General features: G+C 38.4%; 52 protein-coding genes and 1 riboswitch (2 of these 53 running past the window's edge). Of the genes, 21 read left to right on the forward strand and 31 right to left on the reverse strand.

Going from position 1 to position 57,671, the window contains the following annotated elements:
• The 6 genes from I6F47_RS02385 to I6F47_RS02410 all read right to left on the reverse strand — a co-directional run.
• Nucleotides 1–629, reverse strand: the 5' portion of a protein-coding gene (locus I6F47_RS02385) for a thiazole synthase (protein ID WP_197183243.1). Its footprint begins 163 nt before the window's first position; the window shows 629 of its 792 coding nt (coding positions 1–629); its start codon is at nt 627–629; the stop codon falls past the left edge of the window.
• 5 nt (nt 630–634) lie between these two features.
• Nucleotides 635–829, reverse strand: coding sequence for a sulfur carrier protein ThiS (gene thiS, locus I6F47_RS02390; protein ID WP_197183244.1), 195 nt, complete (start codon nt 827–829; stop codon nt 635–637).
• A gap of 7 nt (nt 830–836) precedes the next feature.
• A complete protein-coding gene (locus I6F47_RS02395; RefSeq protein ID WP_024589779.1) occupies nt 837–1,847 on the reverse strand; it encodes an FAD-dependent oxidoreductase in 1,011 nt (336 codons plus the stop codon).
• A gap of 117 nt (nt 1,848–1,964) precedes the next feature.
• Nucleotides 1,965–3,917: a phosphomethylpyrimidine synthase ThiC gene (gene thiC / locus I6F47_RS02400; protein WP_231609138.1), complete on the reverse strand. Its 1,953-nt coding sequence runs from the start codon at nt 3,915–3,917 to the stop codon at nt 1,965–1,967.
• Between the two features lie 143 nt (nt 3,918–4,060).
• Nucleotides 4,061–4,175, reverse strand: a riboswitch (TPP riboswitch).
• A gap of 107 nt (nt 4,176–4,282) precedes the next feature.
• Nucleotides 4,283–4,681, reverse strand: a complete 399-nt coding sequence (locus I6F47_RS02405) for an META domain-containing protein (RefSeq protein ID WP_306344991.1) — start codon at nt 4,679–4,681, stop codon at nt 4,283–4,285.
• Nucleotides 4,682–4,807: 126 nt separating this feature from the next.
• Nucleotides 4,808–5,206 (reverse strand): acyl-CoA thioesterase, encoded by a 399-nt coding sequence (locus I6F47_RS02410; protein WP_197183245.1) that lies wholly within the window; start codon nt 5,204–5,206, stop codon nt 4,808–4,810.
• A gap of 84 nt (nt 5,207–5,290) precedes the next feature.
• Here I6F47_RS02410 and I6F47_RS02415 point away from each other — a divergent pair, with 84 nt between their 5' ends.
• Nucleotides 5,291–7,408 (forward strand): TonB-dependent receptor, encoded by a 2,118-nt coding sequence (locus tag I6F47_RS02415; RefSeq protein ID WP_197173143.1) that lies wholly within the window; start codon nt 5,291–5,293, stop codon nt 7,406–7,408.
• 613 nt (nt 7,409–8,021) lie between these two features.
• Here I6F47_RS02415 and epmA read toward each other — a convergent pair.
• Both epmA and efp read right to left on the reverse strand, forming a co-directional pair.
• Nucleotides 8,022–8,996, reverse strand: a complete 975-nt coding sequence (gene epmA, locus I6F47_RS02420; protein WP_197183246.1) for an elongation factor P--(R)-beta-lysine ligase — start codon at nt 8,994–8,996, stop codon at nt 8,022–8,024.
• 56 nt (nt 8,997–9,052) lie between these two features.
• Complete coding sequence (gene efp, locus I6F47_RS02425) at nt 9,053–9,619, reverse strand: elongation factor P (RefSeq protein WP_010555265.1); 567 nt, start codon at nt 9,617–9,619, stop codon at nt 9,053–9,055.
• A gap of 41 nt (nt 9,620–9,660) precedes the next feature.
• On the opposite strand from efp, the gene epmB reads away from it, so the two are divergent.
• The gene (gene epmB / locus I6F47_RS02430) at nt 9,661–10,674 is read left to right on the forward strand and encodes an EF-P beta-lysylation protein EpmB (protein ID WP_197183327.1); all 1,014 of its coding nucleotides are present in this window, start codon (nt 9,661–9,663) and stop codon (nt 10,672–10,674) included.
• On the opposite strand, the gene I6F47_RS02435 is transcribed toward epmB, so the two are convergent.
• Entirely contained in the window at nt 10,671–10,880 is a 210-nt protein-coding gene (locus tag I6F47_RS02435; protein WP_002960797.1) for a hypothetical protein, read from the reverse strand. The two genes, epmB and I6F47_RS02435, sit on opposite strands and share 4 nt — an antisense overlap.
• 71 nt (nt 10,881–10,951) lie before the next feature.
• Here I6F47_RS02435 and I6F47_RS02440 point away from each other — a divergent pair, with 71 nt between their 5' ends.
• Entirely contained in the window at nt 10,952–11,242 is a 291-nt protein-coding gene (locus I6F47_RS02440) for a hypothetical protein (RefSeq protein ID WP_007585044.1), read from the forward strand.
• 47 nt (nt 11,243–11,289) lie between these two features.
• Here the strand turns inward: I6F47_RS02440 and I6F47_RS02445 are convergent, their stop codons facing one another.
• Nucleotides 11,290–11,781 (reverse strand): DUF3016 domain-containing protein, encoded by a 492-nt coding sequence (locus I6F47_RS02445; RefSeq protein ID WP_010555263.1) that lies wholly within the window; start codon nt 11,779–11,781, stop codon nt 11,290–11,292.
• Between the two features lie 279 nt (nt 11,782–12,060).
• Here I6F47_RS02445 and galE point away from each other — a divergent pair, with 279 nt between their 5' ends.
• Nucleotides 12,061–13,077, forward strand: coding sequence for a UDP-glucose 4-epimerase GalE (gene galE, locus I6F47_RS02450; RefSeq protein ID WP_007585049.1), 1,017 nt, complete (start codon nt 12,061–12,063; stop codon nt 13,075–13,077).
• An 832-nt stretch (nt 13,078–13,909) separates the two neighbouring features.
• On the opposite strand, the gene I6F47_RS02455 is transcribed toward galE, so the two are convergent.
• Nucleotides 13,910–14,590 carry a Fe2+-dependent dioxygenase gene (locus tag I6F47_RS02455; protein ID WP_007585050.1) on the reverse strand — a complete coding sequence of 227 codons (681 nt, stop codon included), beginning with the start codon at nt 14,588–14,590 and terminating at the stop codon, nt 13,910–13,912.
• A gap of 77 nt (nt 14,591–14,667) precedes the next feature.
• Nucleotides 14,668–16,848 carry a TonB-dependent receptor gene (locus tag I6F47_RS02460; protein ID WP_197183247.1) on the reverse strand — a complete coding sequence of 727 codons (2,181 nt, stop codon included), beginning with the start codon at nt 16,846–16,848 and terminating at the stop codon, nt 14,668–14,670.
• Nucleotides 16,849–17,065: 217 nt separating this feature from the next.
• On the opposite strand from I6F47_RS02460, the gene I6F47_RS02465 reads away from it, so the two are divergent.
• The 6 genes from I6F47_RS02465 to I6F47_RS02490 are packed head-to-tail and all read left to right on the forward strand — an operon-like array spanning nt 17,066 to nt 22,075.
• Nucleotides 17,066–17,839: a DUF3450 family protein gene (locus tag I6F47_RS02465; protein WP_197183248.1), complete on the forward strand. Its 774-nt coding sequence runs from the start codon at nt 17,066–17,068 to the stop codon at nt 17,837–17,839.
• Nucleotides 17,839–19,188, forward strand: coding sequence for a MotA/TolQ/ExbB proton channel family protein (locus I6F47_RS02470; protein ID WP_197183249.1), 1,350 nt, complete (start codon nt 17,839–17,841; stop codon nt 19,186–19,188). Before I6F47_RS02465 ends, I6F47_RS02470 begins: the two co-directional genes overlap by 1 nt.
• The gene (locus tag I6F47_RS02475; RefSeq protein ID WP_002960812.1) at nt 19,181–19,561 is read left to right on the forward strand and encodes a MotA/TolQ/ExbB proton channel family protein; all 381 of its coding nucleotides are present in this window, start codon (nt 19,181–19,183) and stop codon (nt 19,559–19,561) included. Before I6F47_RS02470 ends, I6F47_RS02475 begins: the two co-directional genes overlap by 8 nt.
• A 4-nt stretch (nt 19,562–19,565) precedes the next feature.
• Nucleotides 19,566–19,970, forward strand: a complete 405-nt coding sequence (locus tag I6F47_RS02480; RefSeq protein WP_036981164.1) for an ExbD/TolR family protein — start codon at nt 19,566–19,568, stop codon at nt 19,968–19,970.
• A gap of 1 nt (nt 19,971) precedes the next feature.
• Nucleotides 19,972–20,628: an energy transducer TonB gene (locus tag I6F47_RS02485; RefSeq protein ID WP_197183250.1), complete on the forward strand. Its 657-nt coding sequence runs from the start codon at nt 19,972–19,974 to the stop codon at nt 20,626–20,628.
• Between the two features lie 19 nt (nt 20,629–20,647).
• Entirely contained in the window at nt 20,648–22,075 is a 1,428-nt protein-coding gene (locus I6F47_RS02490; RefSeq protein ID WP_197183251.1) for a tetratricopeptide repeat protein, read from the forward strand.
• 582 nt (nt 22,076–22,657) lie between these two features.
• On the opposite strand, the gene zapE is transcribed toward I6F47_RS02490, so the two are convergent.
• Nucleotides 22,658–23,767 carry a cell division protein ZapE gene (zapE, locus tag I6F47_RS02495; protein WP_197183252.1) on the reverse strand — a complete coding sequence of 370 codons (1,110 nt, stop codon included), beginning with the start codon at nt 23,765–23,767 and terminating at the stop codon, nt 22,658–22,660.
• A gap of 59 nt (nt 23,768–23,826) precedes the next feature.
• Here zapE and rsuA point away from each other — a divergent pair, with 59 nt between their 5' ends.
• The 3 genes from rsuA (at nt 23,827) to I6F47_RS02510 (ending at nt 26,608) form a co-directional block, all read left to right on the forward strand.
• Nucleotides 23,827–24,525: a 16S rRNA pseudouridine(516) synthase RsuA gene (gene rsuA, locus I6F47_RS02500; protein WP_024589792.1), complete on the forward strand. Its 699-nt coding sequence runs from the start codon at nt 23,827–23,829 to the stop codon at nt 24,523–24,525.
• A 386-nt stretch (nt 24,526–24,911) separates the two neighbouring features.
• A complete protein-coding gene (rluA, locus tag I6F47_RS02505; RefSeq protein ID WP_024589793.1) occupies nt 24,912–25,565 on the forward strand; it encodes a bifunctional tRNA pseudouridine(32) synthase/23S rRNA pseudouridine(746) synthase RluA in 654 nt (217 codons plus the stop codon).
• 92 nt (nt 25,566–25,657) lie between these two features.
• The gene (locus I6F47_RS02510; protein ID WP_197183253.1) at nt 25,658–26,608 is read left to right on the forward strand and encodes a DUF3530 family protein; all 951 of its coding nucleotides are present in this window, start codon (nt 25,658–25,660) and stop codon (nt 26,606–26,608) included.
• Here the strand turns inward: I6F47_RS02510 and djlA are convergent.
• Genes djlA through I6F47_RS02525 form a run of 3 tightly spaced genes read right to left on the reverse strand, consistent with a single transcriptional unit; the run spans nt 26,591 to nt 29,143 of the window.
• On the reverse strand, nt 26,591–27,457 hold the full coding sequence (djlA, locus tag I6F47_RS02515) for a co-chaperone DjlA (protein WP_007585079.1): 867 nt from the start codon (nt 27,455–27,457) through the stop codon (nt 26,591–26,593). The two genes, I6F47_RS02510 and djlA, sit on opposite strands and share 18 nt — an antisense overlap.
• A 31-nt stretch (nt 27,458–27,488) precedes the next feature.
• Nucleotides 27,489–28,145 (reverse strand): N-acetylmuramate alpha-1-phosphate uridylyltransferase MurU, encoded by a 657-nt coding sequence (gene murU / locus I6F47_RS02520; protein WP_197183254.1) that lies wholly within the window; start codon nt 28,143–28,145, stop codon nt 27,489–27,491.
• Nucleotides 28,142–29,143 carry an aminoglycoside phosphotransferase family protein gene (locus tag I6F47_RS02525; RefSeq protein ID WP_197183255.1) on the reverse strand — a complete coding sequence of 334 codons (1,002 nt, stop codon included), beginning with the start codon at nt 29,141–29,143 and terminating at the stop codon, nt 28,142–28,144. The genes murU and I6F47_RS02525 overlap by 4 nt, the downstream gene beginning before the upstream one ends.
• Nucleotides 29,144–29,254: 111 nt before the next feature.
• Between I6F47_RS02525 and lptD the strand changes: the two genes are divergently transcribed.
• From lptD to I6F47_RS02565, 8 genes are all read left to right on the forward strand, one after another.
• The gene (gene lptD, locus I6F47_RS02530; RefSeq protein WP_024589798.1) at nt 29,255–31,507 is read left to right on the forward strand and encodes an LPS assembly protein LptD; all 2,253 of its coding nucleotides are present in this window, start codon (nt 29,255–29,257) and stop codon (nt 31,505–31,507) included.
• Between the two features lie 30 nt (nt 31,508–31,537).
• Complete coding sequence (gene surA, locus I6F47_RS02535) at nt 31,538–32,833, forward strand: peptidylprolyl isomerase SurA (RefSeq protein ID WP_197103619.1); 1,296 nt, start codon at nt 31,538–31,540, stop codon at nt 32,831–32,833.
• A 2-nt stretch (nt 32,834–32,835) separates the two neighbouring features.
• Nucleotides 32,836–33,828 (forward strand): 4-hydroxythreonine-4-phosphate dehydrogenase PdxA, encoded by a 993-nt coding sequence (gene pdxA / locus I6F47_RS02540; RefSeq protein ID WP_197183256.1) that lies wholly within the window; start codon nt 32,836–32,838, stop codon nt 33,826–33,828.
• A complete protein-coding gene (gene rsmA, locus I6F47_RS02545; protein ID WP_007585090.1) occupies nt 33,825–34,631 on the forward strand; it encodes a 16S rRNA (adenine(1518)-N(6)/adenine(1519)-N(6))-dimethyltransferase RsmA in 807 nt (268 codons plus the stop codon). Before pdxA ends, rsmA begins: the two co-directional genes overlap by 4 nt.
• Complete coding sequence (gene apaG, locus I6F47_RS02550; protein WP_007585091.1) at nt 34,615–35,004, forward strand: Co2+/Mg2+ efflux protein ApaG; 390 nt, start codon at nt 34,615–34,617, stop codon at nt 35,002–35,004. The genes rsmA and apaG overlap by 17 nt, the downstream gene beginning before the upstream one ends.
• A gap of 8 nt (nt 35,005–35,012) precedes the next feature.
• On the forward strand, nt 35,013–35,831 hold the full coding sequence (locus I6F47_RS02555) for a symmetrical bis(5'-nucleosyl)-tetraphosphatase (protein WP_197183257.1): 819 nt from the start codon (nt 35,013–35,015) through the stop codon (nt 35,829–35,831).
• 136 nt (nt 35,832–35,967) lie between these two features.
• Nucleotides 35,968–37,983 (forward strand): methyl-accepting chemotaxis protein, encoded by a 2,016-nt coding sequence (locus I6F47_RS02560; protein WP_197183258.1) that lies wholly within the window; start codon nt 35,968–35,970, stop codon nt 37,981–37,983.
• Nucleotides 37,984–38,807: 824 nt separating this feature from the next.
• Entirely contained in the window at nt 38,808–40,250 is a 1,443-nt protein-coding gene (locus I6F47_RS02565) for a capsule assembly Wzi family protein (RefSeq protein WP_197183259.1), read from the forward strand.
• Nucleotides 40,251–40,766: 516 nt separating this feature from the next.
• Here I6F47_RS02565 and galU read toward each other — a convergent pair.
• The 15 genes from galU to I6F47_RS02640 form a co-directional block, all read right to left on the reverse strand.
• Nucleotides 40,767–41,657: a UTP--glucose-1-phosphate uridylyltransferase GalU gene (gene galU / locus I6F47_RS02570; protein ID WP_197183260.1), complete on the reverse strand. Its 891-nt coding sequence runs from the start codon at nt 41,655–41,657 to the stop codon at nt 40,767–40,769.
• A gap of 198 nt (nt 41,658–41,855) precedes the next feature.
• The gene (locus I6F47_RS02575; RefSeq protein ID WP_197183261.1) at nt 41,856–42,860 is read right to left on the reverse strand and encodes an NAD-dependent epimerase; all 1,005 of its coding nucleotides are present in this window, start codon (nt 42,858–42,860) and stop codon (nt 41,856–41,858) included.
• Between the two features lie 154 nt (nt 42,861–43,014).
• On the reverse strand, nt 43,015–43,362 hold the full coding sequence (locus tag I6F47_RS02580) for a four helix bundle protein (protein ID WP_024600307.1): 348 nt from the start codon (nt 43,360–43,362) through the stop codon (nt 43,015–43,017).
• Nucleotides 43,363–43,461: 99 nt separating this feature from the next.
• A complete protein-coding gene (locus tag I6F47_RS02585) occupies nt 43,462–44,628 on the reverse strand; it encodes a nucleotide sugar dehydrogenase (RefSeq protein ID WP_197183262.1) in 1,167 nt (388 codons plus the stop codon).
• A gap of 444 nt (nt 44,629–45,072) precedes the next feature.
• The gene (gene wecA / locus I6F47_RS02590) at nt 45,073–46,155 is read right to left on the reverse strand and encodes a UDP-N-acetylglucosamine--undecaprenyl-phosphate N-acetylglucosaminephosphotransferase (RefSeq protein WP_197183263.1); all 1,083 of its coding nucleotides are present in this window, start codon (nt 46,153–46,155) and stop codon (nt 45,073–45,075) included.
• A gap of 66 nt (nt 46,156–46,221) precedes the next feature.
• On the reverse strand, nt 46,222–47,043 hold the full coding sequence (locus tag I6F47_RS02595) for a glycosyltransferase (protein WP_197183264.1): 822 nt from the start codon (nt 47,041–47,043) through the stop codon (nt 46,222–46,224).
• Nucleotides 47,040–48,218: a glycosyltransferase family 4 protein gene (locus I6F47_RS02600; RefSeq protein WP_197183265.1), complete on the reverse strand. Its 1,179-nt coding sequence runs from the start codon at nt 48,216–48,218 to the stop codon at nt 47,040–47,042. The genes I6F47_RS02595 and I6F47_RS02600 overlap by 4 nt, the downstream gene beginning before the upstream one ends.
• Complete coding sequence (locus tag I6F47_RS02605) at nt 48,219–49,118, reverse strand: glycosyltransferase family 2 protein (RefSeq protein ID WP_197183266.1); 900 nt, start codon at nt 49,116–49,118, stop codon at nt 48,219–48,221.
• Between the two features lies 1 nt (nt 49,119).
• Complete coding sequence (locus I6F47_RS02610; protein WP_197183267.1) at nt 49,120–49,635, reverse strand: acyltransferase; 516 nt, start codon at nt 49,633–49,635, stop codon at nt 49,120–49,122.
• Between the two features lie 30 nt (nt 49,636–49,665).
• Nucleotides 49,666–50,628, reverse strand: coding sequence for an EpsG family protein (locus tag I6F47_RS02615; protein WP_197183268.1), 963 nt, complete (start codon nt 50,626–50,628; stop codon nt 49,666–49,668).
• A 117-nt stretch (nt 50,629–50,745) separates the two neighbouring features.
• Nucleotides 50,746–51,975: a glycosyltransferase gene (locus tag I6F47_RS02620; RefSeq protein WP_197183269.1), complete on the reverse strand. Its 1,230-nt coding sequence runs from the start codon at nt 51,973–51,975 to the stop codon at nt 50,746–50,748.
• A gap of 8 nt (nt 51,976–51,983) precedes the next feature.
• Nucleotides 51,984–53,438: an oligosaccharide flippase family protein gene (locus I6F47_RS02625; RefSeq protein ID WP_197183270.1), complete on the reverse strand. Its 1,455-nt coding sequence runs from the start codon at nt 53,436–53,438 to the stop codon at nt 51,984–51,986.
• 50 nt (nt 53,439–53,488) lie between these two features.
• Nucleotides 53,489–54,433 (reverse strand): nitroreductase family protein, encoded by a 945-nt coding sequence (locus I6F47_RS02630; protein ID WP_197183271.1) that lies wholly within the window; start codon nt 54,431–54,433, stop codon nt 53,489–53,491.
• Nucleotides 54,434–54,480: 47 nt separating this feature from the next.
• The gene (locus I6F47_RS02635; protein ID WP_197183272.1) at nt 54,481–55,530 is read right to left on the reverse strand and encodes a polysaccharide pyruvyl transferase family protein; all 1,050 of its coding nucleotides are present in this window, start codon (nt 55,528–55,530) and stop codon (nt 54,481–54,483) included.
• Nucleotides 55,531–55,673: 143 nt separating this feature from the next.
• On the reverse strand, nt 55,674–57,671 hold the 3' portion of the coding sequence (locus tag I6F47_RS02640; protein WP_197183273.1) for a polysaccharide biosynthesis tyrosine autokinase. It continues 264 nt past the right edge of the window; 1,998 of the gene's 2,262 nt are visible here — the last part of the coding sequence; the start codon falls outside the window, past its right edge; its stop codon occupies nt 55,674–55,676.

Consider the following 57,671-nt stretch of genomic DNA (forward strand, 5'->3'; position numbering starts at 1 on the left):
TTTAATAATACCGCATCATACCCCATTTCGAGTGCTTGGCAGGCATGCGATGGCAAACCTAAACCTGCATCTACTATTAGTGTGGTATCAGGTAAGCGCTCCCGAATAGTTTTTAAATTATAGCTATTTAACAAGCCTTTACCGGTGCCTATTGGCGCACCCCACGGCATAAGCACCTCACATCCTAGCTCATTTAAACGCTGGCAAAGTACTAAGTCATCGGTGCAATAAGGCAGTACCTTAAAGCCATCATCAATCAATATTTTTGTGGCTTCAAGTAACGCAAAAGGGTCTGGTTGTAAATTGTAATCATCGCCAATCAGCTCTAGCTTAATCCAATCGGTGGCAAATACCTCTCGGCACATTTTTGCAAGCGTTATCGCTTCTTTAACACTGTGGCACCCTGCGGTATTAGGCAGTATTTTTAAGCCTGTATTTTTTATTAACTGCCAAAAGTCATCACCTGCCGCTGCACTTTGTTGGCGCCTAAGCGACACGGTTACAATTTCAGCCCCAGAGGCGACTATCGATTGAGTCATAATATCAGGCGACGGGTAAAGCGCAGAGCCTATTAACAAACGACTCTTTATTTGCTCTCCATAAATAGTTAAACAGTCTTTCGTTTGCATGAGCTTTATCCGCCTTGAATGGGTGACAGCAACTCAACACTGTCGCCTTCATTAAGTACATAGTTACTGTGCTGACTTTGTGGAATAAATTCGCTATTAATAGCCACAGCAAAAGGCGCGACTGCACCAAAACTTTGAAGTACCTCAACGAGTGCTTTGCTATTAACATTAAGTAGCTCGCCATTAATTGTAATATTCATTCTACTCTCACTCTATTCGTGAAACTGCTTGCGCCACTAATGCCGGCGCCAACATATAACCATGTCGATACAAACCGTTAATGCTAATTACATTACCAACTTGTGATACTTCTGGGCGGTTATCGCTAAATGCGGGGCGTAATCCGGTTTGAATACTAAGTAGTCGTGCTTCGGCAAACCCGCTGTGTACGGTATAAGCCGCTGAAAGTAACTCAAGAGTTGAGCGCACTGTTGCGGCGCCATTGTCTTGTGACTCTATTTCAGTCGCACCAATTACATATTCACTGTTAGGTTTAGGCGCTATATAAATTGGATAACGCGGGTGCATTAAACGCACGGGCCTGATTAAACTTACCTCTGGTGCGTATAACCTTGCTACTTCGCCGCGCACACCCCTGAGCGGTTTATCATCTTGGGTATTTTTAGCACCAAGCCCACGGCAATCAATAATGTAATCGAATGGTCGATTGTTTATTTTATTGTCGCTAATGGTTACGCGCTGATTAAATACAAACTTTACTTTGCGTTTGTTGAGCTGTGCAAAGCTGGCTTTATAAAATGCTTGGTTATCAATTTGCCCCTCGCAGGGTAAAAATAAGCCTTGGTTAAAACGCCCAGCAAGTTCAGGTTCAAGCATTGTAATTTGTTGAGCATTTATATGCTCGGCAGTGTGATCAGCTAGCGGTTTTATACGCTGTGCAAAGCTTTGTAAATCGCCTTTGTCCTGCTGGTGCGCAATGACCAAAGTGCCTTGCTGCTGAAAAAAAACCTCACTTTCAAGTTCTGCAATAATGCTGGGCCAGCGCTTCATTGAATCAAGACCCATTAAAGCTAAATCAGCCTCGCACAATACCGACTCTGCAAGTGGAGCAAGCATTGCTGCTGCCACTTTACCTGCGCTATTTTGTGTATGCTCGTCGTCTGCTTCAAACACCGTTACATGATGCAACTTACTTAGCTCAAGGGCAGCTAAGCGCCCTGCCAAACCAAAACCCACCACAGCAATGTTATAAAACATAAAACCTCCAAAAGCAGTTATTAGTAGGTGCAAACTCACTCGCACTTCTTCAATATTTAAAGAAGCGAGGTATAACACCTCACCTACGTCTGCATCTAACTTTTAGCGATAATTACTTTATACCGCTTTGTGGTAAATCTCTGAGCCTGTTTGCTTAAACTGGGCAGATTTAGCTTTCATTTCGGCTTCTACATCAACCATTTTTATTTCAATAGCGTCGCCAGCGTTATTAGGATCAATACCGCGTGTTTCTAAATCTTTAGCGTAATCGCGTACTTCTTGGCTAATTTTCATAGAGCAAAATTTAGGACCACACATAGAGCAAAAGTGAGCCACTTTGCCTGATTCTTGTGGAAGGGTTTCGTCGTGATACTCGCGAGCTCGGTCTGGATCTAAACCAATATTAAATTGGTCGTACCATCTAAACTCAAAGCGCGCTTTTGATAAGGCGTTATCGCGCTCTTGCGCGCCTGGGTGCCCTTTTGCTAAATCGGCGGCATGCGCTGCAATTTTGTAGGTAATTAAACCTTCTTTAACATCTTCTTTATTTGGCAGACCTAAATGCTCTTTAGGTGTTACATAACAAAGCATTGCACAGCCGTACCATGCTATTTGAGCCGCCCCAATACCAGAAGTAATATGGTCATACCCTGGTGCAATATCGGTCGTTAATGGGCCTAAAGTATAAAATGGCGCTTCGTCGCAATGTTTTAATTGCTCATCCATATTGGCTTTAATCATGTGCATTGGCACATGTCCAGGACCTTCAATAAATACCTGTACATCGTGTTTCCACGCAATTTTAGTCAGTTCACCTAATGTGCGCAGCTCACTAAACTGCGCTTCATCGTTGGCATCAGCAATCGAACCAGGGCGAAGTCCATCACCGAGTGAAAAACACACATCGTATTGTTTTAAAATTTCGCAAATATCTTCAAAGTGCGTGTATAAAAAGTTTTCTTTATGATGCGCTAAACACCACTTAGCCATAATTGAGCCACCGCGCGACACAATACCGGTTACACGTTTAGCGGTCATTGGTACGTAACGAAGCAGTACACCGGCATGAATAGTAAAGTAATCAACACCCTGCTCGGCTTGTTCAATAAGCGTATCGCGGAAAATCTCCCACGTTAAATCCTCAGCCACACCATTTACTTTTTCAAGCGCTTGATAAATCGGTACTGTGCCAATAGGTACAGGCGAGTTACGTACAACCCATTCACGCGTTTCGTGAATGTAACGTCCCGTTGATAAGTCCATCACGGTGTCTGCGCCCCAGCGGGTAGACCACACCATTTTTTCTACTTCTTCTTCAATCGATGAGCTTACTGATGAGTTACCAATGTTGGCGTTAACTTTTACTAAAAAGTTACGGCCTACAATCATAGGTTCTGTTTCTGGATGGTTTATATTATTTGGTAAAATAGCGCGACCACGGGCTATTTCATCGCGTACAAATTCTGGGGTAATAAATTCAGGAATACTCGCGCCAAACGACTCGCCTTTATGCTGCGCGGCAAGTAATTCTTTACGAATTTCTGCACGTCCCATATTTTCGCGAACGGCTACGTATTCCATTTCAGGAGTAATAATCCCTTGGCGTGCGTAGTGCATTTGCGTTACGTTTTTGCCCGCGATACCACGGCGAATTTTTGGAAGGTGATCAAAGCGAATATGATCCAGCCCTTCATCCGCCATACGTTGCTGCGAAAATTGCGACGTTACTGATTCTAAAACTTCGGTGTCGCCACGGCTTTCAATCCATTGTTCACGAAATTTTGGTAAGCCTTTGCGCACGTCTAGTTCAAAATTAGGATCGGTATACAGGCCCGACGTATCGTAAACACGTAGCGGATCGTTTGACTCATAAACAGGGTTTTCATCTGTGCCACCAATAAACGTATCACTTAACGTAATTTCACGCATACCAACACGCACACCAGGTTGAGTACCTTCAACGTATACTTTATGAGAATTTGGAAACGGTTGACCCGTTAAGTTATAAATATATTCAGACGCGGCAGCACGAGTTTCTCGGCGTGACGCTTTATTTGTAGTATTTGACATGACTTGCCTCATTGCTTAAGGGTTGTCTTGTCAGATATTCCGAGGAATAGAGAAAGATCGTAAAGTAGCGTACATGCTACTTTGCAGCCTAAAATAAACAAAATCACTTTATTGTGCGCATAAAAAAAGACGCACAAGCGTCCCATTTTAGGCAGCTTGTTCCCTACGCAGGTATTAACCTGATCAGGTTCACGGATCCCGCTTTCGCGATCTCAGCCAAAAACTAATTACTTAGCTTTGGCACTCCGACAAGTATTGATATATAAATTCTGTTCGTTAATTTGAAGGTGTTATCCATCAAATCTGCGCTGAGTGTACGTCAGTTAAAAACTGCCCGCAAGGGGCTGTTTTTCAAAAACTTAAAATTATTTAGGGATAAACACAAATGTTTGCTCGCCTTGCATGACTAATTGCTGGCCTTGCATTTTAAGCTCGGCACCTTGCTTTAAGGCTTGTAATAACTGCTGCTCAAACTCATCAAGGTCTTCGCCGCACGACTTGCGCGTCATTCCTAATTTACTTACGGTAAGGTTACTTTCTTCAAGCGAGCCTTCACCAAAAAATTTGTTACAGCCAGCAAAACCGTTTACTTGCAGTGCTTCAATAAAGCTCATTGATGCATTAAACGAAGGTGGAATTGCTAAACCATCAACACGTGATAATTGCCATTGGGTGTATTTAAGCTGCTCACTGGTAACCGTCCCTGTTGATGCGCAACCAACACATAAACCGACTATAAGCATCGGTATTGCTGCTAATTTCATGCTACTACTAACTAATTGTCTAATTAATGTAATTGTAACAATATTTATGCCCTTTATCCGTTAAAAATGCATGTTTTAAATGTAAATTTTTGTTCTATGATAGTTCAAAAGTTATGCGATTAAGTACTAAGTTGTAGTTTTAAATACGTTATCTATTTGCTTTGGTAAAAACGGTCTACCTTTTTCATTAACAGACGTTCCTATAACCAGTGCATTGAGCATTACTTTTTCATCGCTTTTACGTATAACCGTTTGCTTAAACGCAAATTTTAAACGACTAATACGCTGCGGCTCCACAGCCACATAAAATTCATCACCTGGTAATAGTGAATGTTTATAGTCCATTTCGCTGCGCATCACGACTAGGTTAATTTTATCTTTCGCTAATTGAGCAAAATCAATACCGTGTGCGTACAAGAATTCATGGCGAGCATGCTCTAAATAATTAAAATAAACACTGTTATTTACGATACCTTGTAAGTCACATTCGTAATCACGTACTTTGAAGTCAACTTTAAAGGTCATATTAGTAATCCTGATTATTTAACGTATAATTGCCGCGTTTATAGCACATGTGTTTAAATAATTGCTACCATACGAGTCCCTAAAATGGAGTTAAGTAACCCAATGAACTTACGTTTGTCTTTAATTACTGCCGCACTTTTACCGCTGCTTGGTGCACCAATTGCAGCTAACGCTGATGATAGCGACCTAGAAAGAATTGTTGTAACCGGCGATTTTCAGCGCGAAAGCATTCAAACTTTAAGCGCGAGTGCGAGCTTATTCAGCGAAGATGAAATTAATCAACGTGGTGCAAGTTACTTAGACGAAATGTTAGGCAGTACCGCCAATGTAAATTTTGCATCTGGTGCGTCGCGTGGTCGTTATATTCAAATTCGTGGCGTGGGACTTCGCTCACAATTTGTAGACCCTATTAATCCATCTGTAGGCTTAGTTATTGATGGTATTAACTATTCTGGTCTTGGTGGCAGCTCATTATTATTTGATATAGACCAAGTAGAAATTTATCGAGGCCCACAAGGTACACGCTTTGGCGCAGACGGTATGGCCGGTATGATCCAAATGGGTTCAGCTAAAGCCACGAGCGATCCAAGTTTAAAATTACAAGTAGGTGCTGGCACGTATAACACCCGCGAAGCAGGTATTGCAGCAAGCACAGGCTTAACAGATGACACTAGCGCACGCGTTAGCTACTTTCGCAGAAAGTCAGACGGTTACGTAGATAACTTGTACTTAAATGACGAAACACAAAATCAAGACGAACAAGTAGCCCGCTTTAAAATAAACAGCCAGCTTACAAAGCATTTAAATACTGAGCTAAACCTGCATTATATCGATATTAATAACGGATACGATGCGTTTACGCTTGATAACAGCCGCAATAGTGTTGCCGATGAACCAGGCCAAGATAATCAAGAAAGCTACGCTATAGGTGTCAAGAATACTTACACGGGTTTTGACGCTTTTGATGTAAATCTAAACCTGTCGGCTATTGATACCGAATTACTTTACAGCTTTGACGAAGACTGGGTATGTAACGATACAAGTGAGCCAAAGTTATGTGCTGCTGGCTTACATCCAGATGGATACAGCTCAACTGATTTATACAGCCGCGATCGCGACGATCAGTCTGTAGATTTACAGTTTAATTCTAAAACGGGTAACTGGGTTGCGGGTATTTATTACCAAAACCGTGACGTTGATTTAGAGCGCCAATACACATGGTTAGCAAGCCCGTTTTCTTCAACTTACGAAACGAGTAACGTTGCAGTATATGGTCAAGTAGCGACTCCAATTGGCCCTAAAACCACATTAATTACAGGTTTACGTGTAGAGCAATACAAAGGTGACTACACCGATAGCAATGGCTTTATAGAAGATACTGACGATGTAATGGTTGGCGGTAAAATAGCACTTGAATATCAAGTAATTGACCGTACGATGATCTACGCAAGCATTACCCGTGGCTACAAAGCTGGCGGTATTAACTCAGAAGCGCTGGCTAAAGCAAAAGATGAAGGCTTAAACCTAAGCGCTGATTTTTTCCAGCAACACACCAGTTTCGACCCTGAATATTTATGGAGCGGCGAATTTGGTGTTAAAGGCTCATCGCTTGATGACAAATTTACGCTTCGCTTAGCTGCATTTTACATGCACCGCGACGATATTCAGTTAAAAGCATGGCAAGTAGAAGGTCAGCAATTTACCGGTTATGTTGATAACGCAAGTTCTGGTAGCAACTACGGATTAGAAGTTGAAGGTAGTTACCAACTAACTGATAATCTATTTTTAACGGGTAGTGCTGGTTACTTAAACACTGAAATAGATGACTTTGTAACGCAGTCTGGCTTAAACCAAGACGGTCGTGAGCAAGCACAGTCACCTAAATACCAGTATGCGTTTACTGCTCGCTATAACTTTACAAGTGAGCTTTACGGTATGATTGGTGTTGAAGGTAAGGACGACTACTACTTCTCAGATAGTCATAACTCACAGGCACCAAGCAGCAACTTAGTTAACTTAAGCTTTGGTTACGAAGCAGACATGTGGGCAGTTCGCGCATGGGCTCGTAACGTGTTTGACGAAACAGTCCCTACTCGTGGTTTTGAGTTTGGTAACGATCCACAAGATGGTTACGCAACGCATACCTACACACAATTAGGTGAGCCTCGTGTAGCAGGTGTTACCTTTACACTTAATCTGTAAAGCATAGCCGTTGGCTTTCAAATGAAAGCTTTCTGCAAGCAAATAAAAACACCGCGTTTAATTTAAACGCGGTGTTTTTATTTGTAGGTGAGGTTTTATACCTCGCTTTTTTATAAAGTTAAATTACACGAGCGCGCAATAAATTCGCACCTACAGGTTTGGCGTATGTTGTTGGGGTTGATGTTTATTTGTAGGTGAGGTTTTATACCTCGCTTTTTTATAAAGTTAAATTACACGAGCGCGCAATAAATTCGCACCTACAGGTTTGGCGTATGTTGTTGGGGTTGATGTTTATTTGTAGGTGAGGTTTTATACCTCGCTTTTTTATAAAGTTAAATTACACGAGCGCGAAATAAATTCGCACCTACAGGTTTGGCGTATGTTGTTGGGGTTGATGTTTATTTGTAGGTGAGGTTTTATACCTCGCTTTTTTATAAAGTTAAATTACATGAGCGCGAAATAAATTCGCACCTACAGGTTTGGCGTATGTTGTTGGGGTTGATGTTTATTTGTAGGTGAGGTTTTATACCTCGCTTTTTTATAAAGTTAAATTACATGAGCGCGAAATAAATTCGCACCTACAAATATTCCACCTACGCCTACAGGCTAAGCATTATGCTCTTTGCACATCAAATGCTATTACGTCTTTAATTTTCTCTTTATTTGTTGCGAGCATTACAAGCCTATCTATACCCAAAGCAACCCCTGCGCATTGTGGTAATCCATGTTCTAGCGCTTTAATTAAACGTGTATCCATTGGTACTTGCTTTAAACCGTTGTTAGCGCGGTATGCGTTATCTTCGTTAAATCGTTTAGCTTGCTCACTAGCATTTGTTAATTCGTTAAAGCCGTTAGCCAATTCCATATTTTTGTAATAAAGCTCAAAGCGCCCAGCTACGCGTGCATCATGTTCACAAATTTGTGCAAGTGCCGCTTGAGAAGCTGGAAAATGATAAACAAAACATGGCTTATCTTGTCCTATTGTTGGCTCTACTTTCATACAAAATAATAATTGCAGTAAGGTATCTTTATGCGTTTCATTTTGGGCTATATCAGCAAACCCCTGCTTACACGCTAGTTGCTTTAATTGCTCAATGCTTGCTGTTAACGGATCGAGGCCGAGTGCTTTTTCAAACGCTTGCTGATAAGTAAGTCTAGTTGCAGGCTCGACACCTAAAACAAGTTGCATTAACTCATCCATTTCATCCATAAGTGCAAATTCATCAAAGCCTGGGCGATACCATTCCAGCATAGTAAATTCAGGATTATGATGGCTACCCGCTTCTTCATTTCTAAATGCCTTACAAAGCTGAAAAATAGCGCCTGAGCCTGCTGCTAACAAGCGTTTCATGGCAAACTCTGGAGATGTTTGTAAAAATAAAGGAAGCCCACCAGCATGCCCTGGACCTACAAATGTGGTATTAAAACTGGCTAAGTGCACATCGGTTACACTGGCAGCACTTAAGCTTGGCGTTTCTACTTCTAAAACATCACGTGCATAAAAAAATTCACGAATGCTACGTAATATCGCTGCGCGTTGCTTTAGTGTTTCAATGCTTGCGCTTGGGGCCCAAAGATCTGCTGACATATTTTCTCCAAAAAAAATCCCAGCGTAAGCTGGGATTTTATAAACAATGTTAAAGCTTACTTAACACGGCTTACGTATTCACCGTTACGAGTGTCTACTTTAATTACTTCGCCAATTTGTACAAATAATGGAACTCGTACCACAGCGCCTGTGCTAAGCGTTGCTGGTTTACCACCAGTACCCGCTGTATCGCCTTTAAGGCCAGGATCTGTTTCAGTGATCTCAAGCTCAACAAAGTTAGGTGGTGTAACAGCAATAGGGCTGCCGTTCCATAATGTAATTGTGCATAAATCATTTTCAACTAACCATTTTACTGAATCGCCTAGTGCTTTTTCGTCAGCAGCAATTTGCTCAAATGTTTCGTTGTTCATGAAATGCCAAAATTCGCCGTCTGTGTATAGATACGCTAAATCAGTATCCATTACATCAGCACCTTCAACTGATTCACCCGATTTAAAGGTTTTTTCAAGCACCTTACCAGAGATAAGTTTACGGATACGAACACGGTTAAACGCTTGGCCTTTACCAGGTTTTACCATTTCATTTTCTAAGATACTGCAAGGCTCGCCGTCCATCATAATTTTTAGGCCGCCCTTGAACTCGTTGGTGCTATAATTCGCCATCGTTTCCTCTATTTATATTTTTTCGAGTAATCTACATGCCAATGATACAAAGAAATGAAGCAAATTTGCATAAAAACTGGCAAAAAGAATTAGCAAATGTAGTTACCTGCCCAAAAACCTTGCTTGAAATGGTCGGTTTATCGAGCCAAGTCCATGAAAACGACCTAAAAGCCCGTAGTTTATTTCCGGTACGCGTGCCTATCCCTTTTATAAAAAAAATACGCAAAGGCGATCCAAACGATCCTCTATTGCTACAAGTTATGCCACGCCATCAAGAATTTTTGACTAAGTCGGGCTTTAATAAAGATCCCCTACTTGAGCAAGATAACGACCAACCAGGCCTTTTACATAAGTACAAATCGCGTGTTTTGGTGATGTTTAAAACCGGCTGTGCTGTAAATTGTCGTTATTGCTTTAGAAGGCATTTCCCGTATCAAGAAAACCAACTCAATAAAAAAAGTCTGCTTGAAACACTGAGCTATATAAAATCAGATAGCAATATAAACGAAGTGATTTTAAGTGGTGGCGATCCACTGATGGCCAAAGACGATGCAATAAGCTGGTTTTTGGATGAGCTTGAGCAATTACCACAAATAAAACGAATGCGAATTCATAGCCGTTTGCCAGTAGTTATACCGGCGCGAGTTACCGATGAGTTATGTGAACGATTAGCAAAGTCGCCATTAAAAATTATTTTTATTAATCACATAAACCACGCCAACGAAATAGACGCTGATTTTAAAGCTGCTATGCAAAAGCTTAAACAAGCAAACGTAACGCTTCTAAACCAAGCTGTAATTTTAAAAGATGTGAACGATACGGTTGATGCGCAAATAAATTTAAGCGAAGCGTTATTTGACGCAGACGTATTGCCGTATTATTTGTATTTGCTAGATAAAGTTGAAGGGGCGAGCCACTTTGATATTAATGAAGCGCAAGCAATTGAAATAATAGCAGAGCTATTAAAAGCTCTGCCTGGATTTTTAGTGCCTAAATTAGTAAGAGAAATCGGTGGTCAAAAAAGCAAAACACCTATCGATCTTAAGCTAATTTAAACGTATATATTTACGTTGTTACCCAATGATGCAGTTACCGATTTAGCCGGTGTTTGCGCACTTGACGATTGTGCAGCACCTTCAATAAGTGCAAGAGCCGCCGCGCCATCTGCTAATTGCTGCTTTTTAGATAAAGCAGCGCTGTAAAGCTCACTGCCTTGGCCTGAGCCAGAAACAGCGGGTAAACTTGTGCCTGATATATTCATATAACAAACCTGACTTTTAAATGTAATCCAAGTATTATGTCGGCAATGCAGTGCAAAGCTTTAGGAAAACCATGGATTCTATTATTGAACAACTCAATGCCAACTTAAAAATTGTTTACCGTCAGGCACTTGATGCTGACAAAAAACTCGACGAGCTTCAACAGCAAGGTCACGGTAAGTTTAAAGCCTTATTTACTGCCGATTCTGGCTTTAGCTTTGAAGCTAAACGTTTTAAGCCTTACGTACTTGACGTAGCCGCTGATGTTGAAAGCTTATCTAACGATGGTTTTGAAGAAGAAAAACTGAAAACAACCGTTATTAAGTTACAACAAATACTCACGTTGTTAGCTACTTTTAAGTAAAGCTTAAAAATAAAAATGCCGCTATTTAGCGGCATTTTTATTTTCAGTTAATCTAAACTTGGTAATATTTGTTCACCAAACCACTCTGTTAATAAGCGTTTTTCGTAATAAAATGATTCGTCGCGGCCCATTTTAATTTTATCCATAAAGCCCATATCTTTAAGCTCCACATCAGTATCTTTACTTAGCACTGTACCGTCGTTATCGGTTAACGAATAATTTAGCTTAATGCGTGGAAAATAAATTGGTTTTACTACACGAATTTCGTCCATACCGCCATAACGCACATCACCTGCTAAATCTAAATCTGTAAACTCTACGTTTAATTTATAATCTTTTGGCAATTGCTCGGCTAGTTTAGCCATATGCTTTTCGAAACTTGCTGCCACACTTTTGTGATATGAGCTCTTTGTTTGGTTTGACGCTCGCACATCACGATAATCATTAAAGTCATGCCATTTAACAACAGACTCACCAGCATGGGCAAGCGCAGGTAATGCGATACACATTGTTGTTGCTATTTTTTTAACTAAATTCATATCTTTCTCCAAAGAGGTAGACCAATCACAAAAGTGTAGATTGGAGTAAACCTAGCATTAGCTATTACTAGACTCATTTTAGCACTTGTTTATTAACTATAACTTAATCTTACGTATAAAGTGTTACTTGTACTGAGTAAAATGTAATCAAAAGTACTTAATTTACCGTTATTAAAAAAAGATGTTATTTAAACTATAGAAATTACAGATAAAGCATGTAAATCACCTCTATTTATGGTGAAATTAACTCAATTGATAAAAGGTACCCACGGAGCTTTCATGACTATTTTAGTAACCGGTGGCGCTGGCTATATTGGCTCGCACACTGTTTTAGAACTTTTACAGCAAGGTAACGATGTTGTTGTTATTGATAATTTAAGTAACTCATCACAAGAATCACTTGCGCGCGTAAAGAATATTACAGGCAAAGAGGCCACTTTTTACCAAGGCGATATTCTCGATAAATTCTTTTTAGATTCAGTATTTGCAAAACACACAGTTGATAGTGTTATACATTTTGCGGGCTTAAAATCAGTGGGCGAGTCGGTTGCAAAGCCCATTGAGTACTATCAAAACAATGTACAAGGTACGCTTACGCTTGTTGATGCAATGCGCGACGCTGGTGTATTTAAATTAGTATTTAGCTCGTCAGCCACGGTATACGGCGACCCTGCAAGCTTACCAATTAAAGAAGACTTTCCTGTAGGCGGTACTACTAACCCGTACGGCACATCTAAGCTAATGGTTGAGATGATGCTACAAGATATCGCTAAATCAGATGAGCGCTTTGCGTTTGCTATTTTGCGTTACTTTAACCCAGTGGGTGCACATGAGTCGGGCTTAATTGGTGAAGATCCTAATGGTATTCCAAATAACCTTTTACCGTTTATCGCACAAGTAGCGGTAGGTAAATTAAAGCAGCTCGCTGTATTTGGTGATGACTACGACACAGTTGATGGCACAGGTGTACGCGACTATATACACGTTGTAGATTTAGCTATTGGCCACTTAAAAGCGCTTGATAAAATTGCCAGCAGCACAGGTGCATTAGTTTATAACCTAGGTACTGGTAACGGTTACTCTGTACTACAAATGGTTAATGCATTTATTAAAGCAAGCGATCAGGCTGTACCTTATCAGGTTTCACCTCGTCGCCCTGGTGATATTGCAGCATGTTATGCAGCGCCAGAAAAAGCACTTAATGAACTTGGCTGGGAAGCAGTGCGCGGTATTGATGAAATGATGCAAGATACATGGCGTTGGCAGTCAAATAACCCTAACGGTTATAAGGGTTAAGTAAAAATGGCAAGTGAGAAAGCATAAAACATAGAAATTGCGAGCTTCGCTCGTCACGCCAGCAAGCTGCGCGTCTACACGTAATTTAACCACAGCGTTAAGTTTTGACTGTAGACGTAGAGCTTGCTCACGCGAAAAGCGCAGCTTTTAACATTTAAAACTGCTTGTTACCTACTTTTGGCTTCTCAAAGCGCAGCGACCTCTTGGCCTCTTTGTGAATAAATCACTTAAAATCTTATTGCACAAAGAGAAGCAAAAGAGGAGTAAATGAGAAAACATAAAACATAAAACATAGTAATTATCTATTTTTACTTCTCTAAAGCGCAGCGCCCTCTTAGCCTCTTTGTGAATAAATCAATTAAAACCTTATTGCACAAAGAGAAGTAAAAGAGGAGCAAATGAGAAGAGACCAAAACCCAGAAATTACGAGCTTCGCTCGTCACGCCAGCAAGCAAGCAGCGCGTCTACAAGTAATTTAACCACAGCGTAAATTTTGGCTGTAGGCGTTTAGCTTGCTCACGCGAAAAGCGCAGCTTTTAATTATTAAAACTGATTGTTACCTACTTTTTGGCTTCTCTAAAGCACAGCGCCCTCTTAAGCTCTTTGTGAATAAATTACTTAAAATCTTATTGCACAAAGAGAAGCGAATAAGGAGTAAATGAGAAAACATAAAACATATAAATTACGAGCTTCGCTCGTCACGCCAGCAAGCTGCGCGTCTACAAGTAATTTCAGCACAGCGTTAAGTTTTGGCTGTAGGCGTAGAGCTTGCTCACGCGAAAAGCGCAGCTTTTAATTACTTATATCCAATATTTAATAACGAGTATCTTCGTTATGTCTGCGCCCACTGCCTTAGCAAGTTATGATAAACCCCTGTTAATTGAATAATCTCTGGGCTATCTTCTACTTTGCTGCGCAAACTTTGAATCGACATATCTAAATCAAAGAGTAAACCACGTTTTTCGTCGCTGTTTACCATGCTCTGTAACCAAAAGAATGAGGCTAATCTGCGCCCACTTGTTACTGGCATTACACGATGTAAACTCGTTGAAGGGTACAACACCATACTGCCTGCTGGCAGCTTTACGCTGTGTGAGCCATAAGTGTCTTCAATAACAAGTTCACCGCCCTCATAGTCTTCGGGGTCATTAATAAATAACGTCATTGATACATCTGTACGAATTTTTACTGGCGTACCCGGCACTTGTCTAATCGCATTATCTACATGCACACCAAACGATTGCCCACCTTGATAACAGTTAAAAAGCGGAGGAAAAATTTTTGCGGGGAGCGCTGCCGACATAAACAAATTACTACGCGCAAGTGCTGCCATAATAATGTCGCCAAGCTCTTGGCATTCAGGGCTATTTTCAGGTAGCTGTAAGTTATTTTTTGCTTTGGTTGATTGATGCCCTGCGGTAATACTGCCATCGGCCCACTGCGCTTTAAGCAAAACCTCATGACAATACGCCACTTCTTCTTTCGTTAGTAGCTCTGGAATTTTAACTAGCATGTGCGCCCTCTCACATTTTCATCAAATAATTAAGGGCAGAGTTAACTCTGCCCTTTTATGCCGTACTTATTTTACTCTTAGAAAGAGTAGCTCGCTGTTAAGCTAAACTTACGACCATCACCTGGTACAAAGTGTCCACCACCTAACTGATCAACGTAATCTTTATCACCTAGGTTTTCACCATTAAACTGCAGACTCAAATCTTTTGATATGTCATACGCAACCATCAGGTCAAAAATAGTATAACCTGGCGCACGAGAGCGTGTTGACGTAGTCCCGTTGTAACGCTCACCTACATATTGCGCACCTAAACCAAACGATAATTTATCCGACATATCGTACGTAGTCCAAACACTCGCGCTATTTTTAGGCGTACGTGCAAGCTCGTTACCAATTTGAGTTGCGTCGTCGCCTAATGCTTCAGTTACTTCGCTATCTTGGTAAGTGTATGAAGCAATTACAGTCCACTCTTTAGTAATTAGGCCCGTTGCTGAAAGCTCTAAACCTTGAACGCGCTGCTCACCACCGAGTATTTCGTCACTTGAGCTATCTGCAAATGGGTCATCAGTACGGGCATTGGTTTTTTCAGTACGGAAAAGTGCAGCATTAGTTTGCAGGCGGCCATCCATTAGGCTCCATTTAGTTCCTAATTCATAACTGCGACTTTCTTCTGCGTCTAAATCAGCTGCATTTGAACGCGTAGATACCGTTAGGCTTTCCGCTGATGGATTGAATGAATTACCTGCGCCAAAATATACACTGCCATTTTCTGTAGGTTTATAAACTACAGCTGCATTCCAGCTAAATAAATCGTCACTTGTAGAAATTAAAGCGCTTGGATCATTGTAATCGTTGTGATAATCCGTAGTGAAGCTATCAAAGCGAATTCCACCTGTAACTTCCCATTGCTTGTTAAGCGTCACTGTATCAAATGCATAAATAGCTTGGTTTTTAGCTTTAGCTTCAATGCTTGTACCGTCACGGCCGTACACACCCGTAAATGCAATTGTTGCATCAGGGTTGTATAAGTCGTTACGTATTCCATCTTCAATTAGGTTATCAGGCGTAGTTGCAACAAAGTTATGGCGTGTAAACGTTTCATTTGCAAGTTCAACACCCACTACTACGTCGTGAGTAAAGCCAGCAAATTCATAGTTACCAATTAAATCAACTTGAAGTGCAGCAAGTGAATTTTCTGTATCACGTGTTTTTTCATCCGCAAAGGTAATATCAGTGTCTGTTGTAACCGAGAAATAACGCGGTGCAGTTGTTACTGATTCACGCTTAACTTTACCTAAACGACCTTGCACACGTAACGTAGTATTTTGAGAAAAATCATACTCATAACGAGCTGTTGTTGAGTAAGCTTCAATATCTTCGTAATCACGGTAAATATTACCGTAAAAGTTATCAAAGTCGACAGGAGAAGGTGAGCGCGCGCTATCTGCAAGTTCAGCTACAGGCGTATCGCTGTAAACCCACGGAATGCCGTAATCTGGTAAATTGTCTTGGCGTTGATACTCTAGGTTTAAATCAAAACGGCTGTTTGTACCAAGCCCTGTTGCAAATGCAAACGCAACAGCATTTGTTTCGTTTTCAATATGATCACGACCTGCAACATCACCTTTATCAGTAAGAAGGTTTATACGTAGTGCGCTTGTGTCGTTTACTTGAATGTTAGTATCAAAACGACCACGGTAATCGTTTTCTGTGCCTAAACGTAGCGAAACGTCGTTAAAGCTGTCTAACTTCGCCTTTTTACTTTCTAAATTAACACTACCACCTGTTGCGCCACGACCAGAAACTGCTGAGCCTGGGCCTTTTGCAACTTCAACGGCTTCAATGTTGTAAATATCGCGTGTATAACCTGCAACATCACGAATACCATCTACAAAAATATCATTTGTAGCACTAAAACCACGAATCGACATGCTGTCGCCAGTAGGTGAACCACCCTCACCTGCTGCTAAAGAAATACCTGAAACATTACGCAAAGCATCACGTAAGCTATCTACGTTTCTATCTTTCATTACCGCTTGGTTAATTACCGTTACAGTTTTAGCTGTATCGAGTAGCGGTTGAGTGTATTTATGCGACGTTGATTTTTCAACAACATAGCTAGACTCAGTTTTAGTTTCTGCTTTAGTTACCGATAGTTCTTGAACATCCTGTGCACTTGCCCAAGTTGAAAGCGTTGCCGTAACAACCGCTGCAATTGGCTTTATGTAGGCATTCCCTTTATTCGATGGCTTACTCATGGTTACTCCGTAGTTTTTATTAAGCACTTAACTATTGTTAATTTAAGGTACATATTTAATTTCGGCGAAATCCTACCACTCAAACAACGCAATGTAAACGATAACTGTTATCAATTGCATTGTTATGTAAATTCCTATATTGTATACACACTCAAAAATTAACAGTAATTACGTCCCTGTAATTGCTTGTCGTAACTTTCAGGATTGTTGTTAAGTAATGCGAAGCTTAATTAAACCAATTAGCGTAGTTATCGCGCTTTGTAGCACCATGGCAGTAAAGGCCGACACTGTTAGTGAGCTAGAACAACTCGTTAATAAATGGCTACAAATAGAAAATCAAAACACAGAATTAAATACTCATTGGCTTGAACAAAAAAGCAGCATGGAGCAAACCTTAACGCTTCTAAATGCTGAGCAGCAGCAACTTAGCGAGCTTAATCAGCGTAGAAAAAAAAGCACCAGTGAGCTTGCCCAAAAACGCGAACAGCTTGTAACTCAGCAATCAGAACTTGAAAATGATCAACAGCAATTAAATGATCAACTAGCACGTATTTCAGGGCAATTACTTTCATTACAAGTGCAATTACCCCCGCCACTTTTAAGTAGTTGGAAAAACACTGGTGATTTAAGCGATTCAAAACTCAGTACAACTGAAAAATTACAAACTGCGCTAAAAATGCTGACCCTACTTAATGATTTTCAACAACGTATTTCTATTCACGAAATGGCTATTAAGCATCCTGACGGGCAAGAAGTATGGGTTAAGCAGCTTTATTTAGGTGCAGCTCAAGCATGGTTTGTAAGCGAAGACTTAAGTTACGTAGGTATTGGTTTTCCAAGTGACTTAGGTTGGCAGTGGGAATTTGACCCAAGCATTAATGCAGAACAAGTTGCACTGGGTATTGCTGTACAGCAAAAAAAGCGCGCTGCTGATTGGGTAACACTCCCAATATTAAGTTATGTAAATAAAAACCAGCAAGGGGCTAAATAATGGCTACTAACAGCATAATTGCAGTATTTAGCGCCACGGTTTTACTTTTTAGCGCAAACATTTCTTTTGCAGCTAGCAGTGATGATGCTAAACAAAGTATTTTAAGTGATATTAAAACAGCGCAACGTACTCTAAATAAAACTCAAAATAGTATTTCAAAAGAGCAAGCTACCCTTGCAAAGCAAATTTTTACCAAGCAGCAATCGCTCAGTAAATTGCGCGCGCAAGCAGCCGTTAATCGCCGCCTAGCTGACGAAAACACATTAAGCCTCGATCAGTTACAAACCCGATTAGATACTTGGCAACAGCAACAGCAATATCAATTAAACTTACTTAGCCGTTTTGTGCGCCAAAATACCAGCAATAGTGCCGGTAATAGTGCAGGCAATGGTTCAGGCAATAACAACGCGGCTAATAATCAAAACGAGTTATTAAGCCGCGTTATATCGCAAATTAATAATCAAGAGCAGGCACTTTATCCACAGTTTAAAAAGCAATCGGTTGTGCTAAGTAATGGTGAGTTAAGCCAAGCTAATACCCTTCAAGTCGGGCCTGTTGCATGGTTTAGTACGCAAACACCTAAGCTTATGGGGTTATTAAATTTGGATGATGAATCTAATGCATTAAAAGTAGCGTTAGTGCAATCAACAAATAACGATAACCCACTCGATAATACTTTAAATCAAAATGGTGCAGGCTCAACATTACTTACTTTTGATCCTAGTTTAACGCACTTAGTAACGAGCCAAGCTCAACAAGAAAGTCCGCTTGAACACTTAGAAAAAGGCGGCTTATGGGCCATCCCGATTATTTTGTTTGCCTGCTTTGCACTAACTATTGCGCTATTAAAAGCCGCACAACTACTGCGTTTAAGTAAAATTAAAATGCACTCTCAAATGCAATTACAGCAATTTTTTAAAGCTGAAAATAGCAATGAATTTGCAGGCATGCAGCAGCAGTTATTTAACTTAACGCTACAAAGTGAAAAAGGCCAAGTACGAGACGATCAATTATTTAACCAGTTAATTCATGATAAGCATAAACTCGATAACTTTATTGGTGCTATTGCCGTTACGGCTGCAGTAGCTCCACTACTTGGCTTGTTAGGTACTGTTAGCGGCATGATCGAAACATTTAAAATGATGACCTTGTTTGGCTCAGGTGACCCAGAAGTTGTATCGGGCGGTATTGCACAAGCACTTATAACAACTGAATTAGGTTTAGTCGTTGCCATCCCTGCATTGGTATTAAATGCATTGCTATCACGTAAAGCAAAAGCGTACTACAGCCAACTAGAAGGCTTTGCTTTACAGCTTAGTCAACTAGAAAAAGGAGAAACCAATGTTTGAAAAAATCGTTAGTAACCCTATTTGCTGGTGTATTCTTTTACTCGCTTTATTTGTATACCAGCTGATTTTTCATGACTTGCTGCACCTTAAACAATACCAAGCGCAGCGTAAAGGTTACTGGCAAGAGGTAAGCTCTATTTTAACTGCAGCGCTTCCGCTACTTGGTTTATTAGGCACCATTGTTGGTTTGCTTGATACATTTAAAGTAATGGCGCTGGGCCATAACGAGTTAATGAGTGACGCCATTGGTGATGCATTACTAACAACTCAACTCGGCCTTGTGTGCGCTATTCCCGCGTGGTTAATGCAAGCGTATTTAGCGTATTCGCAGCGTAATCCTAAATTACATACGTTAAGTAAACAGTTAGGGTAACACTATGCAATCACGTTTAAAGCACAAGCTAGAGCAAGAAGCGGGGCAACATATCGATATGTCGCCGCTACTTGATGTGGTATTTATATTGCTAATATTTTTTATTGTTACAACCGTATTTGTACGCGAAAGCGGCGTTGAGGTTGATAAACCACAAGCCGTATCGGCCAGTCGTCTTGAGCAGCAAGTTATATTTTTAGCAATAACCGACAACCAACAAGTATTTTTTGATGGTAGCCAAATTGGTGTTGCTGGCGTGCGTAGTAGTGTCGAGCAAATGTTAAAACAGCAACAACGCCCTGTGGTTATTCAAGCTGATAAAACAGTACCTACAGAGTTACTTGTTCAAGTAATTGACGAAGCAAAGCTGGCAGGCGCAGCGCAAGTTAACTTAGCTACTAAGCAATAATATGCACACGATTGACTCGTCTCAAAAAACAAAAAACAATCGCCATCCACTGTTTGCATTTGGCCTTAGCCTAATTGTACTTAGTGCTGCATTACTGCTTTTATGGCTTGGGCAACTTGCCGAACACCATATAAAAGACAAAGTGATTGTACGTGAGATTGCCATGGTGGCACTGCCACCTCCCCCTCCGCCATCAATATCGCAACAGCAAACAAGTGAGCCAATGCAAAGCTTAGCGGTAGAAGGTGCAGGCGCGTCTATTCAAGCCGTAAAAATTAAGATCAACAGCAATTTAAGTATTGTAAAACCCGATACACCTAGCGTAAAAGTAAGCGCGCCACAATGGCAATCAATGAGTGTAAATTGGGATGCATTTAGCTTAAATCAACTCGATGCTCTCCCCACTTTGCTTACTCCCGTCAAGGCCGTTTTACCAAAAAGCTTAACCCGCCGAGGTGTTGATGTATTTACTGTAAAACTCGATGTATTTATTGATGAAAGTGGCAAGGTAAGTTTAATTGAGGTAGTACAAAACCCATACCCTGAACTTAAACCAGCTATCGACAAAATTATTAAGCAAAGCCGCTTTAGTGCACCTAAAAAAGAAGGTGAAACCGTACGCGCTCGCTTTATTTGGCCAATCGAATTTAAACCTTAAGCCTATTAAAATGAAAAACATGAATATATTTAAAACGCTAAAACCATTAACTTGCGCAGTTATCACTACTTTAATGTGCTCATTCCCTTTATTAGGTGTAACTAGCGTGCATGCTAGTGCTGCTAGTACGCCATTAAAAAGTGCGCCACTAAAAGTAACTTTATCGCCTAGCGATCCAACATGGCAGTTGGCTATAAATAATAAATTACTAGGCCCTACAGAGGTCCTTATTGAGCCGACCGAGCGCGGTTTTGCTCGCCAAGTACAACCACTATTGCAAGCTGGTAATTACAGTGAAGTCGCTGCGCTATTTAAAGGCCGTGATATAAGCGAAGATAGCACTGCTTTAAACTTATTGCGTGCACAAGTACTGCTTTCAACAAAAGACTTTAACAACGCTGAACTAGCTTACTTGGCGTGTTTAAAAGCCTCACCTGATTTAGTAAAAGCACACCAAGGTTTGAGCCTTTTATACATGCAACAAGCAAAGTATGACAAAGCACAAACACACCTAGTTCATAGTATTGAGCTTGGCCAAGCTGATGCACAAAGTTATGCGCAACTTGCTTATATACACGTGCAGCATAGCCAACCTTGGAGCGCAGTAGCGGCGTACCGCCAAGCGCTGATGCTAGCGCCAGAAACAAGCCAATATCAACAAGGGCTATTGTTTGCGTTAATTGAATCGGGTGATTTAAGTCAGGCAAATGCATTATTAAAAGAATTACTCAATAAAACCTCTGATAAAGCTGAACTTTGGTTGCAACGTGCACAAATAGCATTACAGCTTGATCACAAAAAGCAAGCGCTTGCTGCTATTGAAGTGGCCTTAAAACTCAACCCTAAAGATACCAGCAACCAGCTTTTAGCAGCTCAGTTGCACTTAAGTGAAGGTAGCAGTGAGCGCGCTGTTAGTTTATTAAAGCAAGGTTTAAAACACGCCACTAAAGAGCAGCAAGTTGAGGTTATTAATACCACGATGCAAACTTTAGGCTGGCTTGTGTCTCAACAAAAATGGGATTTAGCTAAAGATCTAATAGGCAGCGCAAAAAGATTAACTAAGCAACTACCCCGTGATGAACAAGTCCAGTTTTCTGTATACAGCGCACAAATTGCTATGCAACAAGGTAATACTAAACGTGCTCTTAAAAGCTTAAATAACGCACTTAAAATAAACCCGAATTTAGGTGATGCCCTACTTAGTTTAGCGAGTATTTATCGCAGTAAAAGCCAACTTACCCAAGCAAAACTTATGTACGTTCGTGCACAAGCCCTACCTGATTACCAACTATCGGCGTGGCTTGGATTATCGCAAATAGCGATTGATTCTAAAGACTACTCGAGCGCGCTAAAGCATCTTAGAAAAGCATTACAAGCTAACCCACAACGCCAAGACTTAATTACTAATATTCGCGCCCTTGAGAATATAGTGCGCCAAGAGGGGTAAGTTTAACACCGTGGTTAAACTTTCTTGTAGACACAGCTTGCTGGCGTGACGAGCAAAGCTCGTAATTTCTATGCCTTAATGTTTTCTCATTTACTCCTCTTTGTGCAATAAGATCTTAAGTGATTTATTCACAAAGAGGTTTAGAGGGAGCTGCGCTTTAGGGAAACCAATAAGTAAGCAAAGTAATCAGTTATAAATATTAAAAGTTGCGCTTTTCGCGTGAGCAAGCTTCACGCCTACCGGTAAAATTTGACGCCGTAGTTAAACTGACTTGTAGACGCACAGCTTGCTGGCGTGACGAGCAAAGCTCGTAATTTATATGTTCTATGTCTTCTCATTTACTCCTCATTCGCTTCTCTTTGTGCAATAAGTTTTTAAGTGATTTGCTCACGAAGAAGCTAAAAGTGAGCTGCGCTTTAGAGAAGTAAAAATATATAATTACTATTGTTTTATATCTTCTCATTTACTCCTCTTTTACTTCTCTTTGTGCAATAAGTTTTTAAGTGATTTATTCACAAAGAGGCTAAAAAGAAGCTCACGCTTCTCACGTGAGCAAGCTCGTTTACAATATATATTAAAGCGTTACCAATTTTGCATTTCGACTATGCGTGATTGCGTGCGTGCATATTCAAAGCTCAACTTTTTACCTTTATATAAATGTTCAATGTCGGTTTGCGCATTTATCACCAGCAATTTATGGCAATCGTAAAACTCATCTACTAAGGCAATAAAGCGCCGTGCTTCGTCGTCAAAGGTATGCTCATCAAGTGTTTGTTTTTCGCGTTGGTAGCTATCTTCTATACCATGAACTATAACTTTACCCGTTGCTTTAACACCCATTTGCGGCACGTTCGATACATATAACACATCAAATTGCGTTGCTAAAAACATATAATCGTTAGCACTACGTGGGCCTGAACATAGCGCCATAAAATCAATCATCAAGGCGTTATCGGCTCTTAATAAATAAGGTAAATCGCGCCCATGCACACTAACTGTATTGCTGCATGTTACAGCCGGATACGAAGCTAAAAACTTACTTTCAAAATCGTGATTTGATAAATTAATAAAATAGTGACGACTGTTTTTACCATATCTAAAGCGGTGATCGTCCTCCCCTGCCACGTTAATTATATGGCAATGGCTATTAATTAAATCGATAGTAGGTAAAAATCGCGCCCGTTGCAGGCCGTTGTAATAAAGTTGCTCAGGCTTTGCGTTCGATGTGGCCACCAGCACAACACCTTGTTCAAACAACGCATTGAACAATCTGGCCATAATCATGGCATCGCCAATGTCGCTTACAAAAAACTCGTCAAAACATAGTACTCGAATATTTTTAGCCCACTGTTTTGCAATTAGGATTAGTGGATTTTTTTGACCTTGTAGCTGCGAAAGCTGGGCATGCACTTGTGCTATAAAATGATGAAAATGCAGCCGCTGCTTTTGCTCAATAGGTAGGTTTTTATAAAATAAATCCATTAACATGGATTTACCACGCCCTACGGGTCCGTATAAATAAACACCTTTTATTAAAGTCGCTTTTTGCCACCACGATGTGTGAGCTTGAAGTTGCTCGCTTAGCGTATTTAAAGCTTCCACTGCATTTTGCTGCGCAGCATCAAAACACAGTTCACCTGTGTCTATTTTTGCTTGGTAAAGGCTTAAAATTTGTGTGCTGTGCACTGTCATGGTATTTCACTATCGGCTATAATCGCGCCTATTGTAGCCGACTAAAAATGTGAACCAAAATGAAATTCCCTTGCCGCTTAGATAAATTTATTAGCCACTTAGCTGAAATACCGCGTACCCAAGCTCGCGCGAGTATTAAGCGAAAAGAAGTAAGCGTTAATGGCGAAGTAATCACATCACATAATTTTCAGCTAGCCCAGCAAGATGAAGTACTGCACCAAGGTACACCTTTGGTATTTTTAGGTAAGCGTTATTACATGCTAAACAAACCTGTTGGCTATGTATGTGCTAACAGCGACGAGCTACATAAAACTGTTTTTGACTTACTTGATGAGCCAAATATGAGCGACTTTCACGTAGCAGGTCGCCTTGATATAGATACCACAGGGTTAGTTATTATTACTAATGATGGCGATTGGTCACATAAAATTACGTCGCCTAAAAGCAATAAATTTAAAACCTACCTCGTCGAAACCCAAGAGCCGATTACCGATGAAGCGCTTGAGCAATTACGTACAGGCGTCATGCTGCATAACGAAAAAGATTTAACCCGCCCAGCTATAGCAGAAAGACTTGCTAATTACGGCCTGCGTTTATCAATAAGTGAAGGTAAGTATCATCAAGTTAAGCGTATGCTTTACGCGGTAGATAACAAAGTAGTTGAGCTGCATCGCGAGCAAATTGCGGAAATTACCCTAGATGAAAACTTGGCCAGTGGTGAATATCGATTATTAACAGCGCAAGAAATTAAGCTATAAAAGCGCTTTAAAGGAGCCTAAGTTTGGATATACTAGGGCGTGTTGAACTTTGTGGATTGAAATTTGTTCAATCTAGGGGCGATTTAATCGCGGCGCGAGGTTTGTAACCTAGTGGGCTAAGTAAAAATCGAGCAACAAAGAGTTAATCGCCCCTAGAAAGAACCCAAAGGGCAGAGCATGTTTGGCATTTATGCTGCGTTATCGCCTAATTATGGGGAATAACCACACTACATAGGCTCTGCCTTGCCTAAAAACCAAACATACTACTGCAAATTCAACCACCAACGTTCAACACGCCCTAACTAAAACAATATAGCCAAACTTTTACTTGAGCCTGTTGGCTTGCTCTACTAAAATAGCGACCTTCAAAATTACTAAGGTCGGCCGTGTTAGTTAATTACAATCCCCCTATGAGTCCGTATTTAACGATACTTTTTCAGGATGACGACTTACTGATAGTTAATAAACCAAGTGAGTTATTAACTGTCCCAGGTAAAGATCCTAAACATGCCGACAGCTTAATTAATCGCGTTAATCGTGTTTTTCCAACAGCAAGAATAGTGCACCGCTTAGATATGGCGACTTCTGGCATACTGTGCCTTGCCATGAATAAAGCCGCGCACAGACATTTAAGTATGCAGTTTCAAGAGCGCGAAACAGCTAAACGTTACATAGCACGTGTATACGGACAACTTGAAGCTGAAACAGGATCAGTAGATTTACCCCTTATTTGTGATTGGCCTAATCGCCCAAAACAAATGGTTGATCACGACAGAGGTAAACCTTCGCTTACGCATTTCAAAATACTTGAGCGTGAAGAAAATGCAACCCGTGTAGAGCTAACTCCCATCACTGGTCGCTCGCATCAACTACGTGTGCATATGTTAAGCCTTGGTCATCCTATTTTAGGTGATAGACTTTACGCCCACAAAGAGGCACTTGCTGCCGCTCCTCGCTTACAATTACATGCACAAATGCTGCAATTAAAGCACCCCGTAACTGAGCAAGTACTTACTTTTGAAGCCGAATTAGAGTTTTAACAGGTTCAAATTCACTAGCTAATTCGCTCTATACATTAAACTTTTAGATAACCTTGCCGATACCTAACTAATTGTCATTAGTTAGGTGCGTTATGCTATTTCCACGGTTTTTAAAAGGGGCTTTTTATATACAGCTCAGCTGTGCCCTACTTTTAGCTAACCCCATCAGCGCGGCTGAACATATTGCTCCACCTAATCTATCAAGCATTGAAAATAGCGACATTGAGCGACTACTTCCAAGCGATGAAATAAAGCCTATATTGGCAGGTGAAACAGAATTTTTAAGCCTTTACAGCGAGTATATGAGTAGTAATTTTAGAGGTATCGTAATACTTATACCCGATTGGCACTCTTCACCTACCAATAATTCAGGTATGAGCTACTTACGTAAAGAGCTTAATTATTTAGGCTACAGCACCTACGCAATGACAGTACCCGACATTGATTGGCAAGCAAGTAAAATGGCCGAAGCAACGCCTAATGAAGCAGATACAGCGCCTAGTAAAGCCGAGGAACCTGCATCACCCGACACACCAACAAACGCACAACCACAGCCTGCAAAAATAAAAGAAGAACCTCATTACGTTAATGCAATTGAAAAAGTAACTGACGACATACTTGATAACTATAAAATAAATCTAATTTCTCGTTTTAATGCGCTGTATCAAACCGCTATGGAAGATTCGAGTAATATAGTGGTTATTGCACAAGGTACAAGTGCGGGTGTGTTGTTGGAGTACTATGCAGATTTTCCAGATGAGAGACTAGATGCGTTTATAAGTTTGAGCAGTTACTTACCTAATACTAAACGTAACGAAAGTTTGAGCCAAACAGCGTCACTTGTTACACCCGCCTTACTTGATATTTACTATGCAAATGACAGCACAGACATTTTAATGAGCCTTAAAAATCGTCAGCGCTGGGTGGACCGAAATGCAAAATTTGATTACCGCCAACGCCAGTTGTTTGGCCTGCGCGATCAACCCGATCAACACGCACGCCTAACAAAAGAAATAGACGGTTTTTTACGCCGACTTTTTTAAATACTCATAAGCAGCTTGAATATCTTGGCTCTTTTTAACAGCCAGTTCCATCATGTGTTTTGGTAGGCCTTGCGATACTAATTTATCTGGATGATGTTGCGACATAAGTTTACGGTACGCTACTTTTATATCACGCTGCGTTGCATCGCTACTTAAGCCTAATAACGCCAATGCTTGCGCACGGTTCATATTATTATTTGGCGGTACATGGTGGCCAGAACCTTCACGGTAACTACTACTTTGACCTTGGTTTTGTTGCTGCTGATTAAAGCGCTGTTGTTGCTTTCTAAAGTTAAACTCAGCTTGATAACGTTTTAATACAAATGCAAAGTGTGTTTTAGAAATGCCTAGCTGTTTACTTACTTCTGCTAATAATTGCTTTTCTTGTTCGGCTAGCACTCCATCAGAAAACGCCATTTGAATTTGTATTTCTAAAAATAACTGTATTAGATCGTTTCGTTTAGCAAAGCGTTCTTTAAAATCGTGTACTGTTTCTTTAAGTGAAAAGTCGCTCTCTTTACCTGACTGAAATGCATGTTGTGCTTCGCGGCGTTCTTCGCCTTTTAAGCCCATTTCATCCATAAACAAGTTAGCCGCTTTTATATGTACTTCGCTAACTCGACCATTCGACTTCGCAATGTGCCCCATAACAGCAAAGCAACTTGAAAAGAATAAAGCTTGGCGCTCGTGAACATCGTCACCACTAAATAAGCTAGAAAAGCCGCCTGCTTTATCAAAGTTATTTTTTAAGCTTTTATCAAATAAATGACCTAGGTATAAACCTAAAATGGCACCAAATATTTTGCCAAACATAAAGCCAAAACAAAAACCGAGAATTTTTCCCCACATTTATAATACTGCCTTCTTAAAAATTGAGTTATTACGCCTCAAGGCGCGTGTTTAATTGGTTTAAACGCTCTGGTGTACCAATATCATCCCACTGCCCTATATAGAGCTCAGTAGAGACTAAATGTTCATTTAGCTTTTCACGTAAAATAGGCCCTAAAGGGCGAATACCTTGCGTTAATCCTTTAAAAAAATCAGCCTGATACCGGCCAATCCCTGAAAATGTATATTTTTGACTATCTGGCGATAAATGGCTCAATGCAAAGTCGCCATCTGGATTGTGTGGCGGGTTTTCTATAAGCACTATGTGCGCCTCACCGGGCTGTAAATGAAGTTGCATTAGCGCACTTACATCATAGCCGGTGTATACATCGCCATTTACTACAATGAACGAGTCACCCAACAGCGGTAACGCTTCAATTATACCGCCAGCCGTTTCAAGGCCACCTTCAACTTCTTGGCTATAAAGTATATTTACGCCAAATTGGCTGCCATCTTTAAAGTAGTCTTTTATTTTATCACCCTGCCACGCAAGGTTTATTACAATATCGGTAATACCGGCAGCTTTAAGATTATTTATATGGTGCTCAATAAGTGGTTTTTCTGCCACTTTTAACATTGGCTTTGGCATATTTTGCGTTAGCGGCATCATACGCTGTCCGCGCCCTGCAGCTAAAATCATCGCTTTCATGAGCGCTCCTTTGCCAACTTTTCAGTCACTTTTGGCACTATGGTATTTTTTGTCCACTCACTCAATGCTTTAAGGTCTGGGTAATTTGCCGCTACTTCAATAATATAATCAAGCGTCGGTAAAATATTATCTAAATAACCTGTTTTACCGTCGCGCAAATATAATCGACAAAATATACCCGCAGCCTTTAAGTGGCGCTGTAATCCGGTTAAATCAAACCAATATTTAAACTCATCAAATGAAGTGTTAGCCAGTAAATTTTGAGCCATAAATTCTTGATAAGCAAAATCAAGCAAGCTTGTTAACTCTTTTTGAGGCAGTTTAAAGTAGCAATCGCGTAGTAGCGATACTAAATCGTAGCAAAGCGGCCCGCGTACAGCATCTTGATAATCTATAATTGCCCACTGGCCGTTACTGTTCATAATATTACGGCTATGGTAATCACGATGAACGGTAACAGTGGGTTGCTCAAGCATGGCCTTTATTAATAGCTCTGAACTTGTTTTCCACATTACGTTTTGCTCTGCGCTTAGTGGCTCATTAATAAAGTCACTCACTAACCACTGGCTAAATATATCAAGCTCTAGTGTTATAAAATCTTCGTTGTACGCTTGCATAGCAGAAGCTGTGGGCGTTTTTGCCCACTGAGCACTTAAACTAATTAATGCTTGGTAATGCTCGGTGCGATTTGCATCATCAAGCATGTCAGCTAGGTGCGTACTGCCTAAATCACTGAGGATAAAAAAGCCCTGCTTTTCATCACTTGCAATAATAGTGGGAAGTAAAAAACCTTGCTTAACAAATACCTGGTTTAGCGAAATGTAAGGTTCGTTATTCACTTTTTGCGGATCTGAGTCCATCACTATTAAATGCTTATTATCATGATTTAAACGGTAATAACGGCGAAAGCTAGCATCACCTGTGATCGCGTTTAAAGTATGCGACTTGGCATTAAGGTGTATGTTTATAAATTGTTGTAAATTCTCAAAGCGTGTCATTTTATAAGATATCTATTTTTCACTAAGTTAATTAGGTCAATTACTGTAATTGCCATTATTTTCCTTTATTATGTGTATATTATATTAAACACACAGTATTAAGGTCGATAAATGAGCAAAACCTGGGGCATATTGATGCTAAGCGTAGTTAGCGCACCATCGCTTGCCGAAACTGAACTGGCACACAACCTTTGTGGCATTTCAATGCAAACCAGAGCTTGGCAACCACTTGAAGGCCTTAACCTTGGTGAAGTTGATATTCAAGCTGATGATGTTGAGCTACTTGGCACTCAAAGCGCTGAATTTACCGGCAATGTTGATATTAACACCCTTAAGATGAGTTTGTCCGCACAAACTGCGTTGATAGACAAACAGCGTGGTTTATTAAATGCAACGGGGCCAATTACTTATCAAGATTACGTAAGTAAAGTAAACAGCACCGGATTAAATGCCGATTTAAATAATTCAGAAGTCAGTTTGTTAGGCGCCGACTACAGCCTAACCGAACAACAAGGTAAAGGCGGCGCTGAAAAGCTCACTGTTAATCAGTCTGGCCTATTACTCATGAATGCAAGCTTTACTACTTGCCCAAGTGACACCCCAGTATGGGAAATCGAAGCTGACGAAATAAACCTTTCACGCGAAGAAGGCTGGGGCGAAACATATAACGCCGTATTACGTATTCTCGATACACCGGTTTTATATTTACCTTATTTTACATTTCCGCTGGATGAGCGCCGTAAATCGGGGTTACTTACCCCGACTATTTCAAGCTCTGACAAATACGGTCTTGAAACAATTACGCCGTATTATTTAAATATTGCACCTAATTTTGATGCCACTATTACGCCTCGTTATATGTCTAACAAAGGGCTACAATTACAAACCGAATTTAGATACCTAACAGAGCAACATGAAGGCTTAGTAGGAATTGAATATTTAGATAGTGATGATTCTGAGCCAGACTTAAATGAACGCTATATGTTTCATTGGCAACAGCAAAGTTATCTGGGTGAAAACTGGCGCGCAAACGTTGATGTAACCAATGTAAGCGATGATAACTACATCACCGATTTAAGCTCAAATTACGCAAGTAAAACCGATACTCAGTTATATCGTACTGGTTCACTTACTCATTTGGGTGATACATGGCGCACCGATATTAAAGTACAAAACTTTGAAGTATTGGGCGATCACTTGGAGTCATACACTGCAATACCACAAGTTAATTTTACGCAAACTGCTCCATGGCGTTTTGATAATTTTGACTTTAGTGTGTCAGGTGAAATTAGCCATTTTACTAATGATTCATCAGAAGTGGCCATAGACAGCGCAACTCGTGTACACGTAGAGCCTAAAGCACGCTATAACTATGCAACGCATGCATGGTCATTTTTATCTGAAGTGAGCTTACTGCAAACTAATTATAAGCAAAGCGGAAACTTAACAGGCACGCAGTACAGCGACACCGTATCGCGTACTATTCCTAAAGTACGTTTGTACTCTCAGCTTAATTTTGAGCGCGATGCATCTTACTTTTTTGAAGATGCTATACAAACGCTAGAGCCTCAAATTCAATATTTATATACGCCTAATAAAGACCAGTCAGACATTGGCTTATTTGATACAACCAAGCTACAAGACGATTATTATGGTTTATTTAGAGACGTGCGCTTTTCGGGTGTTGACCGCATAGCAGCCGCGAATCAATTTACGTTAGGTGCTACAACGCGCTTGTTTGATAAAAAACAAGAAGAAGTATTTAACTTTAGTGCCGGCCAAATATTTTATTTAAGTGACGATGCCAAGCCAACAGAGCAAGGCTTAAACTCAGACACTAATTATAATGCACTATTTGCAGCTCAAACCATGTTACATTGGCACCGCCGTTGGTACCTCGCTGGAGGTATTCAATACGATACAGATGGCAAGCAAATGGTACAGTCAAATGTAACGCTTGATTATAAAGGTGATAATAATCAGCTAGTACAATTGAACCATCGCTATGCAAATGATGTCTCAGGAAATACAATCGAGCAAGCAGGTGTATTTACAAGTATTCCTATTAGCGACGAATGGCAATTTATTGCGAGCTATCATCGAGATCTTGAAAACAACAGAAGTATCGAAGTATTGAGCGGATTACAGTATGAATCATGCTGTTGGGCTATCCAAATTACTGGGCACCGCCAAATTGAAACAGATTTAAATCAATCAATAGGCCAAGAACAAGCAACTTTTGATTCAGGTATTAGTTTGAATTTTGTATTAAAAGGACTTGGCAGTAAAAGCCGTTATGATGCACAAAAATTATTACAACAAGGTATTTTTGGCTATCGTAGACCGTATTTTCTTAGTAACTAGAGTACTATCAGCAAGAGTAGTAAAAAGAATATGAATTTAAAAAAATTATTAACATCAGCAGTTTTAAGTGCCAGCCTTTGTCAAAGTGCAATGGCCGCACCAGTAGAAATAGATAAAGTTATTGGCGTTGTAAACCAAGGCGTAATTTTAAAAAGCGAAGTAGACACCATTATTAATCGTGTTAAAAAGCAAGCCGAAGAACAAAACCAGCAATTACCAAAAGATGAAACTCTTCGTGTACAAGCCGTTGAGCGTTTAGTAAATCAAGCCCTTATGATACAAATGGCTGACCGTATGGGGTTACAAATCTCAGACAGTCAACTCGATCAAACTCTTGCTAGCATGGCACAAGAGCAAGGTGGCACAATTGCCGATTTGCGCCGCACTATTGAAGGTTCGGGCGAAAGCTTTCAAGCTTACCGTGAAGAAATTCGTAAAGAAATTACAACGCAGCAAGTAACACGTGCAAGTGTCGATCGCCGTATTTATATTAGCGAGCAAGAAGTTGATAACCTTTTAAAAATTATGGAAACCCAAGGCCAAAGTGCTGAAGAGTACGACATTGGTCATATTTTAATAGATATCCCTAACGATGCGAACGCTGACGAAATTGCTGGCGCAAAAACACGCGCAGATAAAGTTATTGAGCTATTAAACGATGGCCAAGAATTTAAGCGTATTGCTATTTCATCATCAAGCGGCTCTAAAGCACTTGAAGGCGGACAGCTTGGTTACATGGGCATTAACGAAATGCCATCGCTTTTTGCTGAAGCAGTAAAAGGCCAAAAGAAAGGCGCTATTGTTGGCCCTCTTCGCTCTGGTGCTGGTTTTCATATCATTAAAGTACAAGATGTTCGTGGCCTACAAGTTGTAGAAACAACAGAAGTGCGCTCACGCCATATACTAATTAAACCTTCAATTATTTTAAGTGAAGAAAAAGCACGCTCAATGCTTGCTGGCTTTGCAAAAGACTTACGCGCAGGAACTGCCGACTTTGGAAAGTTAGCTAAAGAGTACTCAGAAGATCCAGGCTCTGCACTTAAAGGTGGCGAGTACGATTGGACAGATCCAACTACCTACGTACCTGCGTTTAAAGATACATTGCTTTCTCTTAAGCAAGACGAAATAAGCGAACCGTTTAGAACACAGTTTGGTTGGCATATTGTGCAGTTACTTGGTAAACGTGTAGCTGATAAAACTGAGCTAGCTAAACGTAACCGTGCTCACGGTATGTTGTTTAACCGTAAATTTAAGGAAGAAAGTTTTAACTGGCAGCAAGAAATGCGCGAGCAAGCTCACGTTGAAATTTTCACAGCAGACCAATAAATATGACCTTAAGAATTGCTATTACACCGGGTGAACCCGCCGGTATTGGCCCAGATTTGCTACTCACACTTGCTCAGCAAGCGTGGGATGTTCAACTTATAGCGATTGCCGATGGCAAACTATTAAAAGAGCGCGCAAAACATTTAGGCTTAACAATAAACTTAATTGAATTTGATGATAATGCCTCCGCCATCGCAGCACCTGCTGGCAGCTTGTATATTCATCAGGTTGATTTAGGGGTTGATGTAGAACTTGGCGTACTAAACGACGGTAACGGACAATACGTGTTAGATACCTTGCGTATAGCAAGCGAAAAAAACATGGATGGCACCTTCGATGCAGTTGTTACAGGCCCGGTTCACAAAGGCATAATTAACAAAGCAGGTATTTCGTTTAGTGGGCACACTGAGTATTTTGCGCAGCAGTCAAATACTGCTGATGTAGTTATGATGCTTGCAACAGAGGGCTTACGCGTTGCACTTGTAACCACGCATATTCCACTAGCGTATGTATCGCGTGCCATTACACCTGAGCGTTTAACTAAAGTAGCGGGTATTTTAAATCACGACTTACAAACTAAGTTTGGTATAGAAAAACCACGTATTTTAGTGTGTGGCTTAAACCCGCATGCAGGTGAAGATGGCCATTTAGGTCGTGAAGAAATAGAAACAATCACACCAACGCTTGAGATACTTAGAAGCGAAGGTATGAATTTAATTGGCCCACTACCGGCCGATACCTTATTTCAAGATAAATACCTATCTGAAGCAGATGCAGTGCTTGCTATGTATCACGATCAGGGATTACCTGTGCTAAAATACAAGGGATTTGGTAAATCGGTAAATATTACCCTTGGCTTACCATTTATCCGCACATCAGTTGACCACGGTACTGCACTCGATTTAGCAGGGACTGGTACAGCTGACGTTGGCAGTTTTGAATTAGCGATCCGCGAAGCAATTAAGCTCGCCCAAGAAAAAGCACAAAATCAATGACCGATAAAGTACATTTAGGACACCGCGCTCGTAAGCGTTTTGGGCAAAACTTTTTATTTGATGAATCTATTATCGATAAAATAGTCTCTGCGATCGATCCTAAACCAGAAGACAACCTAGTAGAAATTGGCCCCGGCCTTGGCGCAATCACTGAGCCAGTAGCCGAATTAAGCGGCCATTTAACGGTTGTTGAATTAGATAAAGATTTAGCGCAACGATTAATTGAACACCCATTTTTGGGTCCTAAATTAACCGTTAACCAAGGCGATGCAATGACGTTTGACTTTGCAAGCTTGGTTCGCGATGACAAAAAATTAAAAGTGTTTGGTAACTTACCTTACAACATTTCGACACCGTTATTGTTTCATCTTTTTGAATTTTCAGATCATATTGAGCACATGCACTTTATGCTTCAAAAAGAAGTAGTAAAACGCATGGTAGCAGGCCCAGGTAGTAAAACATTTGGCCGCTTAAGCGTAATGACTCAATACTACTGTAATGCAATGCCGGTTGTTGAAGTACCACCTGAGTGCTTTAAACCAGCGCCAAAAGTTGACTCTGCTGTTATACGTTTAATACCTAAAAAGCCAGAGCAACGTACAGCAAAAAGCGTTAAAATATTAAACACTGTGTGTTTAGAAGCCTTTAATCAACGCCGTAAAACACTGCGTAACAGTTTAGGTAATTTACTAACTGCAGAAGAGCTTACTAGCATTGGCATTGATATAACGCTGCGTGCTGAGCGCTTATCTTTACAACAATTTATTGATATAGCTAACTGGATTTATGACAACAAGCAGTAATATTGGATCGCCTGTAAAGGTGTCTGTAGAAACATTTTACGTAGAAGGCCAATCTCAACCTGAGCTTGAAAAATACGTATTTGCTTACTCAGTAACGATTAAAAACCATAGTTTATGTAGTGCAAAATTACTGAGCCGCTATTGGTTAATTACCGATGCAAATGGCAAAGAAGTAGTAGTAGAAGGTGAAGGCGTTGTTGGCGAAATGCCAGACATTGGCCCAGGCGAAAGCTATAAATACACCAGCGGTGCAATTTTAGATACACCTGTAGGCACTATGCAAGGCCATTACACATTACGCAACGAATTTGGCTCTGAGTTTCAGGCGCCTATTAATGTGTTTCGTTTGGCTTGTCCTAACATTTTGCATTAAGCACTTAAATGGCAGATTATGCGATAGGTGATTTACAAGGGTGTTTTAGTGAATTTAACACCCTTTTGCAACGTGTTGATTTTAACCCAAGCAAAGATCACCTTTATTTAGTTGGCGACATAGTTGCCCGCGGGCCAGACTCCCTAGCCTGCTTAGACTACATTTACCAACATCAAAATAGCATGACCATCACTTTAGGCAATCACGACCTTCACATGGTTGCCTGCTACTTTCTTAACAAACCTACCAATCCAAAAGATAAACTAAACCCAATATTTGAAAGCCCAAAATTAGCGCATTACATCGCTTTTTTACAAACCCAACCATTGGCTTTAGAGCTTATAAAACATAACTGCTTTATATCTCATGCCGGATTAAACCCCGATTGGTCTATTGACTATGCGCTAAAACAAGCACAATTTGCACAAAGCTGTTATCAATCAAATAACGCTAAAGCATTTTTTGAACACATGTATCAGCCTCACCCTATTGAGTGGTCAAGCACCCTTGATGACTTTGAAAAATTTAGATACATAGTTAACTATTTTACCCGCATGCGATTTTTAACAAATGATAACAAACTCGAGCTTAATGCAAAGGGTGCAATAACCGATAGTCAAACACTAACCCCTTGGTTTAACCATCCTAATATAGCTAAAACTAAACACGATATTATTTTTGGCCACTGGGCCGCGCTTGAAGGTAGAACAGATAATCCAAGGGTTCACGCCTTAGATACAGGCTGTGTATGGGGTAACACCATGACCCTAATGGAGCTAAGTACTAAAAAAGTAATTATCGAAAAATCCCATCTTTCGTCTAAATAAACTGAAAAAAAACAATACATCTGTTAGATTTATCAATTAATAGTTAAAATTAGTTAAAGTAATTGATTTTAATTACTTAACTTATTGGTACAAACGCCGATAAGTCTTAATTGAAGTACTTTTGAGTGGAAATCTTATGAACCTGACAGTAAGCCAACGTATTTGGGGTGGTTTTATATTTATCACACTATTATTATTAATAATTGGTGGTAACTCCTTAATAAAAATTGCAAATATTGACCGCTCCACTCAAAAAGTGAACCAACTATCACTCCCAGCATTAAATAAAAGCTCAGAACTACAAGCCGAATTTATTTTAATGAGTAAAGCCGCTCAGGCGAGTTTTTACACTACTTCTGCAAATGAACTAGCCCCCATTAAAAAGCAAGTTTTTGAGCAAAAGCAGTTATTCAATACCCTTCATCGCGAACTTCAAGACGTAGTTAAAAATGATGCAACGCTTAATCAAAGTAGCCAAAATGTAGAAAAAACCTACTTAAGCTTTTTAAGCACAGTTGAAAGCTTATTAGAAGATAAAAGCAAACAGCTAGCATTAAACAAAACATTAAAAGCACAATTAGAAAATATAGAACTAAGTGCAGAAGATGCTAACTCTGTTGTACTCGATATTACCGACATTGATGGCTTTGAGCAAAACCACCCTCGTGCTTATCAAGCTGCAAACAATTTAGAAAATAACTTTATGTCAGTGGTAAGTAACAGCACTGATATGCTAACTGTTAAAACGCTTAATACACTCGATATTGTTAAAAACGAGCAAACCTATTACCTAGAAGAAGTAACGCGTACCATTGCCTTAATTAAACCGGCTATTGAGCAAACTCACAGCGATTTATACTCAAGCTTAAAAGAAAATGTTGATACTTTAGAAAACAATATAAAAGGTAGTAGTGGTTTAGCTGCAAACAAAAAACGATTAATTGACTCTATTACGCTAACAGAGTCAGAGCTTGCACAGTCAGAGCAAGCCACCAAAATGGCACTTAACCAAATTGATGAGTTAGTTAATCAAGCAAGTGACGTTGCCTTTAAATTACAGCAAGGCGTACGCAGCGACGTAGACTCAGCAAACTTATGGACGTGGGTTGGTATGATTATAGCCACCCTTTTAGCTGTAGCGATTGCTATTATTACTGTTAGCCGCATTACTAAACCACTTGCTGAAGTTAACCGAATTTTAGATATTGTTGCCAGTGGCGACATGACACAACGCTTAGACGACAGCGCTAAAGACGAATTTGGCGAACTATCTAAAAGTTGTAACACCCTAATTGATAACTTACGCAGCCTAATTAAAGGCATTATTTCGCGCTCTACTCAGCTAGCAGCAGCATCAGAACAAACATCTGCCATTACCGCAGAATCAAGCCAAGCAATTCGTAACCAACAAGCACAAGTTGAGCAAGCCGCAACGGCAACAACCGAAATGAGCAGTACATCGCAAACGGTTAGCAACAGCGCTCAACAAGCACTTAGCGAAATTAAAAATGCTGATAAAGAAGCTGAGCGCGTTAAAGGTATTTCGAATAACAATAAAGCCACGATTGAGCAATTAGCACGTGAAGTAGACGACGCCTCTCAAGTCATTAATAAACTACATCAAGATAGCGCATCAATAGGCAGCATTTTAGATGTAATACGCGGAATAGCGGATCAAACTAACCTACTTGCACTAAATGCCGCAATTGAAGCTGCACGTGCTGGTGAATATGGCCGTGGCTTTGCTGTTGTAGCAGACGAAGTACGCTCTCTAGCGAGTAAAACTCAAGAGTCGACCCAAGAGATACAATCAATGATTGAGTCTCTTCAAACAGGCGCAGAAGCTGCCGTAACAGCAATGAGTAAAGGTAAGCAACGTGCGGTATCGTGTGTTGAGCAAACAGACCTAGCAAGTAGCGCTCTTGATTCAATTACATTTGCGGTTTCGCAAGCTCACGATGTAAGTGAAGAGATTTCGACTGCCGCACTCGAGCAACAACAAGTAGCACAAGAGATTAGCGAACGCCTTGAGTCGATTGTAGCCATCGCAGAGCAAACAGCCGAAGGCGCAAACCAAACCAACATTTCAAGTTCAGAAGTAGCAAAACTTGCCGAAGAACTACGCTTGTCGGTAGACGAATTTAAAGTTTAGCTTTACTAAAACGATTAAAAAACCCCGGTGGTACTATGTACCATCGGGGTTTTTATTTATCAGGACTTTAAAATCGAGATGTAAAACTTTACCGGTAAGCACCTAGCTTGCTCACGTAAAAAACACAGCTTTTAATATTTATACTTAATAGACTACCTACTTTTGCCTTCACTAAAGCGTAGCGCCCTCTTGACCTTTTTGTGAATAAATTACTTAAAACCTTATTGCACAAAGAGAAGCAAAAGAGGAGTAAATGAGAAAACATAAAACATAGTAATTATGTATTTTTACTTCTCTAAAGCGCAGCGCCCTCTTAACCTCTTTGTGAATAAATCACTTAAAACCTTATTGCACAAAGAGAAGCAAATGAGGAGTAAATGAGAAAACATTAAAACAATAGTAATTATGTATTTTTACTTCTCTAAAGCGCAGCGCCCTCTTAGCCTCTTTGTGAATAAATTACTTAAAACCTTATCGCACAAAGAGAAGCAAAAGAGGAGTAAATGAGAAGACATTAAAACAATAGTAATTATGTATTTTTACTTCTCTAAAGCGCAGCGCCCTCTTAACCTCTTTGTGAATAAATAACTTATAAATCTATTTTTTGTCGGTATAAGTTATTAAATGCGTTCACCACTTGCTTTATAGCAAAACACTACATGCAAAAATGCGCTCAATTTAACGGCTAGTCTATCCCCTGCGAATGATAGCTTGCTTCTATATATCCCGACTAATATATCGCTTTTTTCTTCCTTACTTAGTCGTTTATTGCTAACCTCGCGTTAACGTTTTTACTTAAACAAATTTTTGCTAACGGAATAATTATGCTCAAAAAAATATCACTGTTTATCGGGATGGCAGTCAGTGCAAATGCTGTTGCTAAAGGTGGCGTATCACCTTATTTACCTTTAAATCAAGCCCCAGAACTTGAGCACCAAGTACAACGACTTTTAGCCGTAAGTAAAAACACACATATTATGAGCAAGCCTTATAAAGCGCACGATATTTATAGAGTACTGCAAACAGTAAGGCATACTTACCCAGAACTATATCAAACACTTTCGTACCAACTTAGCCCTTATATTCAAAGCGATGCGGGTACATTTGCAAAAGTAACGCTTGCTGCTGGCACAAAAGATAAAACATTGCCAAACCAACGCGGCCAAACCACTAAAACCAACTTAATTGTTGAAGGCGGCGCTTACGCTAACTTCGGGCGTTACTTTGGTGTAAGTGTTGCAGGCATAGCCAACGAAGACGAAATATTACCTACACAAAGCTTTTTTTACCTTGGTAATAAATACGCGCAGCTAGATGTAGGCTACCGAGAGCATTGGTACTCACCTTTTAACGACAGTGCCATGCTATTAAGCACACAAGCTAAAACAACGCCTTCTATAACGCTTAGTAATGTAGAGCCAATAACCAGCTTTAATATTCGTTACGATATGTTTATTAGTAAAATGACAGAGCAAAGCGGAATTTTAAAAGAAGGTAAGCAAACAGGTGTGGCAAGAGTTTATGAACCAGGTAAGCCATATTTATTTGGCTTACATACTAGTTTTGCAGCAACCGATAATTTAACAATAGGCTTAAGCCGCTTAATGCAGTTTGGTGGCGGTCCGCGAAGCGTTACAATTAAAGATTTTACAGAAGGTTTTTTTAGCCCTGGAAGTAAAGATAACGTAGGAAGAGAAGATGCTGATGAGTTTGGAGAGAATTTTGAGCTTGGCGATCAATTAGGCTCAATTACTTTTGCCTATAACAATAGTATTTATGCGCTACCGTTCGAGTTTTATGGTGAAGTTGCACTTGAAGATACATTAGGTGGCTCTCGCAATAATGCATATAGCTTTGGTGTTTACTTACCGTTTATTGCTAACAACCACAGCTTACGGTTTGAACACAGTAATTGGCAAAAACTTTGGTATGCCAATGGTATATACCTAGATGGCAACCGTAATTCAGGTAATGTAATTGGCCACTGGGCGGGTGATGAACACGACTACATCGACTACACTCCAGCTAAATCTATGAGCGTAAACTGGCATTGGCAATTAAGTAAAATAGAAAACTTAAATACCACTATTCGTATGCTTAAAAATAAAAACGAAGGCTATAAAACAAGTTACGAACTGCAAACAGCGTACACACGCAAGTTGAGTAAACCAATAATGGGTGCTAAAAGTTGGGGAGCTGAGCTATATCAAGGAAAGGATGTATACGGGGAAACATTTGCTAGGTTAGGTGTATTTGCTAATTTTTAACACCCCGTAGGTGCGAATTTACTTCGCGTTCATGTAATTTAACTCTACCAAAGCGAGGTATAAAACCTCACCTACGATATATGTACCCTGTAGGTGCGAATTTACTTCGCGCTCATGTAACCTAACGTTACAAAAGCGAGGTATAAAACCTCACCTACAACATATGCCACCCTGTAGGTGCGAATTTACTTCGCGCTCATCTAACCTAACTTTACCAAAAGCGAGGTATAAAACCTCACCTACAATATACGTACCCTGTAGATGCGAATTTACTTCGCGCACATGCGATTTAACTTTACCAAAAGCGAGGTATAAAACCTCACCTACAATATATGCCCCCTGTAGATGCGAATTTACTTCGCGCTCATCTAACTTAACTTTACCAAAGCGAGGTATAAAACCTCACCTACAACATATGCTTCCTGTAGGTGCGAATTTACTTCGCGCTCATCTAACTTAACTTTACCAAAAGCGACGTATAAAACCTCACCTAGGGGATATAAATTAACTATGTTATTAATTTTTACCATTAACAAAGGTATTTATATACTGAGCAAAATCTTTACCTAGCTTTTCATCGCGCATTGAGTATTCAACAATTGCTTTTAAATAACCTAACTTATCGCCACAATCGTGCGAAGCGCCGCTCATATGGAATGCTTCAACCGTTTCTTGTGTCATTAACGCATCAATAGCATCGGTTAATTGAATTTCGTCACCAGCGCCTACAGGCGTTTTAGCAAGTAATGGCCAAATATTTTTACTAAGTACATAGCGACCAACAACAGCAAGGTTTGAAGGAGCAATATCTACAGCCGGTTTTTCAACCATTGTTTTAATTGCTGCACTCATACCTGGGGCAAGTTGCACACCGTTAATATCGGCAATACCGTATTTACTTACATCCTCCTGAGCTACAGGCTCAAGCATAATCTGGCTTGCTTGTGTTTCGCTAAAGCGCCTAATCATCGCAGCTAAGTTTTCGGTTTTTTGATCTGCTGTATATGCATCAAGTATTACATCTGGAAGTAACACTACAAAATCGTTATTACCTACAATAGGTTTGGCACATAAGATTGCATGGCCTAAACCTTTCGCCTCACCTTGGCGTACACTCATAACTGTTACGTCTGGCGGGCAAATTGATCGGACTTCATCAAGCAGCGCACGTTTTACTCGTTTTTCAAGTGTGGCTTCTAGCTCGTAACTTGTATCAAAGTGATTTTCAATTGCATTTTTAGAACTATGCGTTACTAAAACAATATCTTTAATGCCAGCAGCAACACATTCACTAACAATATATTGAATAAGTGGCTTGTCTACAATTGGCAGCATTTCTTTAGGAATAGCTTTGGTCATTGGCAACATACGAGTGCCAAGGCCCGCAACAGGAATAACAGCTTTCATGGGTAGTCCTTTATCTGTAAATTAATAATTTTTAAAGTTAATAGGTTTAAAATAGGTGGATGGTAAATAAAAAGTAACTTTCAGTAAAATTTAGCTCACCAATGGTTTAATGTGTTTAGATTAACCAATCTAAGCACATTAAAAAACACTGCCTCAAATAGAAAACAGTGTTTTTAAATGACTCACTAATTGTAACTTTTATTTATAAAAGTCTTTATACCACTTAATAAGCTCACTTACGCCTTGCTTAACACCAACCTGCGCTTTATAGCCCGTCGCATTAAATAAATCTGTAGTATCAGCATAAGTTTTATAAACATCGCCGGCTTGCATTTCACGGAAGTTCTTTTTAGCTTCAGTGCCTAATTCAGCCTCAATGGCTTCAATAAACTTCATTAGGTTTATTGGGCTACCGTGACCAATATTATAAACCGCATACGGCGCAGAGCTAGAAGCTGGCGAACCGGTTTCAACTCTCCAGTCAGAGTTTGCAGCAGGTATAACATCAGCAGCACGAACAACGCCCTCTACAATGTCATCTATGTAAGTAAAGTCACGCCACATATCGCCATTGTTGTTTATATCAATAGTGTCGCCGGCAAGTATTTTTTTAGTAAAAATATACGGTGCCATATCTGGGCGACCCCACGGGCCATAAACGGTAAAAAAGCGTAAACCTGTTGTAGGTAAACTATATAAATGAGAATAGCTATGCGCCATTAGCTCATTCGCTTTTTTAGTTGCAGCGTAAAACGACACAGGGTGATCAACACTGTCGGTTGTTTCAAACGGGGTTTTTTCGTTTAAGCCATATACAGAGCTAGATGAAGCATAAACCAAGTGCTTAACTTTAGTATTACGACATCCTTCAAGCACATTTAAATGCCCTACTAAATTAGAGTCTGCATAAGCATCAGGGTTCTCTATTGAGTACCTAACACCGGCTTGCGCTGCCAAATGTATTACTTTATCAAACTGCTGTGCTTTAAATAGCTCGCTCATTGCTGGGCGTTCACTTATATCAAGCTTAATAAATGTAAATGCTTCATGGCTTTCAAACTGCGCTAAACGTGCTAGCTTTAAATTTACATCATAATAGTCATTAAGGTTATCAATACCGACTACTAAATGGCCCGCCGCTAATAATTTTTGGCATGTTGCCGCGCCAATAAAACCAGCAGCACCCGTTACTAAATATTTCATAATTTCCTAATCTTTAAGCTGATAAAGTTGAAAGTTGAAAGTTGAAAGTTGAAAGTTGAAAGTTGAAAGTTGAAAGTTGAAAGTTGAAAGTTGAAAGTTGAAAGTTGAAAGTTGAAAGTTGAAAGTTGAAAGTTGAAAGTTGAAAACTAAAAGCCTAATCCCAAGTTTCAATAGTTTTCATTAAGGCAGATATCATTTTTGATAACTGCCTAGACTCTTCTATCCAGATTTCTGCTGTTTTTGTATCAACCTCTCCAATTTTTAAGGCAATATATATTTGTGAGCGAAGCTCACCACAACTACCTTTAGAGTAAGAGAGAAAACGGCAGTAATCTTTAGCTGTCTTTCTCTCATAACCCTCAGCAATATTTGATGAAATTGATAATGCAGAGCGTGTAATTTGATCTTTTAAACCAAATTGCTTACTTGCCTTAAAATAAATAAAAACTTCACAAGCTAAATCGGCAGAGCGTTGCCATACATTTAAGTTCTCAAATTGCACAACGCCCCCTAATATAAATTTACCTTAGTTTTTGACTTATACTTTAGCCTTTAGCCTTTAGCCTTTAGCCTTTAACCTTTAACCTTTAAACTTTGTTTATTAATCACTACCAAACAAATCGCGAGTATAAACTTTGTCAGCAATATCACTCAATTCATCAACCATGCGGTTAGACACAACAACGTCAGATATTTGCTTAAACTCGTTTAAGTCTTTAATTACACGTGAGTGATAAAACTCATTTTCTTCAAGTACTGGTTCGTAAACTACAACCTCAATACCTTTAGCTTTAATACGCTTCATAATGCCTTGGATGGCAGAGGCTCTAAAGTTATCAGACCCTGTTTTCATTACTAAACGATACACACCAACTACTTTAGGGCTGCGTTTAATTATTGAGTCTGCAATAAAGTCCTTACGCGTAGTATTAGCATCAACAATTGCACCAATAATGTTGTTTGGTACATTTGCATAGTTTGCACGTAGCTGCTTTGTATCTTTTGGTAAGCAGTAACCACCGTAACCAAACGATGGATTATTGTAATGGCTACCTATGCGAGGGTCTAAGCTAACACCCTGTATAATTTGCTTACTGTTCAAGCCATGTGCTTCAGCGTAGCTATCAAGTTCATTAAAATAAGCGACACGCATTGCTAAATAAGTGTTAGAGAACAACTTAATAGCTTCGGCTTCTGTTGAATCGGTAAAAAGTACTTCAATATCTTCTTTTATAGCACCTTGCTTAAGTAAGCTAGCAAACACAGTTGCGCGCTCACTTTGCTCACCAACGACAATACGTGATGGGTATAGGTTATCGTGTAGCGCTTTACCTTCACGTAAAAACTCTGGCGAAAATATTAAGTTATTAATACCAAGTTTTTCTTTAATACTTTGCGTAAAACCAACGGGTATAGTCGATTTAATAACCATAACTGCATTTGGGTTATGTGCTATCGCATCTTTAATTACAGCCTCTACTGAGTTTGTATTAAAATAGTTATTTTCTACGTCATAATCAGTGGGTGTAGCAATAATTACAAAATCAGCGTTTTTATAGGCTGCTACTTTGTCGGTAGTTGCTGTAAAATTTAAATCACTACGAGTTAAAAACTCACTAATCTCAGTATCAACTATTGGTGACTTTTTATTATTTAAAAGTGCGATTTTTTGTTCGTCTATATCTAATGCAACCACTTCATTGTGTTGTGCTAGCAACATAGCATTAGAAAGGCCTACATAGCCTGTACCTACTACGGCAATTTTCATATTAATCCTTTAAGATTAGTTAATAAGTAATAAAATGATTCTATCAGAGTTATAAATTAGGCTCTAGCTAAAAGGCTTAAGCTAAAATGTAACATCGTATGATATTACTCGACGATCTCAGAAATTTACCTAAGCTGCGCTTTGAAAGTACATTAACCTTTAATTTATTTGTGAGTAAATCACCTAAGGTTTTTTACTTAATAGTAAAATAAAAGTGGATGACTATTCTGATGAACACGTTCTTTGTAGATTTGAATTTACTGCGCACTTAAGTAATTTACCTTTACAAAAGCGAGGTGTAAAACCTCACCTACAATATATTCACCCAGCAGGTGCGAATTTATTTCGCGCTCATGTAATTTAACTCTACCAAAGCGAGGTATAAAGCCTCACCTACAACATATGCCACCCTGTCGGTGCGAATTTACTTCGCGCTCGAGTAATTTACTTACTCGCAGAATATTGTTTTTCTGGTAGATCTAACTTGCGTCTAAAAAAGTTTATAATTCTACAGTAGTTAATTAGTACAACTAAATAAGCTGCAAAAATAGCTATAAAGCTGTAAAACATTAAAAATTCTGGTATTACAAAAACCTCACCAATTATACCTACACCAGCAAATATTGACGCAATTGAGCATATTAAAATAAGAGTTTGTGTAGGCGAGCAGCCTAAACGTTGGCAAATATGGTGTAAATGTTCGCGATCGGGTTTAAATGGTGATTTACCCTGTTTAATACGACGTATCATTATTGCTGTCATATCCATTAATGGTAGTGCAATTAGCCACAATGCAGTTACTGGGCGTATCATAGGGTTCCCTGGAGTTTGGCTTGCGCCAATTAATAGCCAAATAACAGTAAAACCAATCATCATACTTCCTGCATCGCCCATAAATACTTTTCGCTCACGACCTATTAGGCCAAGGTTCATAACTATATAAGGGATCATACACACGACTAGTAATAGGCATAAATAACTTAAGCTTTGCTCGTTACCCATACTTAGTAAAATACCAATAGCACCAAATGTAACTACCGAAAGGCCACCTAAAAGACCATCAATACCGTCAACCATATTAAAGGCATTTATACAACCAATAACCGCGAAAACAGTAATCATTCCGCCAACATAGCCATAACCTAAACTAATATCACCAAAACCTAATATATTACCTAGAGTAACTAACTCTGCTTTAGCAAAGTAAATCATTGCTATAGATATAAGAGTTTGCACTAGCATACGTATTTTCACACTTAAATCATACCTGTCATCTAATGCCCCAACAACAGTCAATCCTAAAATACAACATATATATAAATAAGCATGGTTAATCATGTTAGGATGCGAATAAATATATTGTACAATAGTGATGCATATAGCGACTCCCCCGACCAAAGGAATATTGCCAGTATGTATTTTACGGCCTGACGGTTTATCAACCAAACCAATTTTACGTGCAGCTTTTCGCATTAAAAACAACACAGCAAAAGCAATAAAAAATGTAAAAAGCAAATCTAAAATCATATAGTTCCTTAGTTCAATTTAACAATGCAAATCACTTTCATGTTTAAAATAAAGACTAATAGAATTTCATCTTAAATATTTGTAAGCAAATTTTTTAATAACGGGAGGAGAAACTCTTAGAGAAAATAACACTAGAACATGAACTAAATTAGTTAAACTTCGATTATTCAAATGCTTCATTGCATATAACCTAGATTTAAAGTCATTTATGGCTTTATTAAGCCCTCTCCTTTTATAAAAATTATCATCGATCCTAAAATCCAAAAGTGGTTTTTCAATATTAGAAAATACTTTACCTGCTGCAAGTAGGTCAACCCATAGATAGTAGTCTTGTGTGTTTTTTAACTCAGATTTGTAACGAAAACCTTCTTTGCTAAATATACTCATCTTAAAAACAACTGTAGGATGATTAAAAGGACATTTTTTTATAATATTTTTAACAAGTATTTTATGCTCTTGCACAGCTAATTTTTTGAATAAAAAACTACCATCTTCATTAATTTCATTCAAACCAGAGCCTAGGACATCTACTTGTGGATTCTTCTCCAAATACTCAACTTGAGTTTCTAAACGCTTTGTATAAGATACATCGTCAGCATCCATCCGAGCCAAATATTTGAAACGATTCTCTGATGCGATTTTAATAATATCATTTAGTCTTTGAGCTAGACCGTTATTCTCTGGGAAGTAAAGTAGCTCAATTTTATGATTACTTTCGTAATCACGTAAACATGAACTAAGGTGTTTTCCTACTTGCCCATCTACGGCTATATAAAGTGTAAAAGAGGTATATGACTGATTCAATATACTTTCAATAGCCTCTTTAACAAACTTTGGGTTATCTGCACAATATACTGACATTGCTACAGCCACAGTCCCCTTGTTCATAACTGATTTATCCCCAGTGACTTTTGGGTTTCAAAAACCCAATATTCTTGAGAAGAGATGCTTCTCATTTTTCGAGTTGATTTACAAAGTTCATTGTAAAACTGAAAGTCGAACAACTTATTAACTTCGGATTCAAGGGCTCTATTATTCCCAGATGGAAATAATAGGCCATTAATCTCATGCTTCACAAAAGCCTTTACACCTCCAGCATCAGCAACAATAACAGGCTTACCTATTGCCCAAGACTCCATTATAACTCGTGGAAACCCTTCATAATCATTTTCAGAAGGAACTACAATTGCATGACAGCTATGGATATACGATTCAAGTTTATTATTTTTTATTTGACCTAAGAAGTTTATACAATCAGATTTTATGTATTTCTCCCTAAGGCTTATTAAAGCAGAGCCTGATCCTATAATATCAAGATGAATATTCTTCCCATCTTTTTTCAGCTTATTAATAACGTAACATAAGTTGTGTATACCTTTATCTTGCTGAACTCGGCCTATAAATAGCAAGTTAAGTTGAGTATCCGTATCATTAATAGAGATAAATGAAGGAGAACGAGGTTTAATTGTTGAATCTACAAATTGATAAGTATTAGAGTTGTAAGCCTTACAAAAGTCATACAAAACATTACCTGTGCAAAGGTTAATTGTATTTGAGTTTTCTGATATTTTAACAAGCATTTTCTTCAACATTAGTGAAATAAAAAAGCCAAAAGCTTTTTCAAAAAAATTATATTTATCATTTTTCCACCCGTCTAAAATATTTGCGCACATATGGTTATATACTTTAAAACCGCGTTCTAAAGCTAATAGTGAAAACAGCACACTTCCAATAGTAGGATTTCTTACCCAAACAGGCTTTCCTATATGCTTATCTAAGATCAAATTAGATGACTTTTTCCAATTTTTATAAAAAAGAGGACTACGAACACACTTAAATATAAATTCTTTAGTACTACTATAACTTGGTAGAATTTCTATCTTATCGACCGCACATATAGCGCTAGCACTACTAGCTCCAATCATATTATAGGTTTGTTGGGCTACAACACTGACGTTATCTTTCCCGAACATCCCTTGTATAAATGCTAGTGATGATTTGTGCGAATAGGCATTATCTTTATCAAGATAGAATGGTTCCATAGTGCATGCTAATACTTTCATTTAACGTCGCTTTCTAATTGTGGTTTGCAAAAAATGAATAATTCTCTTCGGTAAATATTTTTTTATTAAAAAAGAAGCGTTATATTTTAGATAAGCATAAAACACCTTATTATTTACTGCGTATTTAAAGCCTTTAATATAATCTTGATGAGCAATAAAAGAACGCAACATTATTATTTTTTTGAATCCAACCTTAGATCTCTTAGTAAAATAACGTTCGTATAATTCAAACCATTTTTGTGAAAAAACATAGTCATTTTTTTTAGGTATTTGTATGAAATCATATAGTGGTTCATCTAATATATAAAAATGAGAACCAATCTCTTCAAGTGAAAAGCATAACTGATAGTCTTGGTGACGCTTCAAGTCATGAAATGGAGCTTTTAAAGCTAATGACTTCTCTAAGAATATACCACTGGTTTGAATTAGGCCTAATGAGTGGAAAATATAGTCAGAGACTTTTTCATTTTTTAAAATGCCTCTTTTTGGAACTATATAATCAATTTCATCATCAATAACTCTACATTTACTATACACAACAACATTTTCATCTTGGTTTTCAACATTCAAGCTTTTAAAAAACATTAGTTGTTTCATTATTTTGTCTGGATACCATTTATCATCATGATCTAAAAATGCAATATATTTCCCCTTGGACTCTTTGATACCTACATTTCGTGAAATCCCTCCACCTAAATTAGAAGTATTCTTTAAGATCTTTACTCTCTCATCATTTTTATATCTATTGATACACTTTACAGCTGAAACTGGAGATCTATCATCGATGATTATAATCTCAATATCTTTATAACTTTGTTCCAGAACACTTTTTATAGGAATATCTAAGTCAAAATAGCATTTAGAAAAAAATGGTACTATAACACTGACTAAATCTGGCATTTTAATTGCTTTCCGAAATTATTCTTGCTGGTATACCAGCTACTGTTGAATGGTCAGGTATGTTTTTAGTTACTACAGCACCTGCTGCAACTATGCAGTTACTTCCAATAGTTATACCAGGAAGGATAGTCACGGAGTGACCGATCCAAACATCATCCCCAATGACCACTTTTTCAGTAGTTATCGTGGACGATGCTATAGATTCACCAGCACGCGCATGATGCATACTGGCTATCATAACGGCCGGACCTAACCGCACATGATTTCCTATTTCGACCCCTCCAATACAATCAATGATGTTATTCCGACCAAATCCTGAATTATTACCAATAATCAATTTTTCAGGGTGATAAATTTCAACATTTTCTTTTATTGTGATTTTTCGACCAGCTTTTTTAAAAAAAATCTTCAAACAATACCCTCGGATGTAATGTCCAACACGACCGGGAATAAACAGAAAAAAACACTGATAAATAGACCATAATTCTTCAAATATAATTCTTTTTATTTTATTCATTTTTTCTTATCCAACTCATTTTTGGTTAACTTAGATCATAGATATAAAAACAGGAATCGCTTTTGCGAATATTAATATTAAAAAAATAAAATAATATACTTTATTAGATTTATATATCACGTCAGCTAGGAAAACTTCAAATACAATATAAACTAGCAATATCCTACCAGACAAAACAGCTATTGAAGAAAAAGCTATCACACAAGAAATTAATAGTAGTGAATATAAAACCAGATCCAACTCTTTTTTCGAAAAAAAGCTTTTATTAACATTAGCTTTAATTATCAATTCCATTAAGAAAAACATTGAAATTACCGCATACAAAAAGGAAAAAAGTGATTTACTCTCCATATATTTTGAATTTAAGTAATAGTCAAATCGCGTATATGGCAATAAGAACTCAACTAGAGGCGATATAGTAAAATAACTAACAACAATTACCACATAGAAAACCAACCTGTATTTAACAAATGGAACGATATATCTCTGCAAAGTGCTATTTATTATGACTAAGCCTAACAAGACAAATGACCCGTAATGAACTAAGCATGAGAATATCAACCCAGTGTTTTTAAGGCGTCCTTCCAAATATCGAAAACAAGATATAAACAAAAAAACACTTAGAAAGTAACGAACTTGCGTCCCTATAGCTACAGACAAAAAGGTATAATTTATAATAAAAACCGTTAACTGAGGCAGGTTTCTAACATTAAAAAGAAATAATGAAGTTAATAAAACAAGTGTTACAATCCAAAACCCATCGAAATCTAAGTTAACAAAGTCTCTTAAAAAAGATTGAAAATATTCAAACCCAATATCATAAGTCCAACTAGCCCTTTCATAATTTGAAATATAATTATGTATATCTGGATTTTTCGCTTTGTCATAATTAACTAATTCAAAACAAAAAAACAAAAAAACAAAAACAATTAAAATTAAAATTATTTTATTAAGGAAAAATAAGTGAATATTTTTTTTATATAGCGAATTCATAACCCTCCTTACATGTTTCACTTAGAATTCAATTATAAAAATAAAATTACTTTACACAACCGTCACATTTAATAAAAGCGCAAAGAAAGTAATTACTTTATAAACCAACGCAAAAAATCATAAATGAGCTATATTTAACAAGTCAGAATTTAAAGTATTGTTATTGTACTTTGTCAAACAAATTTCTCTAGCTCGAGTACGAATATCTATAATATCTTCTTTTGACAAGCTCTGAATATTAAGCAAGCAATTTACTAATCCATTAATGTCGTGTTCGTTTACTAAAAAACCTGTAACCGAATGTTTAATCAACTCTGGTATTCCAGAATGATACGTTGAAAGGGCAATTAAACCTTTCGCCATAGCTTCCATAAGAGCAACCGGAATTCCTTCCATATCACCACTCGCAGCTTTTACGCTGGGTAATAGAAACACATCCGCATCATTGAGATACTGCTTTACAACACTTTGTGGTTGCTGCCCGAGGAGGCGAATATAACTACTGGCTTCTAATGATGCAATTAACCGTTTTGCCTGCAGATAAAGCTCGCCATCTCCGATAATTATAAATTCAATGTCTATTCTTTTGGAAGCAAGTACAACAGCGTTTATCGAGTCTAGAATAGATTTTTTATCCGTAAGCCGCCCAACTTGAATAACTTTTAGTGCATGAGAAAAGGGAGTCGCTGGATTCCTAAATTCAAAATCATTAACATCAATTCCCATGCGATGTACTAATATTTTTTTTTCATCACATCCCCAGTTTATTAATAGCCCTTTCCATAATTCGCTGATTGGTAACATTAGATCGCCTCTAATGAATAATTGCTTATACTGTGGGAGATACTTATTAATAACATTATAATCACTAACTTCATAGCCATGGAAAACGGTAGATATACGGCCTTCTAAAATCCCTAACTCACGCATCTTACACAGGTAATAACCATTAACACCAAAATGACAAATTACATTGTCATATATCAACTTTTCATTTTTGAGTAACTTCAATGCAGAAATAAGGTTCAATTTCTGTGTGACTGTAAGGTACTTATCAAAAAAAACATTAATTAAGAGTTTAAGTCGACCTGTAAAAACTAAAGTTATAGAATTTAGCAATGAAATGAAAAATTTATGACTTTTATTTTTTTTTGAGCCAATACCAATACATCTTAATTTATCTAATAAAGAATATTCTAATACCGTTGAATGCATTACTTTAGGAGATACAGTTTCATTACTAATAATATCAACTTTAGCACCTAACTTAATTAAACCAACAATTTGATTAATAATAAAAGTTTCAGAAAGAACTGGAAAACTGTTTGAAAAAACGGCTATACGCATTAACACCTCTATTTATTACAAAAATTTATTTTATTTATAAAGAAATACGGATTTGGAAGTGAAATAATATTATTTTGTAACTTATAACAAGCTAGATAATAGAATAATATAGAAAATATAGAGACAGATATAATGTATATATAATCATTAAAATAAAATGAAACATTATATACAATACCCACCCCTAATAGGATAGATAGAAATGATAACCCAGAAAAAACTAAAATAGGATAAATATAAGCAGAATATTTAAACTCTATAAGTTTCTTAAAAAACACTAAATAAATTACATTTATTAATAAAAGCTGTAGTAATGCAAGCCCCCAAGCCAGTGTAAAGGCTCCATGAGGCGCAAGGACAATGCAAAGTAGTGAATATAATCCCAAAACAGAAAGGTTCCAATAAAAATCAATTTTCGTTTTTCCTAAACCTTGTGACATAGAACCAACTAAAGCACCACCTAAAGAACGAAACATCCAAAATAATGCTAATGGTATTATAAATAATGAAGTTTCAGCTTTATCTTTTCCATACATGGTGAGTACAACTTCCTCGGCTAGAAAACACAATAAAATATAAGGTGGAATTATTAGTGCAACAACATAAGTATGCGCCTTTTCCACAAGTAATCTCATTTTTTCCATATTTGATTGGGAAGCTGCTAGTAATGGCAAACTAATTTTTTGAACAATTGGTAAAATAAATGCAGATGGTTTTTGCACTAGCTGCTTAGCTAAGCTATAAGCGCCTAAATGAGCACTTCCAATAAAGAAACCTAGTAGTAATGTATCTAGATTCGCTCTTAATTGATTGATTAATTGAGTACCAATTTGATAAACACCATAATTCCAAGCAGATTTAGCATCTTTATAAGAAAATAAAAGTTTAGGCAACCAACATTTATCTGCATATAACCAAATAGTTGAGCACCTGATAACACTTGTAGCTAGTCCACCGAGAATAATCGAAGCTGCGCCGAAGTCAGAATACGCAGACAACACTGCAACTACCGTACCTATAGATTTTGAAACAATATCAAATTTAGCCAATTCATTCAGTCTGAAATCACAAACGTACCTTGCTTGCATCTGCGCTGAAAGCGATATAGGTATGAAAGATAAAGCAGATATAAGTATTAAGTTCGTTATTTCAGGCTTATCATATAAACTTGCAACTAAAGGGGATAGTAATATCAATAACATTAATAGCCCTCCCCCTGATAATAGACAAATCCAAAATACTGTAGAATTCAATTCTACAGTAATCTTTTGTCTATAAACCAAGTAATTTGCCATTCCAAGATCAGCTAACACTTGAGAGATATTAATAACTACCATCACAATAGCAACTAAACCAAAATCTGAAAGCGTTAAGAACCTTGTTAGGATTACGAGTTGTACTAACGATAAAGCAAAAACAACCACGCTCGATAAGGCTTGCCATTTTATAGTGTTTTTAATCATAAATTCTCAAAAAGAGCTGTATACATGAAACTTATACACAAATATTTAATTTAGATGAGGAGATCTTTTATATCCATTCTTGCAGGAGTAGGTGGGATATATTTGGGAAGACCTACGGCTAATATAGCAACAGGTTCTATGTAATCTTCAATATTTAACTTTTTACAAAACCTGTCATATGCCTCCTGATTAACTTTCCTTGATTCTATCAAGTCACGTCCAAAATGATTCCAACATGTCCCTAGACCAGACTCATGAGCACCAGTAATCATTGTCATTATCGCTGCACCTGCATCTACAAAAAGTGCTGTCTCATAGTCCTTATTTGACAAAGAGCCATAGACTCTTCTGTCCATACCCACGAAAATAAGTAGAGGAGCGCTAGTGCAATGCTCTTCTTTAAGCTTATCCAATAATAGCTTATCCTCATTATCAATAAGTATTTTAAATTTCCACGGCTGTCGATTTCCTGAACAAGGCGCCCACCGAGCACTATCAATCATAGTGTGAGCAATCTCTAACCACTCAGTTCTTTGTAATTGTTCTTTACTCCAAACTCGCACGCTACGGCGAGTGCTAATTTGCTTTGAAAAAGAATCTAGATGTGTAAAGTTATATTCTCTTGCATCAGAGCTATTCGGAGAAATAAAACCCTCGTATAAATCCTCAAATGAAATACGAATTTTTTTCGCCCATAAAACAGTATTTTCTGTTGTAAATCTATTTCTTTTCTCAAATATGAGAAAAATACAATCTAATCTTTTGGCTTTCTCTAAATACATAGAGTACTTAGCTTTAAAAATATTATTGTAAGTAGACTTCTCAATCCTGTGAGCTTCATGACGCATTAAAGATAGCAACTCATCATCACTTAAATTACTAAGAGGCATATATGGATAAAAAGATGAGTAAGTATAAGGTTTATCTGTAGGCAGCTTTTTTATTATACCAGCTTTAATTAATAATTTTTTTAGGATTTTTTTGACCGGATTCATAAACCCTCTCCCTTTTTTAAATATAAGTTTATAATCATGTGACTTTTTCACTTAAAATGTTTAGTAAGTGGATCAAAGTATTTATCATTCCAGTTAGGGACACTAAAATCGGTTTCTTTTAATACCAACTCGACCGCATCATTAACTTTATCTACAGAATCAGCAAAAGTTACAAACTTTACTTTTTCGAACCAATCAAATGCAGATGTTAACTTATGATCTACCGTTTTTAAAACAACAGTTGGTTTTTTACATAAGATAGAAAATATCAAACCATGAAACCTGTCCGTGACTATATATTCATATTGGGAAAACATTTTTAAAACTTCATCAAGTTTCTCTTTTCGTTGCTCGTTGTTTATATTTTCTGGGATCGTGGTATCAAATAGATCATAATTTAGGCTGCTATTTTTAAGTAATAAAGCCCTTTGTTCTTTTGATATTGCTGACTCATCGTCCTCTCTTAAACAAAATAACACTTTTCCATTTTTCGCCGTATTTTCTAGGTCTAAATGGCTTATGTCATAAGATAAAACGAAATCAGGAGCTTGATTTGTTGAGCAGTTATGAAAATACTTATTTGCCAATTTGAAACTCTCGTTATCACGAGCTACAATCGTCAAATTTTTATGTTTGTTATAAATTCCCTTAGAAATATTGAGTTCTTTTTGACCTTTTTCAGTATTTCGGAAATTTATCGTCTGAGGGAGGCTTAATATTTGATTATTTGGAAAATTAATAATCATTTTCCTTCGTGATGTTTCAGACCATAAACCTCTGTCACCTAAATTACCACCACTATGTAGAACTATTAAATCCGATTTATAAACTTTCTTTTTAAAGTAAGAAACACAGTTTATAACTTCATCTTTATTTACTTCAATAATTGAATGATTAGGGTAATTACGTTTTAGCCACCTATAAATTGAAACTACTTGAGCTTGGTCACCTAAATTGCTTAATTCTGGCGTTGGTGTTATTGCATATATAATACGTGCCCCTTTGATATTGAACCTAGACTTTATCTCAGTAGACTTTAATTTCCACTTAATTATATTACTAACCTTTTTAAATACCTTAACGAATAAGTTTTTCATTTTTCTCTCTATTTCCACTAAAAATCACATAGAAATCAAATTTCTCTATGTATTAGTTATACCACTAAATTTATCTATATTTATAATTTCATTCAAAAATGACTAAGATTAGATACCCTTATAGTGCCAGTATTTAAGTAACTTTATTTCCCGTCAGATTTATACTCGTAATTATAATAACCATAGTACCCGTAGGCATTGCTTGCTTTTTTAACAACACCGTTAAATACCACACCTTTTACGTCAATACCATTTTGTTCAAAACGATTACGGGTTAACTCTATTTCACGTAAGTGATTTTGCCCAAAACGTGCTACAAGTAAAGTAGTGCCCGAATGCGCGCTGACTATTGCGGGGTCGGTTACTGCAAGTATTGGGGGGGTATCAATAATGATTATGTCGTAAGCTGTGCTTACTTCCTCAACTAGCTTACTAAAGTTTGAGTGCATTAATAATTCAGACGGGTTTGGTGGTATTTGCCCGCGCGTAATAACGCTTAAACCTTCAACTTTAGTTGGTTTAGTAACTTGCTCTAGGTTTAAACGACCCGATAGGTAATCGCTTAAGCCATCGTCCCACTTTAAACCAAACTGTGTTTGTAAGTAGCCTTTACGCATATCGGCATCAATAATAAGTACTTTTTTACCGCTTTGCGCAAGCACACTTGCTAAGTTAACCGATATAAACGATTTACCCACGCTTGGGCTTGGGCCCGATATAGCAATAATGTTGTTTTTAGCTTCCATCATCGCAAAGTGTAAGCTAGTACGTAAGCTGCGTAATGCCTCTATAGCTAGGTCGGCTGGGTTGTCGAGCGCTAATATACTTTTAGGCTTATTCGTTTTGTTTTTACGGGCTCGCTCGGCAAAGCCACTTAGTTTATCTTGATAATCTGAGTGCGGTACACTTGCGTATACAGGTAGGCCTAGTGCTTCAATTTCTGCTGGGTCTTCAACCCCTCTGTGCATTACTTTTTGGGCTAAGACTACAATCAGAGCTAATATCCCACCTAGCAATGTTGCCATTATCACTATTAATGCTTTTTTAGGTTTAACTGGCTTACTGGTGTTTACCTCAGCGTAGTCAATAATGCGTACATTACCTACTGTGCCTGCACGCACTATATCAAGCTCCTGTGTTTTACTAAGCAGTAATGTGTAAATTTGATTGCTTACCTCAACATCACGTTTTAAACGTAATAATGCTTGTTGAGTTTCAGGTAGATTACCTACCTCACCAACAAGCTCTTGTTTTTGGCTTTCAACCGCTTCTATTTGCTCAAGTATACCTTGGTATGTTGGGTGATTTTTTTTAAACTTACGACCAAGGTCTAAGCGCTTTAGGTTTAGCTCTTGTAACTTAGTTTCAAGCTTTACAACTTGCTCAAGCACGCCTTGGGTTTCTAGCGTTATGTTTATTGATTGGCGTTTAATTTGATAGTCGTTAAAGCGTTGCTCTGCATATTCAAGCTGTTTTTTAATTTCAGGTAATTGTACTTCTAAAAACTCCAGCGACTTTTGTGCCTCAGCGCTGTTGCGCTCAACATTGCGGCGTACATAAATAGCCGCTACCTTATCAAGCACTTTTTCAGCATAGCTTGGTTTAGTGCTTTCTAAACTTAAATTTATTATGCCTGAGTCTTTACCTTTTTCACTTGCACCAATAGCAGTTTGAAGGTCTAAAATAGTATTAAGGCGATCTTTACGAGTAATTGTAAACTCTGTACCAGGGCGTGCATTTAAAGTACGAATAGTTAAATTAAATTTACCGTTTGTGAGCTCAGCACCCACTTTACCCGACAATATTTGCTCACCGTCTTCATTTAAAAGTGCAAGGCTGTTGCTAGCTTGTGCTACTAATGTAAATGCTTGATTAACTGCAGTGCCTGGTACATCAAACCTAAATACACTTATACTCTCACCGCCCCATGCATAGCTGCTTGCGCCAAAACTTGGCTCTGCTAAATCGCCATTTTCCATTGGGGTAAATTTACGGTAAGCGCGGCTACCTATAAACGGGAATAGCTTAGGCTCTGCTATAACATCAAGCTTTAAAGCATCTACGGCCTCGCCTATTATACTGCGCGATTTTAGTAGCTCTATTTCGGTTACTGCCGCTGATGTACTTTCGAACATGCCTGC

Source organism: Pseudoalteromonas sp. NZS37, from assembly GCF_015864265.1.
Taxonomy (GTDB): Bacteria; Pseudomonadota; Gammaproteobacteria; order Enterobacterales; family Alteromonadaceae; genus Pseudoalteromonas; species Pseudoalteromonas arctica.

What these genes read in the sequence shown, in the direction of transcription:
- epmA (WP_197183246.1), bottom strand. Translation starts at nt 8,996, where the DNA reads ATGTCAGCAGATCTTTGGGCCCCAAGCGCAAGCATTGAAACACTAAAG.
- I6F47_RS02560 (WP_197183258.1), top strand. Translation starts at nt 35,968, where the DNA reads ATGAACCTGACAGTAAGCCAACGTATTTGGGGTGGTTTTATATTTATC.
- I6F47_RS02490 (WP_197183251.1), top strand. Translation starts at nt 20,648, where the DNA reads ATGAATATATTTAAAACGCTAAAACCATTAACTTGCGCAGTTATCACT.
- I6F47_RS02475 (WP_002960812.1), top strand. Translation starts at nt 19,181, where the DNA reads ATGTTTGAAAAAATCGTTAGTAACCCTATTTGCTGGTGTATTCTTTTA.
- I6F47_RS02410 (WP_197183245.1), bottom strand. Translation starts at nt 5,206, where the DNA reads ATGACCTTTAAAGTTGACTTCAAAGTACGTGATTACGAATGTGACTTA.
- djlA (WP_007585079.1), bottom strand. Translation starts at nt 27,457, where the DNA reads ATGTGGGGAAAAATTCTCGGTTTTTGTTTTGGCTTTATGTTTGGCAAA.
- efp (WP_010555265.1), bottom strand. Translation starts at nt 9,619, where the DNA reads ATGGCGAATTATAGCACCAACGAGTTCAAGGGCGGCCTAAAAATTATG.
- I6F47_RS02620 (WP_197183269.1), bottom strand. Translation starts at nt 51,975, where the DNA reads ATGCGTATAGCCGTTTTTTCAAACAGTTTTCCAGTTCTTTCTGAAACT.
- I6F47_RS02445 (WP_010555263.1), bottom strand. Translation starts at nt 11,781, where the DNA reads ATGAATTTAGTTAAAAAAATAGCAACAACAATGTGTATCGCATTACCT.
- I6F47_RS02525 (WP_197183255.1), bottom strand. Translation starts at nt 29,143, where the DNA reads ATGACACGCTTTGAGAATTTACAACAATTTATAAACATACACCTTAAT.
- I6F47_RS02460 (WP_197183247.1), bottom strand. Translation starts at nt 16,848, where the DNA reads ATGAGTAAGCCATCGAATAAAGGGAATGCCTACATAAAGCCAATTGCA.
- rsmA (WP_007585090.1), top strand. Translation starts at nt 33,825, where the DNA reads ATGACCGATAAAGTACATTTAGGACACCGCGCTCGTAAGCGTTTTGGG.
- wecA (WP_197183263.1), bottom strand. Translation starts at nt 46,155, where the DNA reads ATGATTTTAGATTTGCTTTTTACATTTTTTATTGCTTTTGCTGTGTTG.
- I6F47_RS02395 (WP_024589779.1), bottom strand. Translation starts at nt 1,847, where the DNA reads ATGTTTTATAACATTGCTGTGGTGGGTTTTGGTTTGGCAGGGCGCTTA.
- rsuA (WP_024589792.1), top strand. Translation starts at nt 23,827, where the DNA reads ATGAAATTCCCTTGCCGCTTAGATAAATTTATTAGCCACTTAGCTGAA.
- I6F47_RS02440 (WP_007585044.1), top strand. Translation starts at nt 10,952, where the DNA reads ATGGATTCTATTATTGAACAACTCAATGCCAACTTAAAAATTGTTTAC.
- I6F47_RS02600 (WP_197183265.1), bottom strand. Translation starts at nt 48,218, where the DNA reads ATGAAAGTATTAGCATGCACTATGGAACCATTCTATCTTGATAAAGAT.
- epmB (WP_197183327.1), top strand. Translation starts at nt 9,661, where the DNA reads ATGATACAAAGAAATGAAGCAAATTTGCATAAAAACTGGCAAAAAGAA.
- I6F47_RS02635 (WP_197183272.1), bottom strand. Translation starts at nt 55,530, where the DNA reads ATGAAAAACTTATTCGTTAAGGTATTTAAAAAGGTTAGTAATATAATT.
- I6F47_RS02485 (WP_197183250.1), top strand. Translation starts at nt 19,972, where the DNA reads ATGCACACGATTGACTCGTCTCAAAAAACAAAAAACAATCGCCATCCA.
- I6F47_RS02565 (WP_197183259.1), top strand. Translation starts at nt 38,808, where the DNA reads ATGCTCAAAAAAATATCACTGTTTATCGGGATGGCAGTCAGTGCAAAT.
- thiC (WP_231609138.1), bottom strand. Translation starts at nt 3,917, where the DNA reads ATGTCAAATACTACAAATAAAGCGTCACGCCGAGAAACTCGTGCTGCC.
- I6F47_RS02610 (WP_197183267.1), bottom strand. Translation starts at nt 49,635, where the DNA reads ATGAATAAAATAAAAAGAATTATATTTGAAGAATTATGGTCTATTTAT.
- apaG (WP_007585091.1), top strand. Translation starts at nt 34,615, where the DNA reads ATGACAACAAGCAGTAATATTGGATCGCCTGTAAAGGTGTCTGTAGAA.
- I6F47_RS02585 (WP_197183262.1), bottom strand. Translation starts at nt 44,628, where the DNA reads ATGAAAATTGCCGTAGTAGGTACAGGCTATGTAGGCCTTTCTAATGCT.
- galE (WP_007585049.1), top strand. Translation starts at nt 12,061, where the DNA reads ATGACTATTTTAGTAACCGGTGGCGCTGGCTATATTGGCTCGCACACT.
- I6F47_RS02470 (WP_197183249.1), top strand. Translation starts at nt 17,839, where the DNA reads ATGGCTACTAACAGCATAATTGCAGTATTTAGCGCCACGGTTTTACTT.
- I6F47_RS02555 (WP_197183257.1), top strand. Translation starts at nt 35,013, where the DNA reads ATGGCAGATTATGCGATAGGTGATTTACAAGGGTGTTTTAGTGAATTT.
- pdxA (WP_197183256.1), top strand. Translation starts at nt 32,836, where the DNA reads ATGACCTTAAGAATTGCTATTACACCGGGTGAACCCGCCGGTATTGGC.
- I6F47_RS02630 (WP_197183271.1), bottom strand. Translation starts at nt 54,433, where the DNA reads ATGAATCCGGTCAAAAAAATCCTAAAAAAATTATTAATTAAAGCTGGT.
- I6F47_RS02465 (WP_197183248.1), top strand. Translation starts at nt 17,066, where the DNA reads ATGCGAAGCTTAATTAAACCAATTAGCGTAGTTATCGCGCTTTGTAGC.
- I6F47_RS02405 (WP_306344991.1), bottom strand. Translation starts at nt 4,681, where the DNA reads ATGAAATTAGCAGCAATACCGATGCTTATAGTCGGTTTATGTGTTGGT.
- thiS (WP_197183244.1), bottom strand. Translation starts at nt 829, where the DNA reads ATGAATATTACAATTAATGGCGAGCTACTTAATGTTAATAGCAAAGCA.
- I6F47_RS02615 (WP_197183268.1), bottom strand. Translation starts at nt 50,628, where the DNA reads ATGAATTCGCTATATAAAAAAAATATTCACTTATTTTTCCTTAATAAA.
- lptD (WP_024589798.1), top strand. Translation starts at nt 29,255, where the DNA reads ATGAGCAAAACCTGGGGCATATTGATGCTAAGCGTAGTTAGCGCACCA.
- I6F47_RS02625 (WP_197183270.1), bottom strand. Translation starts at nt 53,438, where the DNA reads ATGATTAAAAACACTATAAAATGGCAAGCCTTATCGAGCGTGGTTGTT.
- I6F47_RS02435 (WP_002960797.1), bottom strand. Translation starts at nt 10,880, where the DNA reads ATGAATATATCAGGCACAAGTTTACCCGCTGTTTCTGGCTCAGGCCAA.
- I6F47_RS02455 (WP_007585050.1), bottom strand. Translation starts at nt 14,590, where the DNA reads ATGCTAGTTAAAATTCCAGAGCTACTAACGAAAGAAGAAGTGGCGTAT.
- galU (WP_197183260.1), bottom strand. Translation starts at nt 41,657, where the DNA reads ATGAAAGCTGTTATTCCTGTTGCGGGCCTTGGCACTCGTATGTTGCCA.
- zapE (WP_197183252.1), bottom strand. Translation starts at nt 23,767, where the DNA reads ATGACAGTGCACAGCACACAAATTTTAAGCCTTTACCAAGCAAAAATA.
- I6F47_RS02415 (WP_197173143.1), top strand. Translation starts at nt 5,291, where the DNA reads ATGGAGTTAAGTAACCCAATGAACTTACGTTTGTCTTTAATTACTGCC.
- I6F47_RS02480 (WP_036981164.1), top strand. Translation starts at nt 19,566, where the DNA reads ATGCAATCACGTTTAAAGCACAAGCTAGAGCAAGAAGCGGGGCAACAT.
- I6F47_RS02605 (WP_197183266.1), bottom strand. Translation starts at nt 49,118, where the DNA reads ATGCCAGATTTAGTCAGTGTTATAGTACCATTTTTTTCTAAATGCTAT.
- I6F47_RS02595 (WP_197183264.1), bottom strand. Translation starts at nt 47,043, where the DNA reads ATGAACAAGGGGACTGTGGCTGTAGCAATGTCAGTATATTGTGCAGAT.
- I6F47_RS02575 (WP_197183261.1), bottom strand. Translation starts at nt 42,860, where the DNA reads ATGAAATATTTAGTAACGGGTGCTGCTGGTTTTATTGGCGCGGCAACA.
- I6F47_RS02510 (WP_197183253.1), top strand. Translation starts at nt 25,658, where the DNA reads ATGCTATTTCCACGGTTTTTAAAAGGGGCTTTTTATATACAGCTCAGC.
- surA (WP_197103619.1), top strand. Translation starts at nt 31,538, where the DNA reads ATGAATTTAAAAAAATTATTAACATCAGCAGTTTTAAGTGCCAGCCTT.
- murU (WP_197183254.1), bottom strand. Translation starts at nt 28,145, where the DNA reads ATGAAAGCGATGATTTTAGCTGCAGGGCGCGGACAGCGTATGATGCCG.